This is a genomic window from Aetokthonos hydrillicola CCALA 1050, assembly GCF_017591665.1.
In the GTDB taxonomy this organism is placed as follows: domain Bacteria; phylum Cyanobacteriota; class Cyanobacteriia; order Cyanobacteriales; family Nostocaceae; genus Aetokthonos; species Aetokthonos hydrillicola.
In genome coordinates, this window is the sequence record NZ_JAAKGC010000041.1 from 1 (window position 1) to 57,671 (window position 57,671).

The 57,671-nt window shown below is 38.3% G+C and carries 48 protein-coding genes, 1 other RNA gene and 1 pseudogene (1 of these 50 running past the window's edge); 28 read left to right on the plus strand and 22 right to left on the minus strand.

Annotated elements, in window-relative coordinates:
* Nucleotides 1-359: 359 nt before the first annotated feature.
* The 9 genes from G4P69_RS20205 to ssrA all read left to right on the plus strand — a co-directional run bounded on the left by G4P69_RS20205 (nucleotide 360) and on the right by ssrA (nucleotide 7,091).
* Nucleotides 360-821 (plus strand): ATP synthase subunit I, encoded by a 462-nt coding sequence (locus G4P69_RS20205; protein ID WP_208351004.1) that lies wholly within the window; start codon nucleotides 360-362, stop codon nucleotides 819-821.
* 74 nt (nucleotides 822-895) lie between these two features.
* A complete protein-coding gene (atpB, locus tag G4P69_RS20210) occupies nucleotides 896-1,648 on the plus strand; it encodes a F0F1 ATP synthase subunit A (RefSeq protein ID WP_208350962.1) in 753 nt (250 codons plus the stop codon).
* A 77-nt stretch (nucleotides 1,649-1,725) separates the two neighbouring features.
* Nucleotides 1,726-1,971: an ATP synthase F0 subunit C gene (gene atpE, locus G4P69_RS20215; RefSeq protein WP_006278178.1), complete on the plus strand. Its 246-nt coding sequence runs from the start codon at nucleotides 1,726-1,728 to the stop codon at nucleotides 1,969-1,971.
* Nucleotides 1,972-2,169: 198 nt separating this feature from the next.
* Complete coding sequence (locus tag G4P69_RS20220; protein WP_208350964.1) at nucleotides 2,170-2,661, plus strand: F0F1 ATP synthase subunit B'; 492 nt, start codon at nucleotides 2,170-2,172, stop codon at nucleotides 2,659-2,661.
* 105 nt (nucleotides 2,662-2,766) lie between these two features.
* The gene (locus G4P69_RS20225; RefSeq protein ID WP_208350965.1) at nucleotides 2,767-3,321 is read left to right on the plus strand and encodes a F0F1 ATP synthase subunit B; all 555 of its coding nucleotides are present in this window, start codon (nucleotides 2,767-2,769) and stop codon (nucleotides 3,319-3,321) included.
* A 10-nt stretch (nucleotides 3,322-3,331) separates the two neighbouring features.
* A complete protein-coding gene (gene atpH / locus G4P69_RS20230; RefSeq protein ID WP_208350972.1) occupies nucleotides 3,332-3,886 on the plus strand; it encodes an ATP synthase F1 subunit delta in 555 nt (184 codons plus the stop codon).
* Between the two features lie 105 nt (nucleotides 3,887-3,991).
* On the plus strand, nucleotides 3,992-5,512 hold the full coding sequence (gene atpA / locus G4P69_RS20235; RefSeq protein ID WP_208350973.1) for a F0F1 ATP synthase subunit alpha: 1,521 nt from the start codon (nucleotides 3,992-3,994) through the stop codon (nucleotides 5,510-5,512).
* A 95-nt stretch (nucleotides 5,513-5,607) separates the two neighbouring features.
* Nucleotides 5,608-6,555, plus strand: coding sequence for a F0F1 ATP synthase subunit gamma (locus tag G4P69_RS20240; RefSeq protein ID WP_208345412.1), 948 nt, complete (start codon nucleotides 5,608-5,610; stop codon nucleotides 6,553-6,555).
* A 152-nt stretch (nucleotides 6,556-6,707) separates the two neighbouring features.
* Nucleotides 6,708-7,091: a transfer-messenger RNA gene (gene ssrA / locus G4P69_RS20245) on the plus strand.
* Nucleotides 7,092-7,218: 127 nt separating this feature from the next.
* Here ssrA and G4P69_RS20250 read toward each other — a convergent pair.
* The 3 genes and pseudogenes from G4P69_RS20250 to G4P69_RS20260 form a co-directional block, all read right to left on the minus strand.
* Nucleotides 7,219-8,196, minus strand: coding sequence for an FkbM family methyltransferase (locus tag G4P69_RS20250; protein ID WP_208345411.1), 978 nt, complete (start codon nucleotides 8,194-8,196; stop codon nucleotides 7,219-7,221).
* Nucleotides 8,197-8,249: 53 nt separating this feature from the next.
* Nucleotides 8,250-8,518, minus strand: a pseudogene (locus G4P69_RS39335) (CinA family protein); the annotation flags it as partial.
* A gap of 271 nt (nucleotides 8,519-8,789) precedes the next feature.
* Entirely contained in the window at nucleotides 8,790-8,987 is a 198-nt protein-coding gene (locus G4P69_RS20260) for a hypothetical protein (RefSeq protein WP_208346238.1), read from the minus strand.
* A 163-nt stretch (nucleotides 8,988-9,150) separates the two neighbouring features.
* Here G4P69_RS20260 and G4P69_RS20265 point away from each other — a divergent pair, with 163 nt between their 5' ends.
* The 7 genes from G4P69_RS20265 to minE all read left to right on the plus strand — a co-directional run bounded on the left by G4P69_RS20265 (nucleotide 9,151) and on the right by minE (nucleotide 20,087).
* On the plus strand, nucleotides 9,151-12,426 hold the full coding sequence (locus tag G4P69_RS20265) for a two-partner secretion domain-containing protein (protein ID WP_208350975.1): 3,276 nt from the start codon (nucleotides 9,151-9,153) through the stop codon (nucleotides 12,424-12,426).
* Nucleotides 12,427-12,577: 151 nt separating this feature from the next.
* Nucleotides 12,578-15,496 carry a two-partner secretion domain-containing protein gene (locus G4P69_RS20270; protein WP_208343054.1) on the plus strand — a complete coding sequence of 973 codons (2,919 nt, stop codon included), beginning with the start codon at nucleotides 12,578-12,580 and terminating at the stop codon, nucleotides 15,494-15,496.
* A gap of 120 nt (nucleotides 15,497-15,616) precedes the next feature.
* Nucleotides 15,617-16,285, plus strand: a complete 669-nt coding sequence (locus G4P69_RS20275; protein ID WP_208343053.1) for a hypothetical protein — start codon at nucleotides 15,617-15,619, stop codon at nucleotides 16,283-16,285.
* Between the two features lie 14 nt (nucleotides 16,286-16,299).
* On the plus strand, nucleotides 16,300-17,664 hold the full coding sequence (locus G4P69_RS20280; protein ID WP_208343052.1) for a four-carbon acid sugar kinase family protein: 1,365 nt from the start codon (nucleotides 16,300-16,302) through the stop codon (nucleotides 17,662-17,664).
* A gap of 271 nt (nucleotides 17,665-17,935) precedes the next feature.
* A complete protein-coding gene (gene minC / locus G4P69_RS20285) occupies nucleotides 17,936-18,892 on the plus strand; it encodes a septum site-determining protein MinC (RefSeq protein ID WP_208343051.1) in 957 nt (318 codons plus the stop codon).
* A 52-nt stretch (nucleotides 18,893-18,944) separates the two neighbouring features.
* Nucleotides 18,945-19,754 carry a septum site-determining protein MinD gene (gene minD / locus G4P69_RS20290; protein ID WP_208343050.1) on the plus strand — a complete coding sequence of 270 codons (810 nt, stop codon included), beginning with the start codon at nucleotides 18,945-18,947 and terminating at the stop codon, nucleotides 19,752-19,754.
* Between the two features lie 33 nt (nucleotides 19,755-19,787).
* Nucleotides 19,788-20,087: a cell division topological specificity factor MinE gene (gene minE / locus G4P69_RS20295; RefSeq protein WP_208343049.1), complete on the plus strand. Its 300-nt coding sequence runs from the start codon at nucleotides 19,788-19,790 to the stop codon at nucleotides 20,085-20,087.
* 109 nt (nucleotides 20,088-20,196) lie between these two features.
* On the opposite strand, the gene G4P69_RS20300 is transcribed toward minE, so the two are convergent.
* Nucleotides 20,197-21,552, minus strand: coding sequence for a hypothetical protein (locus G4P69_RS20300; protein ID WP_208343048.1), 1,356 nt, complete (start codon nucleotides 21,550-21,552; stop codon nucleotides 20,197-20,199).
* A gap of 963 nt (nucleotides 21,553-22,515) precedes the next feature.
* Between G4P69_RS20300 and fmt the strand changes: the two genes are divergently transcribed.
* Nucleotides 22,516-23,523, plus strand: a complete 1,008-nt coding sequence (gene fmt, locus G4P69_RS20305) for a methionyl-tRNA formyltransferase (RefSeq protein WP_208343047.1) — start codon at nucleotides 22,516-22,518, stop codon at nucleotides 23,521-23,523.
* Nucleotides 23,524-23,543: 20 nt separating this feature from the next.
* On the opposite strand, the gene G4P69_RS20310 is transcribed toward fmt, so the two are convergent.
* Nucleotides 23,544-23,900, minus strand: a complete 357-nt coding sequence (locus G4P69_RS20310; RefSeq protein WP_208343046.1) for a DUF6464 family protein — start codon at nucleotides 23,898-23,900, stop codon at nucleotides 23,544-23,546.
* A 247-nt stretch (nucleotides 23,901-24,147) separates the two neighbouring features.
* Here G4P69_RS20310 and psaC point away from each other — a divergent pair, with 247 nt between their 5' ends.
* The 6 genes from psaC (at nucleotide 24,148) to G4P69_RS20340 (ending at nucleotide 28,733) form a co-directional block, all read left to right on the plus strand.
* Nucleotides 24,148-24,393, plus strand: coding sequence for a photosystem I iron-sulfur center protein PsaC (psaC, locus tag G4P69_RS20315; RefSeq protein WP_016878077.1), 246 nt, complete (start codon nucleotides 24,148-24,150; stop codon nucleotides 24,391-24,393).
* A 209-nt stretch (nucleotides 24,394-24,602) separates the two neighbouring features.
* Nucleotides 24,603-26,474 carry a glutamine--fructose-6-phosphate transaminase (isomerizing) gene (glmS, locus tag G4P69_RS20320; RefSeq protein WP_208343044.1) on the plus strand — a complete coding sequence of 624 codons (1,872 nt, stop codon included), beginning with the start codon at nucleotides 24,603-24,605 and terminating at the stop codon, nucleotides 26,472-26,474.
* 162 nt (nucleotides 26,475-26,636) lie between these two features.
* Nucleotides 26,637-26,759, plus strand: a complete 123-nt coding sequence (locus G4P69_RS39340; protein WP_313890552.1) for a hypothetical protein — start codon at nucleotides 26,637-26,639, stop codon at nucleotides 26,757-26,759.
* 83 nt (nucleotides 26,760-26,842) lie between these two features.
* A complete protein-coding gene (locus G4P69_RS20330) occupies nucleotides 26,843-27,004 on the plus strand; it encodes a hypothetical protein (RefSeq protein ID WP_208343043.1) in 162 nt (53 codons plus the stop codon).
* Nucleotides 27,005-27,012: 8 nt separating this feature from the next.
* Nucleotides 27,013-27,318: a hypothetical protein gene (locus G4P69_RS20335; protein WP_208343042.1), complete on the plus strand. Its 306-nt coding sequence runs from the start codon at nucleotides 27,013-27,015 to the stop codon at nucleotides 27,316-27,318.
* Between the two features lie 53 nt (nucleotides 27,319-27,371).
* Nucleotides 27,372-28,733, plus strand: coding sequence for a hypothetical protein (locus G4P69_RS20340; protein WP_208343041.1), 1,362 nt, complete (start codon nucleotides 27,372-27,374; stop codon nucleotides 28,731-28,733).
* 19 nt (nucleotides 28,734-28,752) lie between these two features.
* Here the strand turns inward: G4P69_RS20340 and G4P69_RS20345 are convergent, their stop codons facing one another.
* The 13 genes from G4P69_RS20345 to G4P69_RS20405 all read right to left on the minus strand — a co-directional run bounded on the left by G4P69_RS20345 (nucleotide 28,753) and on the right by G4P69_RS20405 (nucleotide 52,537).
* On the minus strand, nucleotides 28,753-30,072 hold the full coding sequence (locus G4P69_RS20345; RefSeq protein ID WP_208343040.1) for a hypothetical protein: 1,320 nt from the start codon (nucleotides 30,070-30,072) through the stop codon (nucleotides 28,753-28,755).
* 75 nt (nucleotides 30,073-30,147) lie between these two features.
* Nucleotides 30,148-30,873 (minus strand): hypothetical protein, encoded by a 726-nt coding sequence (locus tag G4P69_RS20350; RefSeq protein ID WP_208343039.1) that lies wholly within the window; start codon nucleotides 30,871-30,873, stop codon nucleotides 30,148-30,150.
* Nucleotides 30,874-30,941: 68 nt separating this feature from the next.
* The gene (locus G4P69_RS20355; protein WP_208343037.1) at nucleotides 30,942-31,823 is read right to left on the minus strand and encodes a hypothetical protein; all 882 of its coding nucleotides are present in this window, start codon (nucleotides 31,821-31,823) and stop codon (nucleotides 30,942-30,944) included.
* 86 nt (nucleotides 31,824-31,909) lie between these two features.
* Nucleotides 31,910-32,944 carry a hypothetical protein gene (locus G4P69_RS20360; protein WP_208343036.1) on the minus strand — a complete coding sequence of 345 codons (1,035 nt, stop codon included), beginning with the start codon at nucleotides 32,942-32,944 and terminating at the stop codon, nucleotides 31,910-31,912.
* Between the two features lie 40 nt (nucleotides 32,945-32,984).
* A complete protein-coding gene (locus G4P69_RS20365; RefSeq protein ID WP_208343035.1) occupies nucleotides 32,985-35,201 on the minus strand; it encodes a hypothetical protein in 2,217 nt (738 codons plus the stop codon).
* 512 nt (nucleotides 35,202-35,713) lie between these two features.
* Nucleotides 35,714-36,106, minus strand: coding sequence for a DUF4280 domain-containing protein (locus G4P69_RS20370; RefSeq protein ID WP_208343034.1), 393 nt, complete (start codon nucleotides 36,104-36,106; stop codon nucleotides 35,714-35,716).
* Nucleotides 36,107-36,109: 3 nt separating this feature from the next.
* Nucleotides 36,110-38,743 (minus strand): hypothetical protein, encoded by a 2,634-nt coding sequence (locus G4P69_RS20375; RefSeq protein WP_208350976.1) that lies wholly within the window; start codon nucleotides 38,741-38,743, stop codon nucleotides 36,110-36,112.
* Nucleotides 38,740-39,687, minus strand: coding sequence for a hypothetical protein (locus G4P69_RS20380; RefSeq protein WP_208345365.1), 948 nt, complete (start codon nucleotides 39,685-39,687; stop codon nucleotides 38,740-38,742). Before G4P69_RS20380 ends, G4P69_RS20375 begins: the two co-directional genes overlap by 4 nt.
* Nucleotides 39,688-39,739: 52 nt before the next feature.
* Nucleotides 39,740-43,168 (minus strand): hypothetical protein, encoded by a 3,429-nt coding sequence (locus G4P69_RS20385; RefSeq protein ID WP_208350977.1) that lies wholly within the window; start codon nucleotides 43,166-43,168, stop codon nucleotides 39,740-39,742.
* Nucleotides 43,169-43,580: 412 nt separating this feature from the next.
* Complete coding sequence (locus G4P69_RS20390) at nucleotides 43,581-45,893, minus strand: AAA family ATPase (protein ID WP_208350978.1); 2,313 nt, start codon at nucleotides 45,891-45,893, stop codon at nucleotides 43,581-43,583.
* 28 nt (nucleotides 45,894-45,921) lie between these two features.
* Nucleotides 45,922-47,682, minus strand: a complete 1,761-nt coding sequence (locus tag G4P69_RS20395) for a hypothetical protein (RefSeq protein WP_208350979.1) — start codon at nucleotides 47,680-47,682, stop codon at nucleotides 45,922-45,924.
* Nucleotides 47,683-47,729: 47 nt separating this feature from the next.
* Nucleotides 47,730-51,254, minus strand: a complete 3,525-nt coding sequence (locus G4P69_RS20400) for a hypothetical protein (RefSeq protein WP_208350980.1) — start codon at nucleotides 51,252-51,254, stop codon at nucleotides 47,730-47,732.
* 2 nt (nucleotides 51,255-51,256) lie between these two features.
* Nucleotides 51,257-52,537, minus strand: a complete 1,281-nt coding sequence (locus G4P69_RS20405; protein WP_208350981.1) for a hypothetical protein — start codon at nucleotides 52,535-52,537, stop codon at nucleotides 51,257-51,259.
* Between the two features lie 1,011 nt (nucleotides 52,538-53,548).
* Here G4P69_RS20405 and G4P69_RS20410 point away from each other — a divergent pair.
* Together G4P69_RS20410 and G4P69_RS20415 are read left to right on the plus strand one after the other, a co-directional pair.
* Nucleotides 53,549-53,881, plus strand: a complete 333-nt coding sequence (locus tag G4P69_RS20410; protein WP_208350984.1) for a DUF6883 domain-containing protein — start codon at nucleotides 53,549-53,551, stop codon at nucleotides 53,879-53,881.
* 18 nt (nucleotides 53,882-53,899) lie between these two features.
* The gene (locus tag G4P69_RS20415) at nucleotides 53,900-54,115 is read left to right on the plus strand and encodes a DUF4926 domain-containing protein (protein WP_208350985.1); all 216 of its coding nucleotides are present in this window, start codon (nucleotides 53,900-53,902) and stop codon (nucleotides 54,113-54,115) included.
* A gap of 10 nt (nucleotides 54,116-54,125) precedes the next feature.
* On the opposite strand, the gene G4P69_RS20420 is transcribed toward G4P69_RS20415, so the two are convergent.
* The 3 genes from G4P69_RS20420 to G4P69_RS20430 all read right to left on the minus strand — a co-directional run bounded on the left by G4P69_RS20420 (nucleotide 54,126) and on the right by G4P69_RS20430 (nucleotide 55,207).
* A complete protein-coding gene (locus G4P69_RS20420; RefSeq protein ID WP_208350986.1) occupies nucleotides 54,126-54,326 on the minus strand; it encodes a hypothetical protein in 201 nt (66 codons plus the stop codon).
* A gap of 141 nt (nucleotides 54,327-54,467) precedes the next feature.
* A complete protein-coding gene (locus G4P69_RS20425; RefSeq protein WP_208350987.1) occupies nucleotides 54,468-54,803 on the minus strand; it encodes a XisI protein in 336 nt (111 codons plus the stop codon).
* Nucleotides 54,791-55,207 carry a XisH family protein gene (locus G4P69_RS20430; RefSeq protein WP_208351005.1) on the minus strand — a complete coding sequence of 139 codons (417 nt, stop codon included), beginning with the start codon at nucleotides 55,205-55,207 and terminating at the stop codon, nucleotides 54,791-54,793. Before G4P69_RS20430 ends, G4P69_RS20425 begins: the two co-directional genes overlap by 13 nt.
* Nucleotides 55,208-55,555: 348 nt before the next feature.
* Here G4P69_RS20430 and G4P69_RS20435 point away from each other — a divergent pair, with 348 nt between their 5' ends.
* The 3 genes from G4P69_RS20435 (at nucleotide 55,556) to G4P69_RS20445 (ending at nucleotide 57,225) form a co-directional block, all read left to right on the plus strand.
* Complete coding sequence (locus G4P69_RS20435) at nucleotides 55,556-56,476, plus strand: glutaminase (RefSeq protein ID WP_208350988.1); 921 nt, start codon at nucleotides 55,556-55,558, stop codon at nucleotides 56,474-56,476.
* A gap of 79 nt (nucleotides 56,477-56,555) precedes the next feature.
* Nucleotides 56,556-56,813 carry a ribbon-helix-helix domain-containing protein gene (locus G4P69_RS20440; RefSeq protein WP_208350990.1) on the plus strand — a complete coding sequence of 86 codons (258 nt, stop codon included), beginning with the start codon at nucleotides 56,556-56,558 and terminating at the stop codon, nucleotides 56,811-56,813.
* Nucleotides 56,803-57,225 carry a PIN domain-containing protein gene (locus tag G4P69_RS20445; RefSeq protein WP_208350992.1) on the plus strand — a complete coding sequence of 141 codons (423 nt, stop codon included), beginning with the start codon at nucleotides 56,803-56,805 and terminating at the stop codon, nucleotides 57,223-57,225. Before G4P69_RS20440 ends, G4P69_RS20445 begins: the two co-directional genes overlap by 11 nt.
* 107 nt (nucleotides 57,226-57,332) lie before the next feature.
* Here G4P69_RS20445 and cydB read toward each other — a convergent pair whose 3' ends face one another.
* A protein-coding gene (gene cydB / locus G4P69_RS20450) for a cytochrome d ubiquinol oxidase subunit II (protein WP_208350993.1) crosses the window boundary here: on the minus strand, nucleotides 57,333-57,671 show its end. It continues 675 nt past the right edge of the window; only the last 339 of its 1,014 coding nucleotides appear in the window; its start codon lies beyond the right edge, outside the window; the stop codon is at nucleotides 57,333-57,335.

The window sequence follows — 57,671 nt, forward strand, 5'->3', positions numbered from 1 at the left end:
TGGGGCAATGGGCTTCAGGAGTAAAAAAAAGATAAGTACTATGCAGTATTAACTTCCTTCCCTAGAACATATTTACCGATATAATTCTTTCCCTTGCCCGTTACCTATTACTCATTGCCCCATGCCCGTTGCCCTATGCCCCATGCCCCAATTTTTATAAGTTAATTGTTTTTTCCTAAAGTAATGTTACCCGCTGCCCGTTACCTATTACTCATTGCCCCATGCCCGTTGCCCTATGCCCTATGCCCAATTTTTATAAGTTAATTGTTTTTTCCTAAAGTAATGTTACCCGCTCATGGTATGATTCAGCTGGCTGAATGAGCAGTCAATATAATTTAGCTGTAGTGGTTTCGAGTTCTGTGAGCTTGTCAGACGAATCAACTGAACCTAGGTCAACAACACCACAAGATGGTCAATCTGGTTTTGAGGATACAGAGCCAGCAAATTCTTCTATGCAAGAGTTTTATCAGCTCTACCAAGAGTTGTTGCTCACCACTCTTGCTTTGACAGGGATTATTTTTATCGCCGTCTTGTTTTCTTATTCCTTGAACATTGCCCTGAATTATTTGATTGGGGCATGTACAGGTGTAATTTACTGGAGAATGTTGGCAAAAGATGTTGAGCGTTTGGGCAGAGAAAAACAGCAGCTGAGCAAAACTCGGTTAGCTTTATTAGTAGGGTTAATTCTGCTAGCATCGCGGTGGAATCAACTACAAATACTGCCCATATTTTTGGGATTTCTCACCTATAAAGCAGCGCTCATCATCTATGTAATTAGGGTGGCGATTGTCTCTAGCTCCTCACAGCCTAGACAACCATAAAAGGCTTAAAACTGCAATATAGCTCCTCTTAATTCTCCAGTTAAGATTGGAGAAACAATTGTTATCTGAGGAAAATGTTGAATTTTCTGAGCTTCTTCAATTCTGTTCCCCTTGCCGAATTGGAAGTGGGAAAACATCTGTACTGGCAAATAGGAAACCTGAAACTGCATGGGCAGGTGTTTCTTACCTCTTGGTTTGTCATGGGCGTCTTAATTTTGGCGTCCTTGGCAGCTAGCAGTAGCATTAAACGAATTCCGAGCGGGCTACAGAACCTGATGGAGTATGCCCTAGAATTTATTCGGGATTTGGCAAAAAACCAAATTGGAGAAAAAGAGTATCGCCCTTGGGTTCCCTTTGTTGGTACTTTGTTTTTGTTCATTTTCGTGTCGAACTGGTCAGGAGCACTTGTTCCTTTTAAGCTGATTAAGCTACCAGAAGGCGAATTAGGCGCTCCTACTAGTGACATAAATACAACTGTTGCCTTAGCATTATTGACATCGCTGGCTTATTTTTATGCTGGTTTTAGCAAAAAGGGTTTAGGGTACTTTGGCAACTATGTCCAGCCAGTGGCGTTTATGTTGCCCTTCAAAATTATCGAAGACTTCACGAAACCCCTTTCCCTAAGCTTCCGTTTATTCGGTAATATCTTGGCAGATGAATTGGTAGTAGGGGTGCTAGTGCTATTAGTGCCTTTATTTGTACCACTGCCAGTCATGGCTTTGGGATTGTTTACCAGCGCCATCCAAGCACTCATTTTTGCCACCTTAGCTTCTGCCTACATTGGGGAAGCGATGGAAGAGCATCATGGTGGTGAAGAACATCATTAGTTGTTATGAGTTACAACTCAATAACTTAAACAACAAAAACCTACAAACTGACAACTAGTACAAAGGAAAAAAATATCATGGATCCATTGATTTCTGCCGCTTCCGTTCTAGCTGCTGCTCTAGCTGTTGGTTTAGCTGCTATTGGTCCTGGCATCGGTCAAGGAAATGCAGCAGGTCAAGCTGTAGAAGGTATTGCACGCCAACCAGAAGCAGAAGGTAAAATTCGCGGTACATTACTGTTAAGCTTGGCATTCATGGAAGCGCTAACAATTTACGGTCTAGTAGTTGCACTAGTGCTGTTATTTGCTAACCCCTTCGCATAATTAAGTACTGAGTCCTGAGTGGATTAAGGAGTCAGAATTCAGAATTCAGAAGTCAGAAGACTCCTCGATTAAAATCGAGAGTTTTGAACGACTATTTGTCGCTCAGTCTAAAGAACTTAATTCTGGCTCCTGGCTCCTGACTCCTGAATTCTTCAAAAAGGACTGACAGGACTGAATAGTAGATAGGAATAAGCAACCATGACACACTGGATAACCTTATTAGCTGTAGAAGAGGTTGCCAAAGAGGGAGGGCTGTTTGATTTAGACGCTACCCTACCCTTAATGGCAATCCAGTTTCTGCTTTTAGCCCTGATTTTGAACGCTGTTTTTTATAAGCCTCTAGGCAAAGCAATTGATGACCGGAATGAATTCGTTCGTAACAATCAATTACAAGCTCAAGAACGTTTGTCAAAAGCAGAAAAGTTAGCGCAGCAATATGAGCAAGAATTAGCAGCCGCAAGAAGACAAGCTCAAACAGTTATTGCTGACGCTCAAGCTCAAGCGCAGAAAGTTGCTGCTGAAAAAATAGCTGAAGCACAGAAAGAAGCTCAAGCACAAAGAGAACAAACATCTCGTGAAATTGAGCAACAAAAACAGCAGGCTCTTGCTTCATTAGAACAAGAAGTAGATGCCCTCAGTCGCCAAATATTGGAAAAGCTTTTAGGAGCAGAACTAGTAGGCAGGCGTTAAATTATCAATAAGTTAGTAGTTAGTCGTTAGTGGGGATATGACTGACAACTAACAACTAACAAACGAATAAAGAAGCTCAGGCAGCGCAGTAGTGGACAAAAAAATATGGGGACTTTTTTACTGTTGATGGCTCAAGCCAGCGCCGTCGGAGGTGAATTAGCAGCAAGCGAAGGGAGTCATGGTTTTGGTATTAATACCAATATTTTAGACACCAACCTGATTAACCTTGCTATTATTATTACTGTATTGCTGGTTTTCGGGCGGAAGGTTCTAGGTACTACACTCCAAGAACGCCGTGAAAAAATTGAGACAGCAATTAAAAGTGCAGAACAACGTCTGAAAGATGCTCAAGGAGCACTTGCAGATCAGCAGCAAAAACTAGCACAAGCTCAAGCAGAAGCAGAAAAAATAAAGCAAGCAGGAGAACAAAACGCCGTTAAAGCAAGAGAGGCGTTACTAGCTCAAGCTGCTGCTGATATTGAACGCATGAAAGAAACAGCAACAGCTGATTTGAATTCAGAGCGAGACAAAGCGATCGCCCAACTGCGGCAAAGAGTAGTTGCTTTGGCATTGCAAAAAGTTGAGGCAGAACTGCAAACAGGAATTGCAGACGATGCTCAACATACATTAGTTGATCGCAGCATTGCGCTACTAGGATAGGAGGCTAGGGATGAAAAGTAATATAGCAACAGATGAAATTGCCCAGCCTTATGCTCAGGCGTTGATGTCAGTAGCCCAATCCAAAAATCAAACAGAGCAGTTTGGTGAAGATGTGCGTTCTTTACAAAGACTGCTTAGTGAAAGCGCTCAGCTACAGAACTTCCTCAGCAACCCTTTTATTCAGCCTGAAGACAAAAAGGCTGTTATTAATCAGATACTTGGCGAGAACCCCAACACATATTTACGTAATTTCTTGCTACTGCTGGTAGATAGAAGGCGGATTTCATTTCTGGAGCCGATTTGTAGACAGTATTTGGCGCTTTTGCGACAACTGAATCAAACTGTCTTAGCAGAAGTGACTTCAGCCATTCCCCTTTCGGAAGCGCAACAGCAAGCAGTAACACAGAAGGTTCTAGCAATGACCAATGCTCGGTCTGTAGAATTAGATACTAAAATTGACCGAGAGATCATTGGGGGCGTGATCATTAAAGTTGGCTCTCAAGTTATTGACGCCAGTTTACGAGGTCAATTACGTCGCCTCTCATTGCGCTTAACTAGTTCCTAGAAAGTGTTGTTGATTGTTCGTTGATGGTGATCTGCGAAAACAGTTGTGACAACCAATTAACAACTAGCTAACAACTAACCATATTGAAACAAAGAAGACAGACCAATGGCAATTAGCATTAGACCAGACGAAATCAGTAACATTATTCAGCAGCAAATCGAGCAATACGACGAACAAGTTAAAGTACAGAACGTTGGAACCGTCCTACAGGTAGGTGACGGTATTGCTCGGATCTATGGTCTAGATAAGGTCATGGCAAGTGAGCTGTTAGAATTTGAAGACGGCACAATTGGCATCGCTCAGAACCTGGAAGAAGACAACGTGGGTGCGGTGCTAATGGGCGATGGTCTTGCTATTCAAGAAGGTAGTACCGTAACCGCTACTGGTAGAATTGCTCAAATTCCAGTGGGAGACGCGTTGGTCGGACGTGTTGTAGATGCTCTTGGTCGCCCAATCGATGGTAAGGGAGACATTAAAACAACAGAAAACCGTCTGCTAGAATCGCCAGCACCAGGTATTGTGGCACGTCGTTCTGTACACGAACCAATGCAAACAGGTATCACAGCTATTGACGCGATGATTCCTATTGGTCGTGGTCAGCGCGAGTTGATTATTGGTGACCGCCAAACAGGAAAAACAGCGATCGCGATCGACACAATCATCAACCAAAAACAAGAAGATGTTATTTGTGTTTACGTCGCTATTGGACAAAAAGCTTCCACAGTAGCAAGTGTCGTGCAAACATTGCAAGACAAAGGCGCGCTAGACTATACAGTCGTTGTTGCAGCCAGCGCGAGTGAGCCTGCTACTCTACAATACTTGGCTCCTTACGCTGGAGCAACAATTGCTGAGTACTTCATGTACAAAGGCAAAGCTACTCTGGTTATCTATGATGACCTTTCTAAGCAAGCTCAAGCTTATCGTCAAATGTCCTTGTTGCTACGTCGTCCACCCGGACGCGAAGCTTATCCAGGAGACGTGTTCTATATTCACTCCCGCTTGCTAGAAAGAGCAGCTAAGCTGAGTGACGAACTGGGTAAAGGTAGCATGACAGCTCTGCCGATCATCGAAACCCAAGCAGGTGACGTATCTGCTTACATTCCTACCAACGTGATTTCGATTACTGACGGTCAGATCTTCTTGTCTTCAGACTTGTTCAACTCCGGTGTTCGTCCTGCAGTAAACCCTGGTATTTCAGTATCACGGGTAGGTTCTGCTGCTCAAACCAAAGCAATGAAAAAAGTTGCTGGTAAGTTAAAGCTAGAACTGGCACAATTTGACGACTTGCAAGCGTTTGCACAATTTGCTTCTGACTTAGATAAAGCAACTCAAGACCAATTAGCACGGGGTCAGCGTTTACGGGAATTGCTGAAGCAACCTCAAAACTCACCACTATCTGTGTATGAGCAAGTAGCTATTCTTTACGCTGGTCTCAATGGATACTTGGATGAGATTCCAGTAGATAAAGTCACTACTTTCGCTAAGGGATTCCGTGAGTATTTGAAGACTAGCAAACCTCAGTACACTGAATCAGTACAGTCGAAAAAGGCACTAGGTGACGAAGAAGAAGCTGCTTTGAAAGAAGCAATTAACGAATACAAGAAGACCTTTAAGGCAACAGTCTAACACAGCAGTGAGGAGTCAGGAGTCAGGAGTCAGAATTCGGAAGAAAGCTCCCTCCTGACTTCTGAATTCTGAATTCTGAATTCTTAACAAAAATTATGGCTAATCTCAAATTCATACGCGATCGCATTCAATCGGTTAAAAATACAAAAAAAATCACAGAAGCTATGCGGCTGGTAGCAGCAGCAAGAGTCCGTCGCGCCCAAGAACAGGTGCTATCCACCCGTCCTTTTGCTGACCGCTTAGCACAAGTGCTATATGGGTTGCAAACCCGTCTACGGTTTGAAGATGTAGACTTACCTCTACTGAAAAAACGGGAAGTTCGTACAGTTGGGTTGTTGGTCATTTCTGGCGATCGTGGATTGTGCGGTGGTTACAACACCAACGTGATCAAGCGCGCTGAAGCTCGCGCCAACGAACTTAAGGCTGAAGGAGTAAACTATAAATTTGTGTTGGTTGGACGCAAGGCGATCCAGTACTTCCAACGCCGTAGCCAGCCAATTGATGCTACTTACAGTGGCTTGGAACAAATTCCCACAGCAGCAGAAGCCACTAACATTGCGGACGAGCTACTTTCTTTGTTTTTGTCAGAAGAAGTAGACCGCATCGAGTTAGTTTACACCAGATTCGTATCATTGGTAAGCTCTCGGCCTGTAGTACAAACCCTGCTTCCTCTCGATACCCAAGGTTTAGAAACACAAGATGACGAAATTTTCCGCTTAACAACTCGTGGCGGTCAATTTGAAGTCACACGAGAGAAAGTAACAGCCCAAGTTCGCGCTTTACCCCGCGACATGATTTTCGAGCAAGATCCAGTGCAAATTCTGGATTCTCTACTACCTTTGTACCTAAGTAACCAGCTACTGCGGGCATTGCAAGAATCTGCTGCTAGTGAACTAGCCGCCCGAATGACAGCTATGAGCAACGCTAGCGACAACGCCGCTGAACTCATCAGTAGCCTAACACTCTCCTACAACAAAGCACGCCAAGCAGCAATCACCCAAGAAATCTTAGAGGTTGTTGGTGGTGCCGAAGCGTTAAGTTAGATAGTGAAAGCTCTTAAACAGTGAACAGTTATCAGTAAACAGTGATCACTGGTTAAGGCGTACTGATAACTGATAACTGATAACTGATAACTGATAGAAGTAGCACATCCCAAAATATTTCACTATAATAGGGATAGCTACAAAAACCACATGGGGCTTTAACGGTTTCGACGTGGTGGCGAAAGCTGCTCTATGATTCAGGTCGAGAGCGAGTCATCTCTCGTGAATAAAAGACTCAAACAATTGTAAATGCGAACAACATCGTAGCATTTAAGCGTGTGGCAGTAGCTGCCTAACAAACCTCTTTAAGGTACGCTTGTCTGTAGCTTGACTCCGTTAAGGGCTACAGACCAACCCCAACGGATGCTCTAGCAAGTATTCTCTGGTTTGCTCGCTGGCTAAGATTTAACCAGAGCATCCTACCGTTCGGGATAAAGAACGTTCCCCGCCTTGAGGGTGAGATAGGCTAAACCTGTGAATGAGTGGGGGGTTAATACCCATTGCGGACATGGGTTCAATTCCCATAAGCTCCACTTAATATTTTAAATCCCTAATTCACCTGATAGTTATTCAGGTGAATTTTGTTTTTGAGAAGTAAGATTTTCTTATCAAGGCTGTGTGTGAGTTCACACCAAAATATTACTATTACAAAGGAACTGACAACTAATGAAAAACCAGAAGATTTCTGTAAATATCAGTATTCAAATCTTCTATGGGAAAAGTTTCTTCAAGATTATCCAGTTCTGCATATTGCTTGTAACCCAGTTCTTTCATGATACTTTTCAAATCTTCTCCCTTTGTTCCTGATGCTTCGAGCGTACCAGGATGTATCTCAATCATTAGATTTGGTTTGAGAGAGGTTATCATCTTCCTAGCACCTGTTAAAAATGCATATTCACTTCCCTCTATATCTAGTTTTATGAAAGTTTTTCCAGAGAAATTTTGCCAGTCTATAGCGTCATCGAAACATCTAATCGGAACCTTCACCTTTTGATGCTTGTCTGTAGCTGAATGTTTTGAATAAATACCAGCAGATCCAGAAGTGTCAATCGGAATTAATAGTTCAATTTCTCCGTTAAAGTTACCGACTGCAATTTGATGTACTTGAAAACTAGATAATGCATTTGCAGCCAGAGACTTTTCTGTTGCCTTTGCCAGCATTGGTTGTGGTTCAATGGATATTACATGGCCTGCGACTCCAACCAACTTACTGGCAATTATTGAGAAACTACCATGATTAGCCCCTACATCAATGAAGGTATGTCCTTGAGAAAGAAGAGTAGACAAAATTCGCGTGTCAGTACTATCGTTTAACAATTCGTTGACAACATGCAACGAGCGTGGATCTCCAGGAACAAGATATGCTTTATATTTTGGTAGCTGAATTTCCAGATAATCCTGGGGTGATAACTTATTTGAAAGCTTTGCAATTGCTAGAAATAGTCTTCTTCCTTCTTTGAGAATTGTGTTTCCAGTAATTTTGACATAGAGATAACAGTAAAGGCTAAAAATTTGATATAAAATTGGCAACTGTTTTCTCAGAGATGGTTCAAACATCCATTCCAAAATAGAACGGTTAAATATCCAATCTCCTGGATAGGGACTGCTTCGCCTGCTGATTTCTGGTGCTAAATCGGGCATTTTTTTGAGAAAAGATTTTGAAGTGTCAGTATTAGATTTAGTAGTTACAATCTTTACCTTGTCAATAACTTACGGCGCAACACATCCAAGGCGGTATTGGCGCTCAGATGACGAAAAAAAGAGCGATTTCGGGTTGAGCCAAATCGATATTCAAAACTAGCCACTTCATCGTTAGGCCCAGCTAAACCGATATAAACCAAACCCACTAGCTTAGTATCCTTTCCCCCAGTGATCCTGCAATACCTGTAATGCTCAGTCCCCAAGTGGTCGAGAGGGGGGTTTTGACCTCAACGGCCATTTGTTCTGCAACAACCCACCCAAATTCTAGAATAGGCGCACAGAATAAAATTCTCTTGCCGTATTTTATAAATCCGTCATCAGATGACTGGAAATAATGGTGGGAAACCGTTTCAGACAGTTTTTTATGATAATCCCAAGGCTTGTCATTTAAACTTAAATCTGTTAAACACTCGACTTGTGGCGTGTCGTTTGTTATAATAGCCAAGTCAGCCGAGGGGGAAGGCCCCTTGTGCTTAATCATTAAAAAGCCCCTATTCATTTGGTTGTGTAGTAACTCAAAATATAGGGGTTTTTTATTGGGATGTCAAATCGCGGTCTAAGCCTTGCCCAGCATGGGCTAGAGGCACTTTAGCAACTCCAGAGATATCCTTTAATACCGCTACAGGTTGGGTATTTAACGGTAATGGAGAGGCAACCTTGATTTCCTCTACACCTAATGTTACTGGCTCGGTGTCTACTCCTGTTAGTTGTCCTACTCGGTGAGACAGCACTTGACATCATGTGCAGCATTTAATCATCAGCATTTATTTAACTAGTAATGAAGTTTTATCAAGAAAATAAGATGTAACAAAATACACTAATTTCTGAGACTTGAATCATGCTTTACTTGTTAGTAGCGACACATGATTTAGATTTGAGAAACAGGAGAATAAAATGTTAGAGAGAACTGGTATTTGGTACAAGTTATTAGGAATTGCCATTGGTGGAACTTATGCATTTTCTATTAATTGTGCGATCGCTCAAATCACGCCAGATAAAACTCTAACAAATAATTCGAGTGTTAGCCAAACAGCAAATATCATCAACATCACTGGGGGAACACAAGCAGGACGCAATTTATTCCATAGTTTTCAGTCCTTTTCTGTTCCTACTCGTGCAACAGCTTTTTTTAACAACGGATTGGATATAAATAATATTATTAGCAGGGTAACAGGCGGCTCTATTTCTAATATTGATGGGTTAATCCAAACCAGAGGAACAGCCAACTTATTTCTAATTAATCCTACCGGAATTGTTTTTGGAAGAAATGCCAGCCTAAACGTTGGCGGGTCGTTTATTGCCAGTACTGCCAGCAGTTTAAAATTTGCAGATGGCTTTGTCTTTAGTGCGACGGCTCCACTTTCAACAGCACCATTGCTGACTATCAGCTTACCCACTGGCTTACAATTCGGCTCATCGCCAGGAGAAATTCTTTTGCAGGGTTCTGGTGCTGTGCGAAACCCTGATTTTCAGGCTCTGTTATTAAATAAAGATGCAGGACTGAGAGTACAACCTGACAAAACTTTGGCACTAGTCGGAGGACAAGTGACACTAGATGGTGGTGTTTTAAACACAGACGGAGGACGTATAGAACTAGGTAGTGTTGCTGGAAATGGATTGGTTAGTCTTACACCTATAAATAAAGGTTTTTCCTTGGGCTACACCGGAGTGCAAAGCTTCGGCAATATAAATCTTTCACAACAAGCAGCTGTTAATACTAGTGGGGGCGATATCCAGGTTTGGGGGAAAAATCTCAGTCTTACCAATGGTTCCCAAATAGAGACAATTACTTTAGGTTCACAACCAGGAGGTTCTCTAGTTGTTAATGCTCAAGAATCGGTGCAAGTGACTGGGGTTAACAGTAATCCTATGTTTCCAAGCGCGTTGCGTGCGGAAACTGCTCCTAATACACAAGGACCAGGTGGAAATGTGACCATTAATACTGGTAAATTTCTGGTTCAAGATGGAGGATTTATCAGTGCAAGTACTTACGGTGCTGGAAAAAGCGGGGATTTAATCATCAATGCTTCTGACTCTGTACAGGTTACTGGTACTACAGGAAACTTTGGGAGTGCGTTGCTTGTTCAACAAAATCAGGCAAATGCTAAAGGATCTGCGGGGAACTTGAAGATTAATACTCATCAGTTACTTTTAGCAGATGGGGCATTTATTGGTACAGGCACTTTAGGTATTGCAAACGGGGGTTTTTTGACCATTAATGCTGACTCCGTAGACATTATTAATGGAATTAATCCGAACAAGACAACTGGCATATCTAGTCAAGCGGAGGAAGGTTCCAGGGGAAATGCAGGTAATCTAACTATTAACACTCATGACTTACGCATCAAGGATGGTGCTTTTGTTACTAGTAGTACCAAAAGTGTTGGCAATGCAGGGAATTTAACTATTAATGCCACTGGCTCTGTGCAACTTATTGGTACAAACCCTAACGGTACTATTAGCACTTTATTAGCTCAATCTCAGGATAAAGCTACAGGAGCGCCAGGTAATTTAACAATTAATACCAACCAGCTGCTTGTTCAGGATGGAGCTTTTGTTGGTGCAGGCATTTCTAGTCTAAGTCCTACTAAATCAAAATCTGCAGGAAATTTGACGATCAATGCCAGTGATTTTGTCCATGTGATAGGTACATCACCGAATGGTAGTAACTCGAGTGGTTTATCTACTCAGGCTGAGGCTGGCGCAACAGGAGCATCTGGTAACCTGACTATTAATACTCACGAGCTACTTGTTCGAGATGGTGCATTCGTCAGCGCTAGTACTAAGGGTTCAGGTAATGGGGGCAATTTGAATATCAAAGCTGACTCTGTACAAGTTATTGGTACATTCGCTAAAGGAAAAGGTAGCAGCTTACTGGTTCAAGCAGAACCCGGCTCATCAGGAAATGCAGGAGATCTCACAATTAACACTGGTGAGTTACTAGTTCAGGGTGGAGCATTTGTTGGTACTGGTACTTTTGGTAAAGGAAACGGGGGAAATTTGACTGTCAGTGGAAATTTAACTGCCAAAGCTGACTCTGTGAAAATTATTGGTACTTTTGCTGATACTAATTCCAGTGGCTTATCCACTCAGGCTGAGCAAGGCTCATTAGGAAATGCAGGAAACCTAATAATTAACACCCGTGAGTTACTTGTTCAGGGTGGGGGATTTGTCAGTTCTGGTACTAAAAGTTCAGGAAACGGAGGCGATTTAAATATCAAAGCTGATTCTGTAAAAATTATTGGTACATCTCCTAATAGAACAACTACGAGCAGCATTTTAACTGAAGCGCAAGCAGGCTCATCAGGAAACGCAGGAAACCTAATAATTGATACTCGCGATTTAGTCGTTCGTGGTAATCCGACAATTAAAACCACTGAGAGCCGTGGAGTTGTTGGAATACTTGTGCGAAGTCTCGGAACAGGAAATGCAGGCAATTTAACTATCAATGCTCGCTCTATCTTATTGGATAGCAACGCTGCATTAACTGGTGATACGAATAAGGAAAAAGCAACTATTACCTTGCATTCCAGAGATTATTTAATCTTAACTCGCGGTGGTAGCATCACCACCGACGCTAGAGGTAGCAATGTGATTGGTGGTAACACCAATATTAACACTGATACACTTGCCGCCGTAAATAGTGTTATCAGTGCTAGTAGTCGGGACTCTCGTGGAGGGCAAGTTACTATAAATGCTCAAAGCATTTTTCGCTCAAATGATACTGAGATAACTGCCACTGGAGCAAGCCCTCAGTTAAATGGAACTGTACAAATCAATACCCTTAATATTGACCCCAGTCGTGGTTTGGTTATTCTGCCCACAATTAGCGAGGTTACCCCAAAGCTAATTTCCTCTCGCTGTCAAGCTTTCAACGAAGCGCAAGGAGGTAGTCAATTTATCCTCACGGGACGAGGTGGCTTACCAACCAGCCCTTATGAACCTTTGACAAGTGATGCTATTTGGACAGATAGTCGCATACCTGCTACCACAATCCGGCAATATTTACCCAAAAAAGTTCGTGTTAGACCAATCATCAAACGCAAACCTATAACCATTAACCCTGCTACAGGTTGGGTATTTAATGGTAATGGAGAGGTAACGCTGATTTCCTCTACACGTAATGTTACTGGCTCGGCGTCTACCCCTGCTAGTTGTCCTCGTCCCTGAGACATCATTTAATCAGCATCTATTTAACTAGGAATGAAGTTTTATCAAGAAAAAAAAAGATGTAACAATATACACTATCTTCTGAAACTTGAATAATGCTTTACTCGTTAGTAGCAACGCATGATTGAGCTTTCAGTAACAGGAGAATAAAATGTTAGGGAGAACTGCTATTTGGTGCAGGTTATTGGGATTTGCTATTGGAACTTACGCATTTTCTATTAATTGCGCGATCGCTCAAATCACCCCGGATAGAACTCTAACAAATAATTCGAGTGTTAGCCGAACAGGAAATATTTTCAACATCACTGGGGGAACACAAGCAGGACGCAATTTATTCCATAGTTTTCAGTCCTTTTCTGTTCCTGGTGGTGCAACAGCTTCGTTTAATAATGGACTGGATATAAGTAACATTATCAGCAGGGTAACAGGCGGGTCTATTTCTAATATTGACGGGTTAATCAAAGCTAACGGGACAGCTAATGTGTTTTTGATTAATCCTGCGGGAATTGTTTTTGGACAGAATGCCAGGCTAAATATTGGTGGCTCGTTTATTGCTAGCACTGCCAGCAGTTTAAAATTTGCAGACGGCTTTGTGTTTAGTGCAACAATTCCGGAAACAGCAACACCATTGCTAACTATCAGTGTACCGACTGGCTTACAATTTGGTTCGTTGCCAGGAGAAATTGTTGTACAAGGTTCTGGTGCGATTAGAGATAATACTCAATTCAACGTTCCACTTTTAAATCGAAACGAAGGTTTGGGAGTTCCAACTCAAACTTTGGCGTTAGTCGGAGGTAAAATCAAGATAGAAGGTGGCATTTTAACAACAGAAACTGGACGAATAGAATTGGGAAGTGTTTCTGGAAATGGACTCGTTAGCCTGGCGACTCTAGACAAAGGGTTCTCGTTGAACTATGCTGCTGGGACAAACTTCGATGATATTCAATTATCTAAACAAGCAGCTATTGATGCATTAGCAAATGGCGGTGGTGATATACAACTGACTGGAAGGCGTATTACTTTAACACAAGGTTCTGAAGTCAAAGTCACTACCAACGGAGCAAAAGCAGGAGGTAGTTTAGTTGTTAATGCGTCTGATTCGATATTACTTGAAGGTAAATCAAGTGATTCCAAGTTTGGTAGTGGCTTTGCTAATGAGAGCGATCGCACTGCTACAGGAATAGGAGGACTTTTGACAATTAATGCGCGCGCCCTATTTCTCGAAAATGGAGGATTTACCGATACTGGCTCTTTTGGTTCAGGAAACAGTGGCGACTTGATCATCAATTCTGATTCTGTGCAAGTGAGTGATGGCGGTTCCTTGGCAGTCTTTAACTACAGATCAACAGGGGTTGGAGGAAATCTCAAAATTAACACAAACCAACTAGTTATCAAGGACGGAGGATTTGTTGGTACTAGCACTTTTTCAAAAGGTTCATCTGGTGATTTAACTATTAATGCCGTTGATTTCGTGCATATTCTTGGCTCCTCACCTAACGGTCGGAATGTGAGTGGCTTGTCTACCCAAGCTGAGTCAGATTCTACAGGAAACGCAGGAAACTTAACAATCAAGACTCGTGAACTGCTGGTTCAAGGTGGTGCATTTGTAAACGCTGGCACTAAAAGTTCAGGAAATGCGGGAAATTTGAACATAAATGCTGACTCTGTAGAAGTTATTGGTACACTTCCCAATAATATTGGTAGTGCATTGGGAACTCAAGCCCAGCCAGGTGCAACGGGTTCAGGCGGAAACTTGACAATTAATACTCGCGAGCTACTTATTAAAGACGGAGGATTTGTTGGTACTGATACCTATAGCCCAAAAAGGGCAGGAGATTTGACCGTTAATGCTACTGGTTCTATACAAGTTATTGGTACATCCACTAATGGCAGCGGTAGTGCGTTGTCCACTCAATCTGAATCAACAGGGTTATCAGGGAATCTAACAATCAACACTCGTCAATTGCTTGTTAGAGATGGCGCACAGGTGAATGCTGGGCTTTTTGATTCTGGTCGATCAACCGGAGGGACTCTGACAGTTAATGCTACTGACTCCATAACAGTTATTGGTAAATCTCTTGCTGGTAAAAAACAAAGCAGTAGTTTGTCGTCTATTGTCGAAACGACTGCGACAGGATTGGCAGGAGACGTAAACATTTTTACACGGAATTTAATTTTACGAGATGAGGGTAAACTTTCTGTAGAAAACAGGGGTTCTGGCGCTGCTGGGAAACTTCAAGTCCAAGCTGGTTCAATCTATCTAGACAATGGTGCAGTTATTCAAGGTACAAGTTCTTCAGGAACTGGAGGTGACATTAGCCTGCAAGTATCTGACTTGTTATTGATGCGTCGCGGAAGCCAAATATCTACATCTGCAGGGACACTACAGCAAGGTGGCGGTAATGGTGGCAGTATTACTATTAGTTCACCCAACGGCTTTGTGATAGCTGCTAAGGGAGAAAAAAATCGAATTACAGCCAATGCTTTCGATGGCTCTGGAGGTGTTATAAAAATCAATACCCTCGGTATTTATAACTTTAATCGACCTAACTTGGAAGAGATAGAGAAATTATTAGGAACTAAGGATTCAACAAAATTAGACCCCCAACAGTTAACAACAAACGATATCACCGCATTCTCCCAAACAAGTCCTACTTTAAGCGGTACGGTAAAAATCAATACCCCTGATATTGACCCTAGTCGTGGTTTGGTTGTGCTGTCCACAATTAGTGAGGTAGCCCCAAAACTAATTTCCTCGAGCTGTGCAGCTTTTGATGAAGCAGAAGGAGGGAGTCAATTTATCTGGACCGGACGTGGGGGCTTACCCTCCAGCCCTTTTGGACCCCTGACAAGTGATGCTATTTGGAGAGATACTCGTATACCTGCTACCACAACACCACAGGATCTACCCAATAAAGTTCCTGTTAGACAAGCCATCAAAGCCAAACCTATAGTCATCATACCTGCTACTGGTTGGGTATTCAATGGCAAGGGGGAAGTGACCTTGATTTCCTCTATACCTAACGCTACAGGTTCGGGGTCTACCCCTCCTAGTTGTCCTACGAGATAAAGGCACGTGTATAGACTGACACTAAAGCTACTCAGCTTTGACGTTTTTCTTTGGGCGATCGCACCTGCAAAATGTAGGATTGATAGGTGAACCCACACGAGAATTTAGGAGTTTGGAGATGTGCAACCAGATTTAATGGGTTTGGAAATTACCAAGGGAGAATTAAGACGCTTAATTGGATTCAAACCAGAGCAAGTCTTTCGCTCTTCTATGATGGCACGGGAGGAGCAAATAGCATTTTTGCGCAACCAAATGGTTTTTTCCCTAGTGCTGACACTAATTATTGTTGGGGTTATTTACGTATTTATTGTAGTGCCAACAATAGGTTCCTCAATTATATTAGGAGCTATCTTGCTAATTATAGTGCTTAGTGTTGTAGTAGCTGGGCGTTGGTTATGGTGGCGTTTAACCTCTCCAAAAATACTGTCAATGCTTTTAGATGAAGTTGATAAGTATCATGCAGTAATAAAAGCAACAGATATTAACGATCAACGCGCAACAGACGAAAATGATGAAAGTATTATAAATGACAGACAGAAAGTCATTGCTGCTTTACAATTAGTCAGGGAAGATTTAGTTCAAGCTTTGAAAACAGAGCGGCTTTTGCGAGATAATAGGAAATTGCTTGCGAATAACCAACAAGATTTATTTGCCAGTAACGTAGAAACATTGGGCGCAATGTCTCTACAGCCCAGTAGTCAAACAACCGAATATGCTCAAATTGAAAATCAATTATTGCAAATAGCTGTTAATGTGCAAGCACAGATAAGAAAATTGCGGAAAGTTTAACCGTATATTTAAAAATGACCAATAAACCAAAAATAATTGTTTTAGATGATGATCCTACAGGTTCTCAAACTGTCCACAGTTGCTTACTACTGATGCGCTGGGATGTTGACACTCTGGGCTTGGGATTACAGGATGACTCACCAATTTTCTTTGTGTTGACAAACACAAGATCTCTTCCACCAGAGTCAGCAGCATCCGTCACTAGAGAAGTTTGCCGTAACTTGAAGCTGGCGTTAACAAACCAATCTGGGGAAAAGAATAAAGAAATACTATCTCCATCCCTTAATGAGGGGTTTGTCATTGTCAGTCGTTCTGATTCGACATTACGAGGACATTACCCTATTGAAACCGATGTGATTGCTGAAGAACTTGGTCCATTTGATGCCCATTTTCTTGTCCCAGCTTTTTTTGAAGGCGGACGTATCACGCGCGATAGTGTACATTATTTAATCGTCAACGGTGTGCCTACCCCAGTACATGAAACTGAATTTGCCCATGATTCAGTCTTTGGCTATCATCATAGTTACTTGCCGAAATATGTAGAAGAAAAGACCCAAGGACGTATTAAAGCGGAGTCTGTGGAAAGATTTTTGCTTGCCGATATTCGTGCTGGTAGTTTTGAACGTTTGATGCAAGAGAGTGGTAATACGTGCGCTGTCGTAGATGGTGAAACACAAGCGGATCTGGATCGGTTCGCTCAAGACATACAAACAGCAACATCTCGGGGGAAACGCTTTCTGTTTCGTAGTGCTGCCAGTATCTTAACAGCTTTGGCAGCATTACCTCCGCAACCGATCGCCGCAGAACACATGGCTCAGTATGTGCGAGGTGGTAAACCCGGTGTGGTCATTGTGGGCTCTCATGTTAAAAAGACAACTCAGCAGCTAGAGGTACTTTTACAAACAGAAGGTACGCAAGGAATTGAAGTCGATGTAGCACGGTTGCTTGATGATCCAGACAATCAATTTACTCAACTGCTAGCTGAAGTAACAGAAAGTGTATATGCCACATTCCAGGCGGGATATACACCAGTAGTTTATACTAGTCGCCAAGAACTTTCTTTTGAGGATACCAAGACAAGGTTGCTTTTTGGGACAAAGGTTTCAGCGTTATTAATGGATATTGTGCGAGCTTTACCTTCTGATATAGGATTTTTAATCAGCAAAGGAGGTATTACCTCAAACGATGTGTTGAGTACTGGTCTAGCTTTGACTTCAGCACGGTTGCTTGGTCAAATATTAGCTGGTTGCTCGATGGTTATAACGCCAACAGACCATCCACAGTATCCTAGTTTACCAGTGGTGCTTTTTCCGGGAAATGTTGGTGATGCTGATGCTTTGGCAACTATTTACAAACGATTGAGTCAAGAGGATAGGTGATTGGGGCATGGGGCATTGGGCATTGGGCATTGGGCATTGGGGACTGAGAAATGCGGGTGAGGACTAAGGACTGAGGACTGAGGACTGGGAAAACATTCTAAAATATCTGCGGGGCTAAAACCGGATTCCATAATTTTTACAAACCAATGCCCCATGCCCCATGCCCCATGCCCCATGCCCCAATCCCCAATATCCTAAAATCTTGTCCTTGCCAAACCCAACTCATCTATCATTAAGTAATTACGCGGTTCCCATACTTAGTTAATGCTGCATGACTTCTGATTCTACCATCTCTGATATAGAGTCAAACGAGAACCTGTCTGATATCTCTACTGTTTCTGATGTAGAAGAAACTTCTACACATACTGACGTAGAGTCAGATCCTATACTTCCTGATGCAGAAATAGATTCTGTCATCAGTTATTTAAAGTCAGATGCTGCTCAATCAGATATAGAATTTTTTGATTCACCGCTACCAGAAAATACGGTGAATAACAATATCCAAGTTCAGTTTAAAACAGAAGGAGAAAAACTGTTATTAATTTTACCAACAGAATTGCAAGTGCCACCATCAGACAACAATTGGTCAGAGATTTGGCAACAGGTGAAATTGCGGCTGTTAGGTCGCGATCGCTTCTTCTCCCCAAACACAAGCGTGCATCTTATAGCACAAAATCGCTTGCTAGATGGTAGACAACTACAAGAACTTGCCGAAACCTTAAGCGAAGCTCAAATGCAGCTAAGATCAGTTTCTACCAGTCGCCGTCAAACTGCGATTGCTGCTGTTAGTTCAGGCTATTCTGTAGAACAACTACAGCCAGAAACTTCGCTCTCCTCTGAAGCAAAAGCTACCAAACCCCTAGCAGAAGCTCTCTATCTTGAAATGACAGTGCGTTCGGGTGTAGAATTTCGCCATCCAGGGCCTGTAATTATCTTGGGAGATTTAAATCCAGGTGGTATCGTAGTTGCAGATGGAGATATTTTAGTTTGGGGACGACTACGTGGAATTGCCCATGCAGGCGCTAGTGGCAATCGCGAAAGTATAATCATGGCTTTGCAAATGGAACCAACCCAATTGCGGATCGCAGATGCTGTCGCCAGAGCTCCGGAAAAATCGCCGATGCAGTATTATCCTGAAGTGGCTCACATTACGCCACAGGGAATTCGTATCACTAGGGCTATTGATTTTTCCAGAATTCAATTCAGTAAGATCAATCAAGAACTGTAAATCTTTATTGTTCTATATTTTCTATTAATCCCTAATCGAGCGCGTTTCTATCATGACTCGCATTATTGTCATTACCTCCGGTAAAGGAGGAGTGGGTAAAACCACAGTTACAGCCAACCTGGGCATGGCTTTAGCCAAAATGGGGCGTCAAGTTGCTTTAGTTGATGCGGATTTTGGGCTGAGAAATTTAGATCTGCTGCTAGGGCTAGAAAACCGCATCGTTTACACTGCTGTTGAAGTCTTGGCTAGGGAGTGTCGCCTAGAACAAGCTTTAGTCAAAGATAAGCGTCAGCCCAACCTAGTACTATTACCTGCAGCCCAAAACCGTACTAAAGATGCGGTCAATCCAGACCAGATGAAGTTATTGGTAAATGCACTAGCACAAAAGTATCAATACGTTTTGGTTGATAGTCCAGCAGGAATAGAAATGGGTTTCAAAAACGCCACTGCTCCTGCCAAAGAAGCTTTAATAGTTACCACACCAGAAATCGCCTCAGTACGAGACGCTGACCGTGTTGTTGGGTTATTAGAAGCACAAGGAATCAAGAATATTCATTTAATAATTAACCGTATTAGACCTGCAATGGTACGGGTAAATGATATGATGTCTGTGCCAGATGTTCAGGAACTTCTAGCAATTCCATTGATAGGAGTTATTCCTGACGATGAGCGCGTTATTGTCTCTACCAATCGGGGCGAACCCTTAGTATTAGCAGAGAACCCCTCTCTTGCTTCTACAGCTTTTGAGAATATTGCTCGTAGATTGGAAGGAGAAACAGTCGAATTTCTTGAAATCGACTCCCAGAATAGTGACAGCATCTTTTCCCGCCTCCGCAAGCTGTTGTGGACAAAGATTATTTAACTCCTCATCTCGTCTGGAGCATACCTAGGTGCAATGATTCTCGAACTTCTAGAACGACTTTTTTTTCGCAGTTCTGAAAACAGTCGTAACCACGTTAAACGTCGCCTGAAATTAGTTATTGCCCACGATCGCGCTGATCTAAGCCCTCAAATTTTAGAAAAAATGCGGCAAGAAATCTTACAAGTTGTCTGTCGCTATGTAGAAATTGAAAATGAGGGTTTAGAATTTTCCCTAGAAAGCAATCAACGTACCACCGCCTTGATTGCCAATTTACCTATTCGTCGAGTTAAAGAATCTGAGTCTGAGGTAAATGTTAGCGAAAAATCAGAATAGCTCATATCAGTGAACAGTAAACAGTTATCAGTGATCAAGCTATATGGTGCAGTGTTAAAACATAACTGCTACTGGTACTGGTAACTGCTAACTGATAACTGATAACTGTTTAACGATAAGCTACTGATGGCTCCGCCCAAAGTTCTCTAGCTTTTTGACCAAAAGTGATCGGTTGATCTGCTTCATTCCCCGTAATACTTGTACCATCACTAGCAACTGTTACTAAAGACCAATTCTCTTCTCCCATTTCACCAGCGCGGAATAATGCATGGTCAGGATGAGTTGTACTCCAGCCTAACAAAACTGCTATTTTTTCCTGATCATTTTTTCCTGGGGAGGGAGCAACAGTACTGGTGTGGTTTTTTTGGCGATCCCAAATCACTGCGTGATCTGTAAGATCCGAGGTATTCATTACTCCTTCAAACTTACGTGCTAAGAAGCAAGCACCATTCTTCGACCAGCTTACAGGAACTAGTACACCAATAGCCCCTGCTCTATCTCTATCTGGAGAAGATTTCCTACTCTTTAATAAAGGATCGCTCATAGCAGAAGTTGTGTTAATAACTTGCAACTTCCTAGTTTGCCTATCTTCTACAAATAAAACGCTTGTGACCCGGCTATTGTACATTTCTGGTTCGACTTCTAGCTGGACTCGGCTGTAAATAGCATATCTACCATCCGGCGAAACCACTGGCAAACTACGATAATACCGCGTACCACGACCGTTACGGGAACTAATAGCTTCCTGAGTCGCCTGTATCCATTGCCAAGGAATAGGATAAGAACTTCCTAAAGGATCTTGTTGGGAAGCTTGCTCCTGATTAGATTGGTTAACAGCAACCGATCTGGTGGAATTTGGAGAAGAGTCCTCTGGTAAAGGAGAGACTTTAGATGTTCTTAATGATTCGGCGGTCAGCACCTCTTGTTTTGATAAAGCAGTAGTTTCTGTAGTTACTGAACGAGTCGGGATTTGAGCAGTTTTTAATCTTTGCACTAAATCATGTTGACTAGCAGATAACGTTTTTGATTCAGAAACAGCTTCCTTTGTTAGTGGTGCTAGTTCAACTGCTGCTAAGGGATCATCGTTAGTTGTTTTATTAGAAAGAGTTTCATTTTGTTCTGTCCAAAAAAGCTCCCATTCATCTTGTAATAGTTGTTGCTGTTGAGCAGCATCGCGACTAATAGTTCTCTCATTCACTCTAGGGAAAATGCTTTCTGTCTCGACTGCCGCATTTGATACCAGCGATACTTTATTTGATTCAGGTTCATCTATAGCAGCCGTTTCTGTTGATACAGTTCTCAGTTCTGCTGTACTAGAAGCAATTTTAGTTACTTCTTGTGATTGTATCGCTGAGGTAGAGCTGCCTGATGTAGCCACTAGGGGTGCAATTATGATGATAACAACAATATAGTTGAGGTATGGTTTTACGCGGAACCATCCCGATATAAAAAGGTGTTTAAGCATTTGTTGGCTCTCTAGAGGGTGGTGGCTGTGCGAGGAATAATGCCTATACAACAATGGAGGAGGCTATGATTATTTATGTATAACAGAGAACTAATTTTTTTCTAGAAATAATTAACAATTTCCCATAACTCCAAAACAATTCCGTGTTATATGTAATTTATTTATCACCATACTGTCCTTCAAAAATCACCGAAAAAACACTTAGCTGAGCAAAAATTTATTTACTATGGTACAGCTATATCACTAATAGGTAAGCCGAGAAAATGATGATTTTAACTACTAAAATATGGTTGAAAACCGAAAAAACGTCAGTAAATCAACCAACTCCTGCAAGAAAACTTGTGGGCGTCTACGAACGAGAATGAAAAGCTTATAATGTCAGCTTTTTTTATTTTTAAGTTGGGAGGGCTTTATTTACAAAGGTATTGGTGGGTCAGTCACCAAATGTGGATACAGGAGAGAGCAATGCAATCCCGCAAAAATTATTGAAAAAACCTGAAATATTTCTTTCCCTGGTCTCGCGCTGTGTTAGATATTCAGGTGAAAATGATTTCTGTTTTTGCACACCTTATATCTCGCCACAGATAATCTATATAAACTAGATTAAGTATTATTGCCAATGTACTAGCACAGATCTGCGTAAATGAAGCAACGATTTCAAAGAGACAAAAGGGCTGATTTATGACACTTTTGACTTTTGAACGCCAGGTGCAACAAGAGCGGCACGCCGCCCAACGCACTGGCTCATGAGTGACTTTCGCGCAGCGGTGCTAGGCTTGGTAGAAGTAGATGCAGATTTTTTAGCCAATTTAACTATCAATACATTATATCTCCACGAAGCCCTTTTGTCTTCCATCAAAACAAAATTGTTTTGCCAGGAGCAAACAACGAAATCCATCTGTGTGTGTAAAAATACACTAATCACTACACTCCATTTTTGTAAATTACCACCCAATTTTTTAGATGAAAGTAGTATTTTTTGGCACTCCTGAGTTTGCTGTACCGACATTAGAAAAATTGATCAATCACTCAGAAATCGAGGTATTAGCAGTTGTTACTCAGCCAGATAAGCGCCGGGAGCGTGGAAATCAACTTACACCTTCACCGGTAAAATTGCTTGCCCAATCTTTTAACATCCCTGTATGGCAACCAGCAAGGGTAAAAAAAGATGCAGAAACTTTAAATCAACTAAAACAAATAGGGGCAGATGTTTTTGTAGTGGTTGCTTATGGGCAAATTCTGTCTCAAGAAATTTTGGATATGCCTAAACTGGGTTGTGTTAACGTACATGGCTCAATATTACCGAAGTATCGCGGTGCAGCCCCTATTCAGTGGTGTTTGTATAATGGGGAAACCCAAACTGGTATTACCACAATGTTAATGGATGCTGGGATGGATACCGGTGCAATGTTGCTAGTAGCTACCACACCTATAGGATTGTTGGATAATGCTGACGATCTGGCGCAAAAGCTGGCTCATGTCGGTGGAGATTTATTAATAGAAACTTTGTTAAAGCTCGAACGTCACGAGATTGAACCAATTCCCCAAGATAATTCTGAAGCTACTTATGCTCCTTTAATTAAAAAGGAAGATTATTGGTTGGATTGGTCAAAGAGCGCTCTTGCATTACATAATCAAATCAGAGGGTTTTACCCTAACTGTAATGCCACCTTTCGCAACCAATCGCTGAAAATTACTGCTACTGCTCCCCTTGGCACTGCTTTTGCCCTGGATCTCACGCCAGAGTTAAGGGCGTTGGTCGATAAATTGCCCGATCTGTCGAGGGAATCGTGTAAACCAGGAGAAGTGGTAAGCATTGCCAAGGGAATGGGAGCGATCGCACAAACTGGGGAAGGTTTATTGCTGTTGCGAGAAGTTCAGCTGGCTGGTAAACGTCCCCAGTCGGGATGGGATTTTGTGAATGGTGCGCGATTAGCAGTTGGGGAAGTTTTCAACAACGGTGGTGTTTAGAAATGTTAAGAAATGTTGCTCTACAATGCTTGTTCATAAAGACGGCAATTCATACATGGTCCGTCTGGGTTAACTGCACAACGAATGATCTCTGAATGAGCATTGTAACGGCAGTTTGCATCTCCAATAACCCAGCGTCCTTGGAAAAGGCTTCTTTCGCTTGGTTGTTTAGCGGACTGTACATAAAGAGCGATCTTTTGCAAACAGTAGCGTCCTGCTTTCAACTGATAGCGGTGACGGCGTTCTAAAACCGCATACGTTTTGCCTTCAAGATCAAGATAGTTTCCCGGCTGTGGGGTCCAATCGAGACGTATGCTACCAAGGGATTGACGTGGATGCGTTAGAATCACCTCGGTAGATAAAGAATTTGGCTCCATAAGCTTTTGTAATTAGGTTTACATTACTAGGATGGTAACGCACCTGCTTACGAGCAAAACCAGGCGATGGGGGTTAGGGAACAAATTCCCCGGTTTAACTTCATAAAGACTTAAACTTTCCCGTCGGTTATTACATTCTTTAAAGTTCTGTAGCCTTTTGATTACGGACGCTAAGCCACTGCGGTAAACTATGCCTTGATTATGATTCTTTCACACCAAAAGAACAACTTGGAAAGGAGCTTTTTTAATGTCTCATACCGTAAAAATCTACGATACCTGCATAGGCTGCACCCAATGCGTTCGCGCTTGTCCAACTGACGTGCTAGAAATGGTTCCTTGGGATGGTTGTAAGGCGCAGCAAATCGCTTCTTCACCCCGCACAGAAGACTGTGTTGGTTGTAAGCGCTGTGAAACAGCTTGTCCTACAGACTTTTTAAGCATAAGGGTTTACTTAGGAGCTGAAACCACCCGTAGTATGGGTCTAGCTTACTAAGAAATTAAGTCAGGAGTCAGGAGTCAGAAGTCAGAAGTCAGAATTACTCTTTCATTCTGACTCCCGGCTCCTGAATCCTGAATTCTTTTGTAAGAATTGATACTAACTTAATAACTGAGCAATAATCTCTTCTTTTTTTCTTTGCTAAAAAGCTCTCTTTGTGCTAACAACAATACAGAGAGGAACCTGACAATGGAGTGGTGTGAGTCATGTGTGGGATCGTCGGCTATATTGGCACCCAAGCAGCAACCGAGATTTTGCTATCTGGGCTAGAAAAGTTGGAGTATCGAGGCTACGATTCTGCCGGAATCGCCACGATATGGGAAGGAGAAATTAATTGTATTCGGGCAAAGGGTAAACTATACAATTTACGTTCTAAGTTAGAACAAGTCGAAATTCCCGCACCAATTGGTATTGGTCACACACGCTGGGCAACTCATGGTAAACCAGAGGAATACAACGCCCACCCCCATACAGATACCTCAATGCGTGTGGCGGTGGTGCAAAATGGCATTGTTGAAAACTACCGTGAGTTACGCGAGCAACTCAAAGCCAAAGGAATTCAATTTCGTTCTGATACTGATACCGAAGTCATCCCTCACCTCATTGCTGAATTCTTAAAAGACTCACCCTCTTCCGACTTACTTGACGCAGTTCTCCACACTGTTAACAAACTAGAGGGGGCGTTTGCCCTTGCAGTGATTTCTGCTGACCATCCCGACGAGTTAATTGCTGTTCGTCAACAAGCGCCTTTGGTTGTTGGTTTTGGACAAGGCGAGTTTTTCTGCGCCTCCGATACCCCAGCCATTATTACCTATACACCGGCCATGCTAGCTTTGGAAAATGGGGAAATAGCACGGCTTACACCTTTGGGTGTTGAGGTTTACAGCTTTGCTGGTAAAAGGTTGAAAAAACACCCCCGCGTGTTCAGCTTGAATCCAACAATGGTGGAAAAGCAAGGATTCAAGCACTTCATGCTCAAAGAAATTTATGAGCAACCAGGAGTTGTAAGAGCTTGTTTAGAAGCTTACTTTAAAAATGATGGTAATGTAGCTGATTCTCCCATTACTCTGGGGTTACCTACAGAATTTTATAATGATTTAGAGCAAATTCAGATCGTCGCTTGTGGTACTAGCTGGCACGCGGCATTAGTTGGAAAATATTTACTAGAACAGTTAGTAGGAATTCCCACTCAGGTGCAGTATGCTTCTGAGTTTCGCTACGCACCATCACCTTTAACACCGAATACACTTACTATTGGTGTGACGCAATCGGGTGAAACGGCTGATACTTTGGCAGCTTTAGCGATGGAAAAAGAACGTCGTAGCGAGAAAGAGCCGAAGTATCAAGCGCGGTTGATAGGGATTACCAATCGCCCTGAAAGTAGTTTAGGTCGTATGGTGTCTCATTATATTAATATTCTGGCGGGAATTGAAATTGGTGTGGCGGCAACGAAGACTTTTGTTGCTCAACTGATGGCTTTTTACGCTTTGGCATTGGATTTGGCTTATCGTAAGCAGACTGTTCCTACAACTAAATTACAAGAAATTATTGATGGGTTGTGGCAGATTCCTGGAGAAATTGAGGCGACTTTGGAAAGTCAGGAGCGTTATATTGAACATTTAGTTCATGACTTTGAAGAAACCAAAGATTTCATTTTCTTGGGGAGAGGTATTAACTTCCCCATCGCTTTAGAGGGAGCATTGAAATTAAAGGAAATTAGTTACGTTCATGCTGAAGGCTATCCAGCCGGTGAGATGAAGCATGGTCCTATCGCTTTATTAGATGCTAAAGTACCAGTAGTGGCGATCGCAACACCTGGTAGTGTCTACGAAAAAGTAATTTCTAACGCCCAAGAAGCTAAAGCCCGTGACTCTCGTTTAATTGGTGTAACTCCCCACAACGAAGGAGAAGCAGCAGAAATATTTGACGATATTATCCCTGTTTCATCTGTAGATGAGTTACTCTCACCCATACTCACAGTGATTCCGTTGCAATTATTGGCTTATCATATTGCAGCACGTCGCGGTCTGGATGTCGACCAGCCAAGAAACCTTGCAAAATCAGTAACTGTGGAGTAGGACGTAGCCTCTTAAGCTTTACCCTGTGGAAAAATAATAAAGTTATATAATTTCTCCTATGGGTGAGTAATAAGTTCACCTGTAGGAGATTCTGTTTATGGTTAGAACCAGAAAAGAACAGAAAAAGAAATTCCTATTCTCCTAGTAAAGAATGTTGAATGGATTCATTCTAGTTATAAGTTAGAAGCAACCGCAGACATAAATATTGATGAATTGCTTGAGATAGCAGATATTTTAAAATCAAAGCTACAAGAGACTATCGGCTTCATAGCAAGCTTGACATAGAGCAATTTACTGAAATTGTAATCAAAATAATTCTATACCACAACAATGAACATTACCAAAATAACTATCAAAGAGATGAGGCAATGATAGCTAATGATGTTCTCCCAATATCTAGAGAATTATGGCAGTGGGGAATTGCTAATCGTTCGGGTCCTCAAGTAACTGACTTAGAAATTTATGCCCAGCGTTGCCAGCTTCTCGGCAGCTTAGGTTACCAAAATTACCATAAGTTCTCGAAAAAGTAAAGGAATCTGTGCGATCACTGCTGAATACAGACAAACCAGTTAGAATCACCATTAGCAGGATAGGAAAAACTATAGGTTTGTTGGCACTACTGGAAAAGCATCTTGAGCGGATGCCATTAACAAAAGTTTATTTGAAATCAGTGACGGAAACTATAGAAGAGTTTCAGATCCGCCGAAGTAAGTGGGCAATCAAGCAGCTTGATGATTGTGGAGAAGAGATTGTCTGTTGGAAAGTAATGAAAGTTGCTGGATTCCGTGAAAGTTATGTAGAAAGAATCAATGCAGTGATTGAAAATGAGGAGTCAATGTTCTAAAATTGAACTAACCACTGAAGCTAGATGAGTTTAAAATATTAGGAGAATTCTAAATGAGCAATAAGAGTACGATTTTTTTTGGATACAATCAGCAGCTAATAAATAAATTAATCAAGATAATCAGAAAATATTTCGCAGAAAAAGAAAAAATAATTTTTTCTCAAAGAACTATAAAAAATCTGTTTAATGAAGATAATATAAATAATGATACAGAACGAAATATACTCATTTATGAAAGTGATGATCCGAGCGCTTTGAAATTAATAGACATAAATAATAAAAACACTGAATCAAAACTTAAAATTTTTGAAAATTATAAGAATAGCACAGAAAATAACATATTTATTTGTGTTTTGGGCAGTGACTATTTGTTAAAGGAGCAAGATGAAATATTTCTGAAGAAAATCTATACCTTATTTGAAGAAGAGGTTAGTTTAAATAATTTTTTTTGTATCATAGATACGAGTAAATTCAATGGTGATGAAGACAATGAAGACTTGAAAAGTGATGCCCAGTATTTTAAGAGGAAATTAGAATTCCTTTTTAAGAAGAATCAAAACCTGTTTGACGAGCGCAAGTACGACACAAGAGTCTTTTTTATTAACTTGAAAAGAGCAGAGGAACAGTCTCTATTAGAAGAATTAAAAGAATCAAGGTTTTTAAATTTTCTTACAGAACTTAAAAGCTTTTGGGAACCAATAAGGGAAAAAGAAAACATAACTATGTCTAAAACTATTGATTTGGGAGAAGAGCGGGAGCGTGAACAGTTACCTAGCGAATTAGCAGATGGTTCAATTACTACCGCTAAAATTGCTAATGATTCTATTACTGCAGACAAGATTAAAGATAAGACTATTACTAAAGATAAATTAGCTTTTTCTCTTGAAAGCCAAGATAGTCAATGGGAAAGCGATAAACATGGCATTTATTACCGTCAAACAGGTAAAACTGTTGGCATTAATAAGGAACCTGGCGACGAAAAGCTAGAAGTAAACGGTAATATAAAACTAGGTTTGGGTGCTAGTCTCTATGTTCCTGGAGCGCGTGAAAATCTGATGATCCTCAGAGGATCTTTTCCCGAAGGATTCGAAGCACAAAAACAAGAGCAAAAATTTATTTTTCGCGGTTCAGATTTTGATGTTGAAATGAAGAAGGCTGGCGAATATGAAATCAAATTTCATATTCCTTTTAGTGAACCTCCTACAGTATTCATCACCCAAAATCATGAGCTATCAAATAAATTGTTTAATAACCCAATAAACATTGAAGTAACAGAAGAAAACGTCATCCTTAGATTTATAGAGATTAAATTATCTGATATTTTTGGTTCAAAAAACTATCCTGGTAATTCAGATATAAGTCTGACACCTATGGCTGGTATAAGATTTGAGTTTATTGCAGTTGGAGCGAGATAATTTTTGAATTCGATATCATTTAAATTTGATTTGTGCGCTTTGAACAAAATTTTTCTAATTCATCTTTTGCAGATGCTTTATTGCCTTTATTCTGCTGAATCCAATCTTCCCATATAGTATTCTCTAAATTATTCCAAGAATCATGTTGCTTGCTTGTCTTTTCTTTTAAAGCATTCCACGTAGCAGTATCTACATTACTTGATGTGTTTATCTTATTTTGTGGATTGCCCTCACTATAAGCTTTTTGAAAATGATAAATTGCTAACTTAGTATCAAGATCAATTTTTCCTTTAGAAGTATCTTTTATATTACTTTGAAACTTTAGTTCATTGCTTGCTGCAATTAAAATTTCTTGTAAGTTGTTAACTATAGATGTAATATAATTATTTTTACTATCACTATTGTTAAACCAGAACTCTGTTTTATCTTTGTTGTGGAATATGAATATTTCTCTTCCTAATTTAACATCAGTACCTTCAGTTGGTGGATTTTGGGGTTGAGCGCCTTGTTTAAATGTAAACTTAGGGAATGCTTCCAGACAAACTGATGGCGGTTCGCTTCCTAGTCTTATCAATAAAATAAAAATTATGACGACTACCGCTGCTCCCCCTGTTAAGCCTATTAATAAATTTCTGTTAAGCTTTGGTTTTTGTGGAATTATGGGAGTGGGAATTTGTGATATGTGTTCCCACTCATCTGAAAGACTAGTATCATTCGATAAACCACGCCAGACATCAGCTTTGACAAAAATGGCTTTTGGTTTAAAGCCTGTTGTCACAGCAACTAATGCACCATTTCTTGCGGGAAGCGAGTATTTTTTTAGTTCATCGCCTAAATCTTGCAGGCGTTGCTCTGAAAAACGTGCAATTTTGCCTTTTTGTTCTGGAGGATCACTTGTAGCTTCGATATTTTCTCTACTTAACTCGTCAATATTCTGCCAATTAACTTCAAAGTACTCACCGGAACTATTAGGCGACTCTGACACTACGTTTTCAGGAAGTAGCAGATTTTTGTTTAACACTGATGCTGCAATCTTGCGCAGCTTTAGTTCTTCCTCTGGATCTTGAGTGATCCAAGCTATGGAGTTACGAATATAACGACGGTCTTTATCTTGACGTTTTGTTCGCAACCCGGACACGAGTAATAGTAATTCACCTTGCGATCGCAATAAAACAATCGAGGGTTCGGACTCGTGAATTAACTTTAAATCCTTATCTTCATTAAACTTAGTTGCTGACTGGATAATCCTCGGAACATTATTTACTTTTTCTGGTGCTGTTGACCGACTCACCCAGTAGTAGTCAACATGGTTTGTGCGGCTTTCTACGTATATATCCATACTTGACTCCCCACATTATTCATAAGTTATTGTCTTCTTAGAGGCGGTAATTATAAAATTTTCTGATAAGGGATACTAGTTGCTGATAAAAATTCGCTTTAAATTGCGTAACCATTTTGAAATAATAGAAGCTATTTCCTGAAAAATATTCTTAGAAGTTGCTTGCCAATACTCTTCGAGAGTATTATCACTTGATAAAGCACGCCAGACACGAGATTTTTCTAGAATATCCTTGTTACTAGCGGTTGTTACAACTACCAATGCTCCATCTCTTAGAGGAAGATTGTATTTCATCAAAGTCTCTGCCAATTCTTGTTTTCGAGCATCCGATATACGTGCTATTTTACCTTGTAATTCTTGGTGAGGAAGAGATTGATAAGTAGTTCTACTTACTTGAATCAATCCCTCAATCGCTGTCCAATGAACCTCAAATTCACGAGGGTCTTTAGAATTAACTATTGCGTAATTTAGTATTTTTTGTATTTGAAGATTATTATTTAACACTAATGCAGAAATTTCACGCATAATTATTTCATCATCATTACTTCCTATCCACGCTATAGAATTACTTATATACCGGTGCATCCGATCTTGTCGCTCTGTTCTCAAACCAGTTAGAAGTAGTAGTAGTTTACCTTCTAAACGATATAAAACTATGGAAAAATCTTGAGGATTAATCAAAAACCTCGTCTTTTGAAATATAGGAAAATTATGAATTTTCCCCGCCTCGAATCTAGTTTCTCCCTTTGCTAACCAGTAATAACCATGCTCTCGACCACTGCTTTGAACATAAATCTTCATTTAATTACGTTGAACCAATTGATAGAAATTCCAGTATCTATTAAATTTCCTAACTTTACAAGAAGTTTTCAGAATCTTCTAGTAATAAAAAAAGCGATGGCTACAATGAATATTAAAAAAAATAGTCCGGAATTTTTTGGAAAATTAGACAAAAGATCGTTGGCAATTTCTCGAAAAGATTCGGGAAGTATTTGCGTAAAATCGTTTACAACTTGGTCTAAATTCTTTTCTCCATTATTTTTAGCAGGTTTATTTTGTTCAGAGGGAGAACTATCTTTCATCAAATGAATGTCGTGCCATTTTTCTGGATTGATAGTAGTATCATTCGATAAACCACGCCAGACATTAGCTTTGACAAAAATGGCTTTTGGTTTAAATCCTTTCGTCACAGCAACTAACGCCCCATCTCTTGCAGGAAGGGAACATCTTTCGAGTTTATCACCTAATTCTTGCAGGCGTTGCTCTGAAAAAAGTGCAATTTTGCCGTTTTCTTGTGGAGAATTACTTGGAGCTTCGATATTTGGTGGAATTAAATTTTCGATATCCTGCCAATTAACCTTAAAGTAGTCATCAGAACTATCAGACTGCTCTGGCACCACGTTCTCAAGAATTTGCAGATTATTTTTTAAGACTAATGCTGCAATCTTGCACAGCTTTAGTTCTTCCTTTGCATCTTGAGTGATCCAAGCTATGGAGTTACGAATATAACGACGGTCTTTATCTTGGCGTTTTGTTCGCAACCCAGACACCAGTAATAGTAATTCACCTTGCGATCGCAATAAAACAATTGAGGGTTCGGACTCGTGAATTAGTTTTAAATCCTTGTCTCCATTAAAGTTAGTAACTGATTGGATAATCCTCGGAACATTAAGCTCTTGTTCTGGTTCTGTTGACTGACTTACCCAGTAGTAATCTCTATTCTTTGTACGGCTTTCTACGTATATACGCATACTTTATACTTCCTAAAGTATCTATACAATAATTATCTTTTCAGCAATAACGCAGTGGGTCATGGCACACTAAATAAAAAAGATAACTAATTTACAGTTAATAAATTGTCACCTTGTATCAAGTCAATACCCTTTTCACTGGCTTTCTGAACTGAACTTTGTGCAAAATGTGTAACAGCTTCTTTAAGCTCTTTATCTATATCTAACCAATTATAGATAAACTTTAACAATCCTCTTTTTTGTTGTTTCTCCTGAAGATAGTTTCTAAGAATAAATGCTAATATGAACTGCAATGGCTTTTCAGCATTAACAGTTTCCCATTTAGGATTGCTTCTTTGCTGATACCAAAAAGGTGGTATTTCTCCAGGATTTTTTTGCCTTTTATCGATGTAAGAAAAAACCACACCACCTACTGTCTGAATTGGTATAATAACTACCGCCACATGACCCGGATTTCTGATCTTTAAATCCCCAAGAAGTATTTGGTAACGTTTTTTTATTGCTATATGGATTCTTTCAGCTTGATTTGCTTGCATGTACTTTTCGCACTTTACAGGAGCTAATATCACTAACCTGTTTTTTGGAGATTGATTATTGTCTGCTTCGTAAGCTTCTCTCAATAAGTACGCAATATCAGTACTCATATTGATGGGTTCATGATATTGTCCGTCTCTTTCAAGTAAAGCAGGAGTATCAATTGCTATGATAGTAATTGGTGAGTTCTTTAAATACTCGACAACTGTAGAACGGTTTGAATCGTTAGGCAATATCCAACCGCCGGGATAATCTTGAAATTCCAGCAGTAATTTTGAAGTATTCTTACTACCCTTTAAATTACTAAGGTAGAAATAAAATTCTGTATTCTGATTACTGCCATCAAGTCCTCCTTGAACAGTAAAATTCTTAGTATCAATCAGTTGAGATAATTTCCTTTCATACTCTTGAAACAATCCTAAAGCATTTTGTTTCGCAAATTCATCATCAGGCTTGCCAGGATTTAATCTTAGAACACTATCACTAACTGCCAGATCCATTGCTTTACGCATCACTGTCAATATACTTGTTTTCCCTACCCCAGTGGGACCAAGCATAGTAACTTTCAAGGCTTTCTCTTCTGTCATTTATTTATTGGCTCCTTTGCTTCGAATTTAACTAATCTTTCTAGTCAAGAAATTCTAGAGACTCTCTACTATTGTTAGCTGCAATGCGTTCAACTGCGTTTAGCCAATCTTTGCGGATATCATTGAGCTTTCTCTCTTCAGCAAATTTGTTCCCCCAAACTTGCGCTCGTGCATAGTAATAAATTTGTTCCCATCCACCTTTTGCATTGTCAGAGCGCAGTACCTGATCCACAAATTCTTCTACAATTCCAAAAGCAGCATCTCCAGGCTCTGATGAAAATTTTTCTAATTCGCTAACACATTCAGACACCGCTTTATTGTAAAAAAATTCAAGCTTCTGTTGAATTTCCTCCGCTGTCGGTTTATCATTAAGACCAGCTGTTCGATCAGGTGTTAGTGCATCGAGATGTTGACGAATTCGATGTTGAAACAAATTACGATAAGAAATATTGAAATTGGATATTATTTCAAATCCTTCTTTAATTCTTTGCAGATAAGGATTGTCTGGCAAAGTTTCTGCCATATATTCTAGAAATTCTTTTCCTTGTTTATCTGTTAAACCACCTAACATCCCTCCTGTTTCAGACAATAATACATTTGTTACTTCTAATTTCACATCATCAATTAATGACTCTAGCCCATCATCAATTTTTAAAAATTGTCGTGAAAGATGGGTGCGACATTTATGTAAATAAATAACGTAAGCAGCACCGTAACCACCTTTAGTATTTCGCGTCTTCTCGATTTGGGCAATTGCTGGTATTGTAGCAGGCATACTCTCACAGCAGTATGTCTCTACTTCTTGTATCTTATCAGTATATATTTTGGCTATTTGTTGTTTGTAACCACCTTGCTGAAGCTCTTTGAGTAATTCCTCCAACTTGTCTGTGAGTTGTTCCCAAACATTTTCAAATAGTGGTCTAAAGTCTGGCACTTCAATAGCGTCATCACCCATCATTGATGGAACACCTAATGCTTTACGAGCTTTTTCAACTTCAATGCTCACAGCATTATGAATCCGCAATAGTTCCTGGTAAGAAAAGTTGCAATAATCTCGATCCAGACGCTCGATATTTTGGATTAGGTAATCAAGAATCCGATCAAGAATCTCTGTGTTTGCTTCTGTCGTATTGGCACAGTTAGCAATAATGGCTGGTTTGACAACTTCTATTACTTGTTTATCTAAGCTTTTCGCAAAGTACTCACATAATCCCAGATTATCAAATTTATCATGTCTATTTAGAACCATGAAAGACCACTCTTTGATCGGCAGACGCAAAGCCTTATTGGCGGTACTATACAATTCCACATCTTTCGCCTCCCAGTCTCCACCCGGTGGTTTTGGAAACCGGACAAAAATGGCAGCATCGACTTCTTCACCCAAAATTTTTATCAATTGCTCTTCTGCGCCAATACCTGTTTCTCCCAAACCAGGCATATCTACTAGGGCAATCTTACCAATATCTGTGTTAGGAAACTCACAAAACAGTTCAACTTTTTGGACTGCCATGTATTTAAAATAATTTTCATTTCCCTCAGAGTCATTTTGAGCAACGTATTCTCTGATTTCATGCTTTTGAATCTGTTTATTTTGTGATTCCAGCAGCAGGGATCGGTATTCTTCGAGATGGTTGTGATACTTTTCTAAATATCTGTACTGTGCTTTGTAGAGCATAGAATCTCCCGCAATTTCCTCTGGTAAAGGAGGTAGGGGTAGCGCAAATTCTTCAAGACTCTCAGGCGCATCTCCTAAGCGGAGCTTTTCAAAATAGGGTCTGATGATCTCATTAAGAAATGTTTTCTCGGAATGAAAAAACACCATACCATACGTGGCAATTTCTGGACGATGGTTAATAGTACAACGAGCACCTGTACAGAATCCTCTGTCACTATCGGGAATTTCGGTGGTTGATAGTCCAGTTAAGCTCTGAAGTAAGCGGCTCTTCCCTTGTCTAGCTATGCCAACTACCCCCAAGTTCAAGCTGTTGCGGGCAAAACGACGCCTCATTTTTTCTAGGTTCTTCAGTTCAAGGGAAATTCGTTTTTTGATATCAGAAAAATCGACTTTCCTCAAAGCTTGAAGAAAATTAGGATCGCTCTGAAGAGCAATTAATTTTTCTGCTGTAGTCTGTTGCAGTTTTTCTAGCTTGCTAATTTCTGAGTTTAGCAGCACGACGTTATTCTGCACTTTTTTTAGTTTCTCATCCAAAGGCTTGCGCTTGAGAATAATGCTGTTAATTTTTTCTGTTCTATTCATATAATTTACTACAAGGCTAAATAATCAATTTCCGAAATTGAGCAGCTAATTGAATAAAAATACTAGGTCAGCTTCGGGTTAACTTTCTCGCGTGATTTGGTACAATAGACACAGAAGCAAACTAGAGAGCATTCACTAAAAATTTAAAATATACTAAAACAGCTAAATACTGAGTTATTGCATTAACAAAAAAACTTTTGTCTGTTAACCTATTGTAAATTTTTAAAGTATAGCACAAACAAGTGTTCAGTATACGCAAATTTTATCAATAAGTCAAATGATATAAATAAAATTTCTTTTTGTAGGTAATTTACCTGGTTTAGCAGCATTCTGTAGCAATTATTGCAGATATGCTTAAGTTACCTAAAACAGGTTTAGGCAGCGATCGCCACTTCGTCACCCGCCGCAGAATCTCTGAAAGATATATCAAACACTAAGTACAGCTATTTTAGGCTTCATAGTTTACTTGAAACATTCACCCAACTCCTGGAAGCTTTGGCGCTCTACTTTTTTCAAGGTACTGATACAAGCGATTGTCCCGGATAAGTAATTTGGATCACCCCACCCCAAGTACAAAAACACTTACAATTATCATTGAGAGCTGGAGGAGTATTAATTGAGAAGGTTGGTGTGCCAGGTACCCAAGGAGCGGGAATAACTGGAACACAAGGCATTGGGGTTAGTACTCCGAAAGCAGCTGCTGTTGCGCTAGCAACTGTTGGATTTGCCAGAGAAGTACACATCCCAAAGGGAGGAATATTTGCTATGGGAGCGTAATCCATGATTGTTGCTGCTGGCTTTCCCTCTATTATGGTTGGCGTTCCTTTGGGAATAACTATTAAAGAACTAGGTGTTATTCCAAAGGAGCAATTTAGCATTGCTCCCATTACTACAAGCTTCGCCATTTTCTATACTCCATTGTGATTTTTAATGTTCTCGCTCATGCGTGTCCATTTAACCTCCTTAACGGATTGATCTTGCTGTTCTTCAAAATCTGCTTTTGAGTTATATTTATGAAGCTCAGGACTTAATAGGAAAGGTTTACCCGTATTTGCTTCTAGAGTATATATTGGGGAATCTTCACCGTTACCAGTCAATGATGTTTTATAATGATGTGGAAAGGGTATATCTTGCGAGTCTTTGTATTCAATTTTTATTTTATTGGTTTCTTGGATATCTTTTGAGCTTTCACTATTGTTTGCTGTTTTTTTAATCTGTTCCTGTCTCATGTTGAACAATTTATTGGCAAACTTACCACAGTCGTTTGGATTATCATTATCTTTTTTTGTTGATGAGGTGAAAATTAACAGCTTAGGATCAATATCTATTTTTTGGAGTTCTATTGGGATGGTTTCATCAGGAAAATTCTTTTTGAATTGATTCTGCAAACTATATTTTTCTATTTCATTTGGGTTATCTTTTAACATTTTATCTCTCTGTTCATATATTTCTGCTTGTAGTTTTCCTGCCCACTGTCCCATTTCGTCTGTTCCTTTTTCTTCCATTTCTCGGTCGCGTTGAGCAAAATCAAAGGTATTATAAATTTGATTAGCTACGTTGGAAAATTTTTCTAAATCGTCTAAATTTTCGAGACTTTGCGGTAATGTATGTATGAGCCTTGCATATTCTTTCTTCTGATCTTCCTTAACAAATTTTTGAATACTCGAATCGTTCATTAGTTTGAATAACTGAATATTCTGACTAGGATAAGAGCGATTAGAAGATTTGCTAGAATTGTCACCCTGATTTATATTAGTAGGAGAATGTTCACCACCAACAGTTGCAGCTACTCCAGTAATTCCTGCCGAGCTAGTATTTCCGCCATTACTTGCCGAGCTACTATTTGCACCAGTACCTGCGGAGTTATTGCTTGATCCATTAGCTGTTGAGCGATCGCCTGCTCCAGGGATTTCACCAGAAGTTAATTCACGAACTACTGCACTAATGGGAATGTTTGGAGTCGGAATCTTTGGAGAAGGAAAAGAAACATTAACCACAGAATTAATTTTTGTTTCTGCCGAATTTATCTCTACCTGTGATGAGCCAAGCTCTATATTTTGGGATAATAAATCAACTTTTTGCTGGGCTTGTCCCAAAATTTGCTTCCCATGATTAAGTTTAATTTCTGAATTATCTAGAATAATAGCTTCAGCACTTGCTAAACTTTGATTGTGTGGCGAAACGGAGATAGCTAATTTCTCCCCGCAAAGAGTGATATCTGCTTTTTCTAATTCTTTCCGATATTTTTGGACAGAACCTAATACTAAAGGAATACCACAGGGTTGAATATCTATAATCATCTCATCGTCTTTTTCATGCTTGATGTAGATACCACTATATTTTTTGTTGGAGTAAGTAGGTGATAATATCTGAGTATATAAAACCGCATTATCTCCAGATTTTATAGTTTGGTCTTTTTCGTCTATAATTCCCCAAGTGTTAAGATCGGGGGGTGCTATTTTTACTTTCGTTTCTTCATCTTTTTCTTTTTCCCAAGCTTTAAACTTTCCAGGCAACCGTAAGTTTACTACTTCGTTATCTCCAATTTGACGCTCTGGATAATCTAGCTCTATTTTGATAGTGACTGATGGAGTATCTTTATCTTCAAATCCTGACAACTTAAACTCATAACTCACCGTATGACAAAATATCTTTCTGTCACCTATTTTTATTGTTCCAGGAGCGAATAATAATCGGGTTGGATTTTGAGATTGAAAATTCTTCCCTTTCTGTTCATCTTCACCGTTAGAACCATCACTTACCAGTTCTTTAATTAGAGCTATTTCTTGTCCAGTCTTAATATTAATATCGCGTGATAAATTGCAAGACTTATTTAGCCACCGGTTCCAACTATAACGATTCGGCAAGAAGAGAGACGATGGATTCCATGTTTGGTCGAGTTTAGGAATTGAATTGTCTTGCTTTTTTTCTTCAAACAGAATCAAGCGAAGGGGTTTTTCAGCATCAAAAGCACACCAACCTTGAACTTCTGGTAAATGCCTGCTGGCAAAGGCTATAGCTCTGTTTAAAAAATGAAAATTGTTAGAATCTCTATATCTCCAAATACAACCATTTTCTGGAACCAATAACTTAATTTTATCAATAAAATCCTGATTTGGTGTCTCAAATTTCTCTCCTAAAACCTTATTGAAAAAAGGCCAACTATTTCCCCCGTTGCTTTTTTGATAAATTAAATAATCTTGTTTCTTATCTTTAAATTTATTTTCATTGAACCAATCAATTGCCTCTTTTTTGAGAACCAAGCCAACTAACTCAAATGTTATTGCTTCTGTAGTGTTATATCCTACTAATATAAACTTCAGGGTTGTTCCTTGGCATTGAAAACTACCTTCTTCTTCTTTATATATATGTTCAAGAAATTCCTGCTTAAAAATTTCTTCCTTGGATAGCTTACTTTCCGTGCTGTCTAATTTCTCAGACAATCTTAAATGAATTAGCGGTCCAGAATTCAGTTTTAGGACTACACAAACACGATCAACAGAATATTTTTTTTCTTTAACTTCTACAATCGCTTTATTCATTTGATAATCATCTCAACATGGTTTGTACTATTAAGCCCCTCCATGTAAAGAACTTCTATTGGTAGTTCGGGACTTGAGGGTACAACTGAATTACTACTTGTAACGGGAGCTGTATTTATAGTTCGTGAGATCGGCGTAGGATAACGATGAATTATCTGAGAAAGGTAAGCAAGAATATCCTTAGAAGGTTTATCTGATGTAACTTGTTGTATCAAATTATCAACTTCCCCATTTAAAGCAATAGCTTTAAAAGCTCCTTCGGCTACCATCATAAAACCCTTGATTGCTCCTGGCAATTCTTGCCCACTTGGATATGGCCAAGACTTTTCATCCACTGAAATTTGAATCTTAGGTAAATCTTGCTGGTGTAGCGCAAGGATAGTTCCCATTAATGAGCTTGCTATAAATGGTACTGCCAAAGCAAATCTTTCCGTTCCCTTTGCAGTAGCTTGTGTAGACAACCAGTATGTGTAGCGGTCTTTTACTTGACCAAAAGACAATGTTTGCTTAAGAAAATACTTACCATCATCATTTTTAGTAGGATTTGTGAACTTTGGTGACCATCCCTTGGTGTCTATCCACTCTTTTTTATGTTCGTTTTCGTCAGAAAAATCAAAAAGATGTAGTTGCGACACTTCATTACTAAATTGAGAAAATCTACTATCTACTAATCGAGCGTTATTTATACTAATCTTTTGCTCTGCAACGTTAGAAATTTCCAATTTTCGGTATAAATCTTCTTTTTTTTCATTTGAGTCCCCGTACAGACTTTGAATGAAAGGTTTTCCAGATTTTTGAGAAATATAGGCTGCAAAATAACCTCTCTCAATCTGAACTTTTTTGGTTCCTTGGTCTACGTTAAAATTATAAAAAAACCAAAAACTTTCTAGGTTACTAGTCACATTTACATTTCCGGGGCTTGTTTGAACTAATTTATAAGGCATATTGTGTTTCCTCTATTTTCTTAGTCTTGCGATTTGATTACTTGTTTCCCAATTAACTTAATTTATCAGCGAAGAGGTCTTTCCAAGGTAAATTAAATACGTACTTCGGTTTCTTTTCTAAATCCGTACCATATATCTCTGCTATAGAGCAATTTCCTCCGCCAAGGGAACTTGGATTTGAAAATTGCTTATTCATTTCCACTTTGATGGGAATATTAACTAATTCTTTTAATGTTGCAAAAGCAGCATTAGAAACGTCTGGTAATTCTCTAGGTTTCCAAATTTTATCATCGAGTATTTGACCAAATTCTTCCTTGAGATTAATCGTATTGTCTATCCGTTTAGCCAATACGATCAAATTCAACCACTTAGTAAATATAAGAGTATCTAAGAGCTTGCAGTTTGGGCTTAACCAAAATTGACGCAATAGATCGACAACCGTTTGATTCTTTTTTAAGTTTATATCAAATGATTTTCGTATTGCCAAGCTTACTGGTGGCTTGAAATTTGTTATGGAACCCATTGCTGTAGATGAATCTACTAACATCGTAGCTGCACTAAATAACAAATAACTGTTTTGTTGTTCTTTCCAATCAACAGTTATGTTTAACTTGTTATTTTCTAACGATTCATTTTTGTCAAATACTAAGTTAGGTAAGTCAAATTTTTCTGTCGGACAAATTAATGGTAAAGGAACTTTATCAATAGATAAACTTTGGGAAGTTACAAATATTGGAATTTGCAAGTTAGTTGCGTTATCAGAATCGTCAATTAATTCGGCTAGAGTATCTGCTATCGTTGTCAGACTATCTACGCTAACTTGCGACTGTGAAGTGAGATAAACTACCGAAGGACAATCAGTGTTAAAAGAGAAAGTCTCATAATCTATATTATTTATATCTCCATATTCTTTCACAGTTGTGTTAAGTACTACAATCTCCAAGTTTGTTCGTTGCATCGTTTCAAAGAAGTTTTTTATTTCTGCCAGTTCTTGAAGATATCCTTTTACGTTATTGAGTTTTTTACACAACTCGTATTGGTATTGAAGAATTGTTGAGATTTCGTCTCCTTTTTCTGCTGGATAATACTTACTCAGGTTAATTTTCTGTAGCAATCTTAGTAATTTTGGGTCTTCTGTGAGCACTCCATCTAAAATTTTGCTATTATCTACTTCTCCAAGATGTTCGACAATATCAACCATTAATCCCAAAATATTACTGAGATCTTGGCGATCTATTTGTGTTGTCCCTTTTGGTGCCGATTGGATATACTCACACAGCAGTAGAGAGCGAAAAGCACGATTAAAGTCTGCTTCTTCAGCATCTTCATCACGATACTTGTTCAAAATTTTATCCATTGCTTTCGACAACTGCTCATAATTATTTTGAGCAGCTTCAGCAATTCTCTCTGCTTGTTCAATTTCATCTGGTTTAGGGAAATCCATTATTTCAGGAATATATAACTCCTGAAGTTTATATGTTTGACCGTCAACATTTATCTGTGCTTCTGTGCTATTAAATTGGTCGGCTACTTGGATTTCATTTGCTGACAACTTAATTTTATTGTCTTGGATTGTATAGCTACCAATATTTTTACCTTCACCATCAGTCACTACACCTGTCGTATCTGTTTGTATACCTTCTAACTCTTTGGGTTTAGGTGCAGTAACAGAAAGACTGAAACTCGTTTTAGCAGCAGCTTGAGCTTCTTGCTGAATCTTCTTTTTGCGGCTTATTTTAATATCTTCGTCAATCTTTTCAAAATCGGGCATGGACAAATCTGTCATCACATAAACAGGTGCGCCTGCTGTTTCTTCTTGAGCAGTAACTTCCTGGATGCTCCGCAAATCATACAGGTCTTGTGCTAGTTGTTCTTCTTTCTTGATTTGATCTTGATTTTTCAGATATTCTTCAGCAAAACGATTTTTACTCTTTTGAGCGAATTCGGTAATAAAGGCTTCTTTTACTTGAGTTTTTAAATTTTCTTCTCCTTGTTCTTTAGCCCTATTAATAACAACATCGATAAACCCTCTAATATCAAAGTTATTAAACTTTTCTACTTCTTTATCTTTTGCAGCTTCTTTGTTTAATCTTTCTGCAAATTCTTCTATTGTCGCGCCAGCGTCGGTATTTAAGATAGTTCTATAATATTTAACAAATAACTGGTTAAACTCGTCATTCTCTCTGAGGATTTGTCCAGCTTTTCCTCCAGCTATTTGGTTCAGTTTCTTGAAGAGATTTTTGGCTCGGAACCGCAATGCTTTGCGCGTCACAGCACGATCTGGTAATAATGCGTCAAAAATGTTATCTTCAGTTTTTACTGCAAAAATTTTATAATTATCATCTCCTTCTACTTTGTTGGCAAGTGTGGGTTCTACTTTTGCTTCCTGAATTAATTTTGAATTCCGCTCGTACGCTTCTCTGCTTTCGCTGCGAATTCGTTCTTCTCCCTGACCTTCTACACCAATACGGAACATCTCTCTAGCAGCTTCAGAGCGACTTGTCAAGTCCCATTTTTGATATTTGCTTGCCAACCAGCAGAAAATACTCGAATGAATTGCTTGAGTTCTGACAAGTCGATGAATTTTATCGGACGCTTCCATAAAAGCATTGTAATAGGCTAGAAAGTTTTTATCACCGACTTTTTTGCCAATTTTAGGATGTGATAATCCATAATCAGGATCACTTGCATAATTTTTTAGCCAGCTAAATTGACCTGTTTGTGCAATTTTCTTCCAAGTCACATCTTCTTCTGCTCCATCCAACATGACCCTTTTGCACTTAATCAGGGCTTGTGTTAACTGATCTACTTGCTCGTCTGTATAGATTCTTTTATCTGAGTTATTTTTAAAGCTGTTTAAAGACAACCGAAAAGCAGTTTCTATTTCTGGCTCGTCCTGTTCGTGAGCAGTTATGTATTGTACTATTCTGGAACAAAATGAGTTATCAGAATTAACCGTTTTGTACCATTGTGCATCATCGGCAATTTTGTGTTCCAGATGTTCGTTAGCTTCTTCAAATAGATAGTGCTTGGCTATCTTAAGTAAGCTTTTAGTGAAGTGAGTGTCTGTAAAATAGGCAACAGTGTCGAGGCTATCAATAAGTTCTTTAACTACTTTTTTTCCTTGCTCTTGTATCCTTTCTGCTTCTTCTCCGGAATATATAGTGCCATCGAGTAAGGGACTGTCAAACAAAATTGGTTGTGATTTACTTTTATCTCCTGCGTTCAAAGGAGTATCTAATTCATATTTCTCAAATCGTTCTGTTTCTTTTTCTGTGCCTATTTTTAAAATACCCTTACTAGAGGAGCGTAATTCTGGCTTGAGTTGGGCAAACAGATCTGCTACACTTATTTTCCCATCTTTTTCTCCGGCATTTTTAAATACATAACGAGTTTTCTCGTCGTCACAACGAAAACGTCCTATTATTGCTAAAGTTTTATTTGATTTTTTTAGTAACTCTAACTGTTGTTGACTTAGCATCTTCAAACCTTTTATTGTGATTTTACAAATTGAGAGAATCTGGGAAGATTGGACAGAGCGTTCTCTATACAGCAGATATTCACTTAGTAATGAATTGTAAACATATAGTGAACTACAAACTGAGGTTGCGACTTTTCGGATTCTTTCGCAGATTTTTTTGTAAGACTTAGATGGTTGCTGTGTGAACTATACAGCAGTTCCTGCTCCGATGGGGTACACATACTTGATTTACTAGAACAGATAAACGTAATTCCATCAATTAGTATACCTAATAACTACAGGGAATTTGGTATAAAAGGAAGCATTATTTTGCTATTCTACTCCCAATACGGTTTGGTTAAACTCTCAAGTCTTAAATTGCGTAGGTTGGTTAGTACCCATCTATAGGCTCGTGTTGGGGAGTTGGTTGGTATCACGAGCTTTCAGCTAAATATCTCATAACAAGACGCTCTAAAGAACGAATGGATTGTTTTGGTTTCAATGTTTCAGTTACTATTTCGTCTTTGATTGAGTGAGGACAATCTTTCCAGCCGTATCTTTCTAAGATCAAATCAAGGATTTGCGTTAAGTATTGTGGTTCTTTAATTGGAAAGAAAGGAATTACAAAATCTATGCGATCAAGAAAAGCTCGATCTAAAGGTGTTTTCTTTTGTACGTATTCCAGGCGATTGTAACGGTTTTTGAGATCGATATATCTCTCGATTACTACTTCTCTGTTATCCTGAGATAAGTCTTGCTGTAACTGGTATTCATCAAACTGGTTTTTAACAGCATTTATCTCCTCTAGTAAAAAATTTCGCATGGCTACTTCAGTTTCATCAACCGCACCTTGAAGAATTAATTTTCGCAACGATTCGTCGCTGAAACTATCTGCTAACTTTTCTCTGGAAAGATTATCAACTGAGGAGGTCTTTTCATAAATTTCTTCTACTTGTTCTTGCCCTTGGTTGGTAGTCATAATGAAAATGACTTGTGAAAAATAAACGATCTTACCTTCTGCATCTTTTCCCTCTCCTTCAAGAATACTAAGCAAGATGTCTTGTATAGAAGCATCAGCTCGGTCAATCTCGTCTAGCAAAATGACACAAGACGGGCGAGACCTGACTAAATCGTAAATAGTTCTAGTAGAACGATAACCAACGTAACCTGGATCTGCTCCCATAAAACGAGTTCGGGCGCTTTCAGAGGAATATTCTGACATATTGAATATAAAAAAGGCTTCATCACCCAAACCCAAATGAATTGCTAATTGCCTACCTAAATGAGTTTTACCAACTCCAGGGGGTCCCACAAAAAGAAATCTGCCACGGGGAGCTTTACGAGGGGGACGTTTAGCCATCACTTGTAGGACTTTACAGACCTTCTCTACGGCTGCATCTTGTGCTATAATTTGCTTTTTGAGATTCAATTGCACCTTTTGATAAAATTCCTCTGGATCTTTCCCTAATATTTCAGTACTAATCGATTGTTCTTCGGCAACATGCTCCCACAAGTCTGCAACAACGATTTTGTCTAGAGGCGGGTTTTTGAGATATAAAGTACGATGAATCGCTCTGTTCAAAGTGCTTTCAACTAAATGCAGTGCAATTTCAGGGAAGAAACGTCCAGGATATCTCTCTGAGGCAATGTTAATTAATAAAGAACAAAATTCATCTTTTGAGGTATCGAAATTGCACTGTATGCCATAGCGTGAGGTTAATTGTTCAATTTTCTGAGAGACAATTTCTAAACTCACTGTAGGAGATAAAGGTGATAACGTATAGCTTTTAATAGGTTCAAGCAAGTTTGAATTTAAAGCTACTTCCGTGCGACATACTAAGACAAAAGTGCGTCCGCTAGTAGAAAAAATACCACCAAAAAGGCTAGTAAAAATTTCGTGAACAGAAAGAGCCGGATTTAAAAGTCCTTCACAACTGTCAAATATAGGAATTAGTTGAGGATTGACTTGGAGATATTGATATAGGCGTGTCAGACGAGTCCGATTATCTTCTTCTGAATAGATAAAATCTTTTTGTTCAAATAAAATAAAACGAAGATTACTTAATAATTGATCACCAGATATTTGCCAACGTTCAAGAGAAACTTTTATTAGTTCTCGCAAGAAAACAGATTTACCAACTCCTCGATATCCCTCTAATAAATAGTGTCGGCGTTGGCGAATTGCTAAAGACAAAAAACCAATATGTTTATCAATATCTACTTGACGACCGAAAAGTGGTAAACTGCTTTGTTTTTCCAACCATTCAGTATCAATTAGCGTGCCAAATCCCAAATCTGCAATTTTTACACCTGAGAAATCAGGCATTAAAAAGAGAGTATCTACCCCTCGATCCCGACAAATTTTGCGACATAACTTCAAAAATTTATCGTTGAAATCTCCTTTCAATAGCCAGTATATTACGTTATCTGTAAGATTTTCTTGCTGTGAGTAATTGCTAATAAAATTCTCGTAGTTGCTAACAGCGCGTTCTAAGTCATAACTAATTAGAAATTTATTTTCTTGCGATTGAATAGGAGCAATTGCGTATTTTTTTATCTCTAATTCTAAATCGTTAACAACCATTGAAATATGGTTGTTACCATTGCTAGATTTAGATTGATAAAGATAATTTTGCTGGAGACAATAAATGAGTAAATGAGCTAAAGTACCTATTTCTCTAGGACTTTTTTGATTTGCTTGGTTAACGGTAGTTTGAAGTAGTTCGCGAAATTTTTGTGTGGACATAGAGAAATATATTTATCTAATGAAATATTTAGAGCATACCGTTCTCTGTAGGAGAAGAAAAACGCATATCTGAATTTTTCCAATCCACTCCGTTAATTTTTAAACCTAGGCAATCTTTTCCTCCAAGTAGAGATTTTTTGATAATAAATCCACCATGCTTGATGAATTTCAAGTATACATTCCAATTTTCGTTAAAGAGGGTTAAATGCCAGTCGTTCCACCAACCAAAGGTATTGTAAAATTCTATCAATTCTTGTTCTCGAACACCATATAAAGAATTAAACAATGCCAATAAAAAGTTATACGCTCCGAAGTTAATTGAATTAATTGGATCTAAAAAAAGATTATCTTGATTGGGGATAGCGATTAATATTGATGATTTTGGTATAACATGGCTTTTACTAAAAAAATTCCAGAAATCAACATCATCAAATTTTACTAAATTATTATTTAAGTTCTCGACGCGCCAAAAATTATCATAAGGAAATCTTTCTAAATATTTTTTAAACTCCGAATCTTGAAACAATCCTAAGAGAAAGTGGTATGGATTGTTTTTTTTTTGCTCAGATATACATTTAGGATGTCCCTTTAACATAGGATGTCCCTTTAACAGAGAAGCTAATGAAAGAGTAGTCTCAGACAAATCGTCTACCCGAAAAGTTACTAAACCTCTACTAGAACGATAAGGACGAGCCAATGAAGGTGGAGAAACTACATTAACTTTGCTCTCAGTGTTTATCTCTTCCGGTTCAGTATTTACCTCGTCTGGATTCACCCATCTTTTTAGCCAATAATTTGCAAACCAACGTTTATTTGATTTTGCATCTTTAGGGGATTTCCAAATAATGCACGGCTTTTGTCGGTTTTGATTTTGCCATAGATTTTGGTAAGCATAAAACTCACCCCCAAGTAAATCTAAAATAAAAAAAGGTTTCCAAGGTTGAGGATATTCAGATCCTAATAGAATATATTCAATGAGACTTAAATTTTTCTTGTTAGCTTTGTTTCGTGGACGTTCTTGAATTATTTGATTCAGTTTAATCAAAAAACTGATTCGTAAGTCATAACTTTCATCAATATGGGGTTCCACTAATATTAGAGATGATTGATCAAGAAATAAACTTAGTGCGTTAAGATATTCATTGTTGTTGGCATTTTCTATGTGTTCTATATCATCCCCATCTAGAGCAAGGGTCAAAATTACTGGATTCAGCCAACCGACAGCATGATACTCGTGTTCGCGATCGCCTATAATCTCCGGATTATATTCAAGCTTTATTATTGCTGGATTAACCCCTTCATCGCTTTTGACTTGCTTAAAAAAAACTCCACTTGCATCGTTTTTTTGGCTAGCTAATGAATTGGGAAATCCTAGCTCTTCTACTTCCATAACTTGATACCGATAGTTTTGATCGTCATTGATGTTACGAAAATTTATAAGATTTTTTCCTCTCAATGGAGGCAAATATAACCGATTCTTATTATTAGTACTATCAAATGCGGTAAGATATTCTACATTTTTTACATAATATATATTATCCCGTTCTTGGTGTTTCCAAATACAGACAGTAGAAAGGTTGGGAGAATCTGGATGAGTTAGTTTTAGAAAAAATTCAGATTCTAAACTTCTGTCTCTTAACGTGTTTACTGCTTCCCCTAAAGGGTTCTTATCATTCGTTAATCTAGTAGAAAATGATTGTTTTTTATGATCAAGAAAAAAATACTTCCATTCCTCGTACCTCTTTGGATCTTGATAATTTGGTCGCGAAACAATTGTAAAAATTCTCATATTATATTATTTACCAACTCCACATCCTAAACTTTAAATTATTCTTTTTACTGCGAGAATAATTCAATTTCTAATAATTTTTCTATGTTTTTGATAAAATCATCCTTCCATTCGTTGAGTTCTATTGTCTCAATAGAAGTTAAATCACCCCAAAAATGGTTAGTGTAATACTCAGTAAATGAATCTTGTGACGTTGATGGTAAATCTTCAATCCACTTCGACACTCGCAAGTATTCTACTCGTTCCTGTATAATCAATAACTTACGCTGCTTCTCGTAGTCTTTTAAAAGATTATTATAGTCATTTGTTTCCAAAAAACTAAATTTTTGGATTATATTTCTTGATAAAGATTTTAATCGTTCTCTATCTTCTTCAACCAGATGTAATATTAGTCCGTAAATGTCGAAAGCAGTTTTTAGTTCTATTTCTATTTCTTTTACTACGCTATTTATATCTTTAGTATTTAATGAATACCAAACCCTATCAGTGCTTGATTTTATTTCTGCATAATCCTTCTTAAAGTCGTCTAACTTCATATCCTTTAGATTGTTAATAGCCTTAGTAATTTGTCCTGCTGTTTCGTTAGGTTTTTCTTGGAATGACTCAATCTTAAATTTACGTGATTTTAATATTTCCAACAAATATTTTGCCAAATAGATATTTGAGATATATCTTTCGTATTCGTATTGATTCGAGGTGTTTTTATAGGTATTTTTAAATTCTTGGGTATTTTTTAATAAAATTACCATCATATCTAGCAATAATTTTTGCTGTTGCTTTAATTTTGTATCCAGTTTTTTTATTACATTAATTTTTATTTCATCAATTTCTACTTGGATTTTACCAGAGGGATGTCTCTTGAGTAGAAGAAATTGTGGATACTTTGGTTTTTTCTGATATTCAGGTAAATAATTGCTTAACAGTTGACAATATTTTCTTGCATCCTCGAAATTAGTAAATTGAGATAGTCTCTCAAAAACTGTCTTTTCTCGAGCGGTTCCTTGAATTAAGCTTTGATCTGATTCGTCAAATTTTCCACATTGGATCGGACACACAACACTTATATCGTTCAAAGCAGAGGAAAATAAGAATTTTTCTTTTATTGAAGCTTCAAATGCTTCATTCTTATTAGCAATATCAATTGCTTGAAGCTGTTTAGGTAATTGCTCGATTACGAGTTCTAAGTTATCTCTGTCGATTCGTAATCGATATTTTGAATCAGTTTTTTTATTGTAATCGGATATTCTTTCAAAGAAAATATTTTTTATTTCTTCTTTTATCTGCTCGTATTGCTTATTTTTTAGAAAGTTTTTTACACTTGCAGATTCACCGTAAAATTGCCAAATACTATCATCATAATAATTAATATTTTCTGGCTTGATAAATGTTATCCTTTTTAAGGGATAATCTTGAGAATTTTGACTTTCTTGGCTTTCTTCTATTTGATCTATTTCTACAGGAACACCAAGTTCTTTCAAATTTGCTCTTAAAGCTTTATCTAAAAAATCGCTAAAAAACCTTTTTTCTTTAAAAAAAGATTTTAAAGCTGTCTCAACTCCAGAACTTAATGATAAAACATCTGATATTTCTATTTTATTGTTACTTTCAAGTATATTCTGAAGTTTTAAAAAATCATCTAAGTATAACTGAGAACTTGGATCTTCATTTAATCGCTCAAAAATATCTTTGCTAAATTCAAGAGAAGATTTAATTACTGCTTCGTTATAAAATACATCTACTTTATGAAAATCACGACCAAGTTTTGTTTCAAATTCTGTTTGATAGTATTTTTTTATATCTTCACAAGTAGCTTCGATGATAAAATTTCTCAGGTCACTCCATAAATTTTGCAAATCGGTATACTGGTTACCATTTTTTAATAAGGAGCAAGTATATATAAAACTCAGGTTCGTAAAATTCTTATCTAATAAGCTATCAATTATTTTTCTTACTCTTTTGATATCTTGATTTAATTGATTAATAAATGCCAAATTAGCACAACAAGCTTTAGTTTTGTTGACAAGTTCTAAAATGCCAATTTGTTGAACTCCCTCTAATTTCTGATAACGTAAAGAAAAGAAATTGAATCCTTGACTGAGTTCTATTTGACAGTTTAAATACCTCTGAAAATCGTTCAATAGTTGTTGATCCCATTCTTGAGATTGTTGTATTTTTGCTGCCAGTGTATCGGATTTATTAAATGTAAAATATATGGGAATTTCATGGTAACGCTTGTCTTTTTTTGCTAACTTATCGAGTAAATTTACAAGAAAATTATAGGATTTTAAGTCATCCTTTTCTTCCATAGAAAATACTAAGATAATTGCAGAGGGTAAACGCCTCTCAAAATATCCTCGTAAAGATTGCCATTTTATCACAGTATCTTCTATTATCTGCGTGTCTTCTATTTCATAAAAAGTAAATCGACGAAGATTGCGAACTTTTGAACGCATATAAATAAGATTATTTTTTTCTGATTTTATATCTTCGCCTTCTTCCCATTTTTGTCTATCTAGAATACTCTCTTCTGAAGCATCAATATACTCTAGTGATAAGGGTAATTGTTCTTCAGATTTTTTGCTAAAGTACTCCATAGCATGAAAAAAATATGACTTTCCTACCCCAGAAGCACCAATAGTGTAAACAAAATTATCCGTTCCATAAGGTGATGGTAACTTAATTGGTTCTGGTTGCTCGTACTGATAAAAACTAAATTCTAATTTTTCTTGTAAAAAGAATCTTATTAATGGTGAGTTTGCACCCCAATATCGCAAAAGTAAATTTAGTAATTCCTCTCCAGTTTCTTGTCCTACCTGCTTAATAAATTCTTCTTCTTTCAATGAATCGATCACTTCTTTAACAAAATCTTTTAAGCTAATAACATCAAAATGATTTGCAAATCTATATAAATAGAGAAATGAAAGAGTAAATTCTCTTTGTAAATTAATATTTTCATTATTACTAAAAACTTCGGCAATGAAAAGCGAAGAATTCTTTTCTTTTACTCTACAATAAATTGCGTCTTCAGTTGCTTGTAATTGATGTATTAGAGATTCTCTTTCTTCCCTGACGGGTACAGAAGTATTTGGATATAAATATACATAGAGATGAGACATTGAATAGAGCAATTTTCGCTCTAATTGCATTTCTTCTGCGCTGTCAATCCACATTGATTTTATTAAAATTTCTCGCACATATTCTTGCCATAGGTGAGGAGCTGTGATTCTTGTTGTTTGCAGAATTTCATCAAATTGGTCGTGAATTTGGCAAACGAAATAACGAAAAATATCTCTTTCACGCTGCTTTTTTTCAGAACCTTCTTGTTGATTGTATATATCCCATAAATCTAGGAAAAAACCTCTACTTGCTTCCTCTCTTGCTTGTGCAAAAACTTTCCAAATATCATATAAATGATACAGCTCATTATTTTTAATAGCGTATTCTAATACATCAATGTATTTATTGCGTTGCTTGTATTGTTCTTCAGGATTTTGCATGAAGCGAGGATTATGAACAATAGCTGAGTTTATATTTTGAATTAAATTTTGGCACTCTTGAGAATTTTCAAGCATAATTAATTTTTCTCGGTTTGAATTAATTCAACTTTTTTTATTATTTTGGGGGGAGATGCTATAAACAAATAATCTTCCACATCTAACACAAGTTTATATCGATTTTTGTTTATATTTTCCTTCTCACTTTTTTGTTTAAGAGGGATTAAAGTTTCTGTACTTTTTATATTTTCTTCACTGGCAAAAATAAAAGCCACATTGCTTGGCTCTACATTAAATTCAACTACTATACTTTTACCTTTCTTTTTATTTTGTTGCAATTCATATCGATATAAAACTCGCATTATATCGAAAGTTTGAGGATAACCTTTACTCGGAAAAATTTCTTGTATATTGGTCTGTAATCTTTGAAATAAGCGTGAGTTTGAAGAAAATAAATAGTTTAGTTTCTCTATAAAGGTTTGTTGTTCGTGTCCGGTTTTAACCTCCATTTCTAAAAGTTCGTCAATGGAGTCGAAAATTTCCTTTTCGATTTTGTTTCCGTTAATTTTTGCTAATTGCTTTTCTAAAGCACGTCCCTGAAGATTTTTACAAGATTGATCTTCTAATTTTGAATAATTTTGATGATAAATTAATCTATGATAAAATCCAGCAGCAGATTTTAACGTCAATAAAGCAATATCGATAAATTTATTTACTTCGGTATTATTAGAAAATAAGTTTAGTCTTTCAAGTCGATCTATATATTCGCTACAGTCAAGATTATTTTCTCCTGTTGAAATTATTAACTGTTCTACATATTTATCTATATTTTTTTTCAAGTCTGAAACCGTCCTCCACAACTTACTTGTACCAGTGAGTTGCAAAACTGGAGGAGTCATTGAAAATTTTCTGTTACTATCATTACCAGTCACCCGTCCCAATTCAATCAGAAAAGGTTCTGTTTCTGGATTCAATTCAATTTCAGGAAGATCCCATTTAAAGTCAATCTTATAACCATTATCATTATAAGATTGTGAATCTTTTGCTAAATGGGCTACAGCAAATAAAGTTTTTCCTATTTTTTCTACTCTTTTCTGACCTTGGATAATGAATGGGTATCCTTGCAACGAAATAACAAACAGATTACTTACAGACAAAGTATCATTTTCCCAATCAAATTGATTCCAAGAATTAGAACTTGATATAAAATCAATTTCCCAAGGTGCGAAAAAACCAAAATTTTTTCCAGCGATGCAATTCCAACGAAAAAATTCTATTGAAAGTCGTGCTAGAGCGTATAACTCTTGTTCAGAAAGAATGTTACCGTCTTCAAATTTGGGTACTTTAAAAGTCATAGCCATAGCATAGTTATCAGCTTATCCTTCTTTTGCACTCGTAGCACAAATCGCACTCCCAAGATCCTGTTTTACTTAACTATGATATGACATTCAGGTCAATATTTCTGTCATATAAATTTATAATGTGTCCTACCTGTGCCTTATATTCACATATTGAGTCATGTAGTACCAACTTAAGCTGGGACAGCATCTGTTTGTTTTCCTGCTTTGCCGATTGCTACCTCGTCTCCTTCCTGACTGTTTTATCGTTATATACTTATCATAAAGAAGCTGGGGTATCCTAAGTTTTCACTGCATTTTGAAAAGGGTATTTTTGGGGTTTCCCAATCCTTGATTTGTACGTTGCTGATTGTCAATAATTTTAGTTTATTGACAATCACCCTGTGGAAAAAGCCGTTGGTGTATCCTGCTCACTTACGTAATGTTTTTTTACACTTTAAGCCTGATTTTTTTATCACGCTTCAGCATTGTAGTGAGTATGAATACAAACCCTGTATGCTCTCCAAGGCGAAGCAGTAGTATTTTTCAAGAGGAGCCACTTTTAGAGTAAGCTGGCTAATGCTTTTTTCAGAAGTACAGCAAAATATTTTTAGGAAAATTCTGTTAGGCGAACACCCAACATTCCGCCGATAATTGCACGATGCCCGTAGTGCTATGCCTCCAGCTTATCACCTAGCTTGCGAATTGGACAAGGTTTTTACTTATAATGCGATCGCCTGTAAAAAGCGAAAACATATCCTCTGCAATCCTTGTGGGACAGGCCTTTTAAAAATTGTACAACTTTTTTATTTGTTTTTGGATGGTAGTATCACGAAATTGTACAACTTTATTTTTGTCAAACTGGTGATTGGGTAACGATAGAATCAGGATTATAAGCGCTAAAATTGTACAACTTTATTATGTTTCCACAATTATAGGGAAATAAAAAAGTTGGAAAGTTAATAAAAAAGTTAGAAAATTTCTCCAGTAGGTGAGTTCACAGCCATAGACTGGAGATTTTTTATAGACAATATTATGAAACTACCTAATCCTGAATGCGCTATCGTTGAAATAGAAAAAATAGCTGGTTACTGTCTTAACCCGGAACATCCAGAAGGAAAACACAAAGCCCGTGTATTTAAGTCTGCCCTAGACTTGAATTTAAACGATGCAGAAGAACTACGATCTCTGCTTTTACGAGCAGTAGCTAATTATGACGCTATTTCTGGCAAAAGTAACCCGTATGGTCAAAAATATATCATCGATTTTCCCGTTACTCGTGCCAACAAAGAAGCGGTAATTCACAGTGTCTGGATCTTGCGAAATAATGAAAACTTTCCCCGTTTAGTAACTTGTTATGTTTTATAAGTGATGGATGTTATACCTATGAAAACATTAGATGTTGTTGCTTTGCTAGAAAACTTACCTGAATTAAAATTGTATCGCGGTCAAGTGGGAACAATTGTAGAAGAATATGAACCAGGAGTTTTTGAAGTTGAATTTAGTGATAATACAGGTCATACCTATGCCTTAGAAACCTTAAATGCCAATCAATTAATGGTTTTATATTATCACCCGCTTGGCGAGAAAACTTTAGTTTAGACTATTCCCTTCAATAGTTTTCTAAACATAAGATGAAGTTGCGAGCGCTAGATTTACTTTCACTACCAATGGAAACCTTATCTTTTAAGAATTCATCAAGTGATGTTTGAATTTCTGAGCTTGTAGAACCAGCTAAAAAAAGGTTAGCTGTAAGTTCCAACCAATAAAGCTGAATGCGCTGACTAAAACCAACTTCTACCCGCCTACTCATCTAGTCCAATCTGAAATTTGAATTAATGGTACTACGGATTTAGTCGAGGCTTGAGGTTTTATTTTCTAAGAGAAACTAAAATTTATAGAAAAAACGTGGAAATTAAACCTCCGTATCCGTTTTAAGGTTGGACACAGCGCATTAGCCAACTGCAAACCCATCGAACTGCCGCATGAATGGCGAGTGATATGCTAATACAATGTCTTCGGGAGGAACTCCTAGCTTTACAAATTGATCTGCAAATCCAATCTCGGTTCCATCATGCTGTATCCAAATTTTGCTATCTTTAATATCAATATGTACTGAGCACCCATAAATGCGGCGCTCATCTTTCCATCCTGCACTAACAACTTGATAGTGATCTCTTTGTAAATCAAAAACAGGCATCACTTCAATTTCACCTGATGAGAATTTATAGCTTGCATATTCTTCTAAAACTTGTTTTACCAACTCTCTATATTTCTCTACTCTTTCCATTCTACGATGACCTCCTGTTTGGGATCATAAATCAAAAGTTTTATGCTATATTTGTTTACCATTCTCTGTACAAACCGCTTTTCAAAAAAGCTTTTGTAAGCTTGTTTTGGGACAGCCAAATACAAAATTCGCTCTGGTTGATCAAGTTCCAAAGCTTCCTGATAGTTGAGAAATTGCCCTAGGGCTGTATGAAAAGTTGAAATGGCTGATGCTTGCAGGAATGTTTTAATTTCTACCGCAATTTTATCTCCTGACCTTTCTGCTGCCAGCAGTTGCTCTGCTCCCAAATCAATGAGCAGTTCAACTTCTTCGACTAGAAGGCGTAACGGGTCATCCGTAATTGTCCAACCATCTTTTTCAAGCGCTCGCCTGAGCGCATTATGAAATGCATCTTTCACAAATATTCTTCTGATATTATATAGCAGTAATCCATAATTACATAATATTTCAATGTCATTTGAGGGGTTACGATAAGTTCTGGAAAAAATTACAGAGCTTTCTTCTATAGTTTTCGTTTATACCTTATTAGGCTCCTGTGTCTTTTCGTGCCTTAACTTGATACCCCTTCTAGTTCGCAGGTGATCGCTGCGATCGCTCTATACCAATTGCAAAGTACTAAAACTTTTTCTTTTCCTCTACGTCCTCTAGCGATGGTTAGGACGAATAGGCTTTTAGTTGAACGTTTAACATATTATCTTAGTGCCGTTCAGATATAATACTGTACTTAGCAACAAAGGGCTGAGGACAGCAGCATGAGTGAACTGAAAACCCTAACTACTTTAGAGTTATCAGCCTGGGCGCAACAAGCTAAAGCTAAAGCATCTCAAGGGCGAGTTGCTGATCGCATACCACTATTAGCTGCGGCTGATTATAAATTTTTTGCAGTTCACATTTGCCGCAAAGCAGGGAGAACTTTCTCCTTTGGCGATACTGCTTGTATGTTTCCGCTTATGAGTGCAGTTAAGCCGTTTTTGCTGCTTTATCTTCTGGAATATCTGGGAGCTAAGAGCGTTTTTCAGTGGGTTGGGGTTGAACCATCAAGTACAAGTTTCAATTCTTTAGAGCAACTCATTGCCGATCGCGGAAGACCCCGAAATCCTATGATTAATAGTGGTGCAATTACCCTTGCTGATAAATTACCAGGATATAACGCTCGCGATCGCACTCAACACCTCTGTACATGGCTTAACCAAACCGCAGGTTGCAAGCTGTTTTTAGATGAACAGATGCTTGCTTCAGTACGAAGTGCAACCTCTCAAGCAAATTTAGCGATCGCGGAGCATCTTGTTTATGCAGGATATGTAAAGAATCAAGAAACAGCTATTGACACTTACGAGCATATATGCTGCTTGTCTGGGCAGGTTGAAGACTTAGCACTTTTGGGCAAACTGTTAGCGTGTGAAAATGGATTGATCACGCGACAAAATCGCTGTAGTGTCAATGCCTTAATGCTAACTTGTGGATTATACCAGGCTTCTTGTGAACTTGCTCTCAGGATTGGTCTACCGATGAAATCAGGTATTAGTGGTACACTTTTAGCTATCGTACCAGGCCAGGGCGCGATCGCGTGTTATAGTCCTCCCTTAGACAGTATAGGTAATTCTGTTGCTGCGCTTGGTTTTATTGAGAGTTTATCCCAAGGTTTAGGGTTAAGTATTTTTGCAGATAAGTGATAGAAAAAGGAGCAGAAGTATATTATATTATGTTATGATGTATAAAGTGATGTATACATCATAATGTAGGAGAAATATAGTGGCAAGCAAAATCCGCAAGCAAATTTATATTGAACCCCATCAGGAGCATCTGCTGAAAACGATTGCTCAGCAAACAGGTGTAAGCGAAGCGGAAATTATTCGCCAAGCTATTAATTTACATATTGGCAATATCACTGATCCTCAAACGAATATTGCTGCTTGGGAAAGTGAACTTGCTTTTATTAATAGTCGGAAAAATCTTACACCTCTACCAGGAGGAAGGGACTGGCAAAGAGAAGACCTTTATGAACGCTAGGGTGTTACTAGATACTAATATATTAGTGTACATTTACGACTCATTTGATCCTGTTAAACAAGAGCGGGCAATTACAATCGTTGACAAGTTAATTCAAACGAACCGTGCGGTAATTAGTACCCAGATAATGGGCGAATTTTTCATAGCGACAACGAGGGCGAAAAGACAACTTCTAGAAATTTCTGAGGCGAGCGATCGCGTACGTAATTACATGAATGCTTCCCATGTTGTGGAGGTAACTCAGCTAATTATTTTAGAAGCAATCCGGGGTGTTGAAGTTCATAACTTCCCATATTGGGATGCGCAGATTTGGGCAACAGCAAGGCTTAATCAAATATCTGAGGTTTACAGTGAAGATTTCAACGTAGGTGCAACGATTGAGGGGGTAAAATTTACTAACCCTTTATGTTAAGAAATTTTAACGCGGAGTGTGTTGTCGCGCAGCGAACGCACCATCACAAATTTAAGGTGCGTTACGGCTTCGCCTAACACACCCTACGACTGGATATTTCTAAAATATTATCTACCATAATGATCGCCTGTAATTTTCCCTCTGAAAACAATGTACTGATAAAGGTTGTAAAATAACATCACAGGTATCAAGAAACCGATAAAAATAATCATGATCACCAAAGAACTAGGATCAGCCGCAGCTTCGTAAATAGTGATTTGTGTTGGGATAATATAAGGAAAGACAATCAACCCTAGCCCAATAAATGTAAGTACGAAAAGCAGAATTGTCCAAACGAAAGGAGCCCTTTCTTCTTTACGATTCAGGCTGTTGAGAAGCTGCCACACTAGCAGTACGCCTAGTAAAGGAATGATAGCAAAGATATAAACGAGTGGCTGCTCAAACAA

What these genes read in the sequence shown, in the direction of transcription:
- atpB (WP_208350962.1), top strand. Translation starts at nt 896, where the DNA reads ATGTTGAATTTTCTGAGCTTCTTCAATTCTGTTCCCCTTGCCGAATTG.
- atpE (WP_006278178.1), top strand. Translation starts at nt 1,726, where the DNA reads ATGGATCCATTGATTTCTGCCGCTTCCGTTCTAGCTGCTGCTCTAGCT.
- G4P69_RS20220 (WP_208350964.1), top strand. Translation starts at nt 2,170, where the DNA reads ATGACACACTGGATAACCTTATTAGCTGTAGAAGAGGTTGCCAAAGAG.
- G4P69_RS20225 (WP_208350965.1), top strand. Translation starts at nt 2,767, where the DNA reads ATGGGGACTTTTTTACTGTTGATGGCTCAAGCCAGCGCCGTCGGAGGT.
- atpH (WP_208350972.1), top strand. Translation starts at nt 3,332, where the DNA reads ATGAAAAGTAATATAGCAACAGATGAAATTGCCCAGCCTTATGCTCAG.
- atpA (WP_208350973.1), top strand. Translation starts at nt 3,992, where the DNA reads ATGGCAATTAGCATTAGACCAGACGAAATCAGTAACATTATTCAGCAG.
- G4P69_RS20240 (WP_208345412.1), top strand. Translation starts at nt 5,608, where the DNA reads ATGGCTAATCTCAAATTCATACGCGATCGCATTCAATCGGTTAAAAAT.
- G4P69_RS20250 (WP_208345411.1), bottom strand. Translation starts at nt 8,196, where the DNA reads ATGCCCGATTTAGCACCAGAAATCAGCAGGCGAAGCAGTCCCTATCCA.
- G4P69_RS20265 (WP_208350975.1), top strand. Translation starts at nt 9,151, where the DNA reads ATGTTAGAGAGAACTGGTATTTGGTACAAGTTATTAGGAATTGCCATT.
- G4P69_RS20270 (WP_208343054.1), top strand. Translation starts at nt 12,578, where the DNA reads ATGTTAGGGAGAACTGCTATTTGGTGCAGGTTATTGGGATTTGCTATT.
- G4P69_RS20280 (WP_208343052.1), top strand. Translation starts at nt 16,300, where the DNA reads ATGACCAATAAACCAAAAATAATTGTTTTAGATGATGATCCTACAGGT.
- minC (WP_208343051.1), top strand. Translation starts at nt 17,936, where the DNA reads ATGACTTCTGATTCTACCATCTCTGATATAGAGTCAAACGAGAACCTG.
- minD (WP_208343050.1), top strand. Translation starts at nt 18,945, where the DNA reads ATGACTCGCATTATTGTCATTACCTCCGGTAAAGGAGGAGTGGGTAAA.
- minE (WP_208343049.1), top strand. Translation starts at nt 19,788, where the DNA reads ATGATTCTCGAACTTCTAGAACGACTTTTTTTTCGCAGTTCTGAAAAC.
- G4P69_RS20300 (WP_208343048.1), bottom strand. Translation starts at nt 21,552, where the DNA reads ATGCTTAAACACCTTTTTATATCGGGATGGTTCCGCGTAAAACCATAC.
- fmt (WP_208343047.1), top strand. Translation starts at nt 22,516, where the DNA reads ATGAAAGTAGTATTTTTTGGCACTCCTGAGTTTGCTGTACCGACATTA.
- G4P69_RS20310 (WP_208343046.1), bottom strand. Translation starts at nt 23,900, where the DNA reads ATGGAGCCAAATTCTTTATCTACCGAGGTGATTCTAACGCATCCACGT.
- psaC (WP_016878077.1), top strand. Translation starts at nt 24,148, where the DNA reads ATGTCTCATACCGTAAAAATCTACGATACCTGCATAGGCTGCACCCAA.
- glmS (WP_208343044.1), top strand. Translation starts at nt 24,603, where the DNA reads ATGTGTGGGATCGTCGGCTATATTGGCACCCAAGCAGCAACCGAGATT.
- G4P69_RS20330 (WP_208343043.1), top strand. Translation starts at nt 26,843, where the DNA reads ATGATAGCTAATGATGTTCTCCCAATATCTAGAGAATTATGGCAGTGG.
- G4P69_RS20340 (WP_208343041.1), top strand. Translation starts at nt 27,372, where the DNA reads ATGAGCAATAAGAGTACGATTTTTTTTGGATACAATCAGCAGCTAATA.
- G4P69_RS20345 (WP_208343040.1), bottom strand. Translation starts at nt 30,072, where the DNA reads ATGGATATATACGTAGAAAGCCGCACAAACCATGTTGACTACTACTGG.
- G4P69_RS20350 (WP_208343039.1), bottom strand. Translation starts at nt 30,873, where the DNA reads ATGAAGATTTATGTTCAAAGCAGTGGTCGAGAGCATGGTTATTACTGG.
- G4P69_RS20355 (WP_208343037.1), bottom strand. Translation starts at nt 31,823, where the DNA reads ATGCGTATATACGTAGAAAGCCGTACAAAGAATAGAGATTACTACTGG.
- G4P69_RS20360 (WP_208343036.1), bottom strand. Translation starts at nt 32,944, where the DNA reads ATGACAGAAGAGAAAGCCTTGAAAGTTACTATGCTTGGTCCCACTGGG.
- G4P69_RS20365 (WP_208343035.1), bottom strand. Translation starts at nt 35,201, where the DNA reads ATGAATAGAACAGAAAAAATTAACAGCATTATTCTCAAGCGCAAGCCT.
- G4P69_RS20370 (WP_208343034.1), bottom strand. Translation starts at nt 36,106, where the DNA reads ATGGCGAAGCTTGTAGTAATGGGAGCAATGCTAAATTGCTCCTTTGGA.
- G4P69_RS20375 (WP_208350976.1), bottom strand. Translation starts at nt 38,743, where the DNA reads ATGAATAAAGCGATTGTAGAAGTTAAAGAAAAAAAATATTCTGTTGAT.
- G4P69_RS20380 (WP_208345365.1), bottom strand. Translation starts at nt 39,687, where the DNA reads ATGCCTTATAAATTAGTTCAAACAAGCCCCGGAAATGTAAATGTGACT.
- G4P69_RS20385 (WP_208350977.1), bottom strand. Translation starts at nt 43,168, where the DNA reads ATGCTAAGTCAACAACAGTTAGAGTTACTAAAAAAATCAAATAAAACT.
- G4P69_RS20390 (WP_208350978.1), bottom strand. Translation starts at nt 45,893, where the DNA reads ATGTCCACACAAAAATTTCGCGAACTACTTCAAACTACCGTTAACCAA.
- G4P69_RS20395 (WP_208350979.1), bottom strand. Translation starts at nt 47,682, where the DNA reads ATGAGAATTTTTACAATTGTTTCGCGACCAAATTATCAAGATCCAAAG.
- G4P69_RS20400 (WP_208350980.1), bottom strand. Translation starts at nt 51,254, where the DNA reads ATGCTTGAAAATTCTCAAGAGTGCCAAAATTTAATTCAAAATATAAAC.
- G4P69_RS20405 (WP_208350981.1), bottom strand. Translation starts at nt 52,537, where the DNA reads ATGGCTATGACTTTTAAAGTACCCAAATTTGAAGACGGTAACATTCTT.
- G4P69_RS20410 (WP_208350984.1), top strand. Translation starts at nt 53,549, where the DNA reads ATGAAACTACCTAATCCTGAATGCGCTATCGTTGAAATAGAAAAAATA.
- G4P69_RS20415 (WP_208350985.1), top strand. Translation starts at nt 53,900, where the DNA reads ATGAAAACATTAGATGTTGTTGCTTTGCTAGAAAACTTACCTGAATTA.
- G4P69_RS20420 (WP_208350986.1), bottom strand. Translation starts at nt 54,326, where the DNA reads ATGAGTAGGCGGGTAGAAGTTGGTTTTAGTCAGCGCATTCAGCTTTAT.
- G4P69_RS20425 (WP_208350987.1), bottom strand. Translation starts at nt 54,803, where the DNA reads ATGGAAAGAGTAGAGAAATATAGAGAGTTGGTAAAACAAGTTTTAGAA.
- G4P69_RS20435 (WP_208350988.1), top strand. Translation starts at nt 55,556, where the DNA reads ATGAGTGAACTGAAAACCCTAACTACTTTAGAGTTATCAGCCTGGGCG.
- G4P69_RS20445 (WP_208350992.1), top strand. Translation starts at nt 56,803, where the DNA reads ATGAACGCTAGGGTGTTACTAGATACTAATATATTAGTGTACATTTAC.